This is a genomic window from Actinomadura sp. SCN-SB (assembly GCF_043906805.1).
In the GTDB taxonomy this organism is placed as follows: domain Bacteria; phylum Actinomycetota; class Actinomycetes; order Streptosporangiales; family Streptosporangiaceae; genus Spirillospora.
Genome location: NZ_JBIMPP010000012.1, coordinates 112,461 through 162,048, shown reverse-complemented (window position 1 = coordinate 162,048; position 49,588 = coordinate 112,461). Strand labels below are relative to the sequence as shown.

44 protein-coding genes and 1 riboswitch (1 of these 45 running past the window's edge) are annotated in these 49,588 nt (G+C 73.5%); of the genes, 15 read left to right on the top strand and 29 right to left on the bottom strand.

Annotated elements, in window-relative coordinates; translation table 11 throughout:
- From ACGWYJ_RS11125 to ACGWYJ_RS11110, 4 genes are all read right to left on the bottom strand, one after another.
- Positions 1 to 1,382: SulP family inorganic anion transporter (locus ACGWYJ_RS11125; protein ID WP_395105766.1), on the bottom strand; the 1,382-nt coding region annotated here is incomplete at its 3' end.
- Between the two features lie 16 nt (positions 1,383 to 1,398).
- On the bottom strand, positions 1,399 to 2,091 hold the full coding sequence (locus tag ACGWYJ_RS11120) for a carbonic anhydrase (protein WP_395105764.1): 693 nt from the start codon (positions 2,089 to 2,091) through the stop codon (positions 1,399 to 1,401).
- Between the two features lie 227 nt (positions 2,092 to 2,318).
- A complete protein-coding gene (locus ACGWYJ_RS11115; protein ID WP_395105762.1) occupies positions 2,319 to 2,825 on the bottom strand; it encodes a hypothetical protein in 507 nt (168 codons plus the stop codon).
- Between the two features lie 225 nt (positions 2,826 to 3,050).
- Entirely contained in the window at positions 3,051 to 4,013 is a 963-nt protein-coding gene (locus tag ACGWYJ_RS11110; RefSeq protein WP_395105760.1) for a S1C family serine protease, read from the bottom strand.
- 138 nt (positions 4,014 to 4,151) lie between these two features.
- Here ACGWYJ_RS11110 and ACGWYJ_RS11105 point away from each other — a divergent pair, with 138 nt between their 5' ends.
- The 4 genes from ACGWYJ_RS11105 (at position 4,152) to ACGWYJ_RS11090 (ending at position 8,230) form a co-directional block, all read left to right on the top strand.
- A complete protein-coding gene (locus tag ACGWYJ_RS11105) occupies positions 4,152 to 4,850 on the top strand; it encodes a spermidine synthase (protein WP_395105759.1) in 699 nt (232 codons plus the stop codon).
- A 72-nt stretch (positions 4,851 to 4,922) separates the two neighbouring features.
- Positions 4,923 to 6,158 carry an isochorismate synthase MenF gene (locus tag ACGWYJ_RS11100; RefSeq protein WP_395105757.1) on the top strand — a complete coding sequence of 412 codons (1,236 nt, stop codon included), beginning with the start codon at positions 4,923 to 4,925 and terminating at the stop codon, positions 6,156 to 6,158.
- Between the two features lie 185 nt (positions 6,159 to 6,343).
- Positions 6,344 to 6,826, top strand: a complete 483-nt coding sequence (locus ACGWYJ_RS11095) for a cation:proton antiporter regulatory subunit (protein ID WP_395105755.1) — start codon at positions 6,344 to 6,346, stop codon at positions 6,824 to 6,826.
- Positions 6,827 to 6,919: 93 nt separating this feature from the next.
- Positions 6,920 to 8,230 (top strand): cation:proton antiporter, encoded by a 1,311-nt coding sequence (locus tag ACGWYJ_RS11090; RefSeq protein ID WP_395105754.1) that lies wholly within the window; start codon positions 6,920 to 6,922, stop codon positions 8,228 to 8,230.
- A 44-nt stretch (positions 8,231 to 8,274) separates the two neighbouring features.
- Here ACGWYJ_RS11090 and ACGWYJ_RS11085 read toward each other — a convergent pair whose 3' ends face one another.
- Both ACGWYJ_RS11085 and ACGWYJ_RS11080 read right to left on the bottom strand, forming a co-directional pair.
- The gene (locus tag ACGWYJ_RS11085) at positions 8,275 to 9,099 is read right to left on the bottom strand and encodes an Fpg/Nei family DNA glycosylase (protein WP_395105752.1); all 825 of its coding nucleotides are present in this window, start codon (positions 9,097 to 9,099) and stop codon (positions 8,275 to 8,277) included.
- A 29-nt stretch (positions 9,100 to 9,128) separates the two neighbouring features.
- On the bottom strand, positions 9,129 to 10,073 hold the full coding sequence (locus tag ACGWYJ_RS11080; protein WP_395105751.1) for a fatty acid desaturase family protein: 945 nt from the start codon (positions 10,071 to 10,073) through the stop codon (positions 9,129 to 9,131).
- 243 nt (positions 10,074 to 10,316) lie between these two features.
- Between ACGWYJ_RS11080 and ACGWYJ_RS11075 the strand changes: the two genes are divergently transcribed.
- Entirely contained in the window at positions 10,317 to 11,138 is an 822-nt protein-coding gene (locus tag ACGWYJ_RS11075) for a tyrosine-protein phosphatase (RefSeq protein ID WP_395105749.1), read from the top strand.
- A gap of 121 nt (positions 11,139 to 11,259) precedes the next feature.
- Here ACGWYJ_RS11075 and menD read toward each other — a convergent pair whose 3' ends face one another.
- The 3 genes from menD to ACGWYJ_RS11060 are packed head-to-tail and all read right to left on the bottom strand — an operon-like array spanning position 11,260 to position 14,840.
- On the bottom strand, positions 11,260 to 12,930 hold the full coding sequence (menD, locus tag ACGWYJ_RS11070) for a 2-succinyl-5-enolpyruvyl-6-hydroxy-3-cyclohexene-1-carboxylic-acid synthase (protein WP_395105747.1): 1,671 nt from the start codon (positions 12,928 to 12,930) through the stop codon (positions 11,260 to 11,262).
- Positions 12,927 to 13,901 (bottom strand): o-succinylbenzoate synthase, encoded by a 975-nt coding sequence (locus ACGWYJ_RS11065; protein ID WP_395105745.1) that lies wholly within the window; start codon positions 13,899 to 13,901, stop codon positions 12,927 to 12,929. Before ACGWYJ_RS11065 ends, menD begins: the two co-directional genes overlap by 4 nt.
- Positions 13,902 to 13,940: 39 nt before the next feature.
- A complete protein-coding gene (locus ACGWYJ_RS11060) occupies positions 13,941 to 14,840 on the bottom strand; it encodes a 1,4-dihydroxy-2-naphthoyl-CoA synthase (protein ID WP_395105743.1) in 900 nt (299 codons plus the stop codon).
- A gap of 92 nt (positions 14,841 to 14,932) precedes the next feature.
- Between ACGWYJ_RS11060 and ACGWYJ_RS11055 the strand changes: the two genes are divergently transcribed.
- The 3 genes from ACGWYJ_RS11055 to ACGWYJ_RS11045 all read left to right on the top strand — a co-directional run bounded on the left by ACGWYJ_RS11055 (position 14,933) and on the right by ACGWYJ_RS11045 (position 18,833).
- The gene (locus ACGWYJ_RS11055) at positions 14,933 to 16,108 is read left to right on the top strand and encodes a class I adenylate-forming enzyme family protein (protein ID WP_395105741.1); all 1,176 of its coding nucleotides are present in this window, start codon (positions 14,933 to 14,935) and stop codon (positions 16,106 to 16,108) included.
- A gap of 86 nt (positions 16,109 to 16,194) precedes the next feature.
- Positions 16,195 to 17,235: a cation diffusion facilitator family transporter gene (locus ACGWYJ_RS11050; protein WP_395105740.1), complete on the top strand. Its 1,041-nt coding sequence runs from the start codon at positions 16,195 to 16,197 to the stop codon at positions 17,233 to 17,235.
- A 209-nt stretch (positions 17,236 to 17,444) separates the two neighbouring features.
- On the top strand, positions 17,445 to 18,833 hold the full coding sequence (locus ACGWYJ_RS11045) for an RNA polymerase sigma factor (RefSeq protein ID WP_395105738.1): 1,389 nt from the start codon (positions 17,445 to 17,447) through the stop codon (positions 18,831 to 18,833).
- Positions 18,834 to 18,852: 19 nt separating this feature from the next.
- Here ACGWYJ_RS11045 and ACGWYJ_RS11040 read toward each other — a convergent pair whose 3' ends face one another.
- The 8 genes from ACGWYJ_RS11040 to ACGWYJ_RS11005 form a co-directional block, all read right to left on the bottom strand.
- Positions 18,853 to 19,788, bottom strand: coding sequence for an ABC transporter permease (locus ACGWYJ_RS11040; protein WP_395105737.1), 936 nt, complete (start codon positions 19,786 to 19,788; stop codon positions 18,853 to 18,855).
- Positions 19,788 to 20,768: an ATP-binding cassette domain-containing protein gene (locus ACGWYJ_RS11035; protein ID WP_395105735.1), complete on the bottom strand. Its 981-nt coding sequence runs from the start codon at positions 20,766 to 20,768 to the stop codon at positions 19,788 to 19,790. Before ACGWYJ_RS11035 ends, ACGWYJ_RS11040 begins: the two co-directional genes overlap by 1 nt.
- A gap of 81 nt (positions 20,769 to 20,849) precedes the next feature.
- Entirely contained in the window at positions 20,850 to 21,575 is a 726-nt protein-coding gene (locus ACGWYJ_RS11030; RefSeq protein ID WP_395105733.1) for a sirohydrochlorin chelatase, read from the bottom strand.
- A complete protein-coding gene (locus ACGWYJ_RS11025) occupies positions 21,568 to 22,758 on the bottom strand; it encodes a uroporphyrinogen-III synthase (protein ID WP_395105731.1) in 1,191 nt (396 codons plus the stop codon). The genes ACGWYJ_RS11030 and ACGWYJ_RS11025 overlap by 8 nt, the downstream gene beginning before the upstream one ends.
- Positions 22,742 to 23,158 carry a nitrite reductase small subunit NirD gene (nirD, locus tag ACGWYJ_RS11020; RefSeq protein ID WP_395105730.1) on the bottom strand — a complete coding sequence of 139 codons (417 nt, stop codon included), beginning with the start codon at positions 23,156 to 23,158 and terminating at the stop codon, positions 22,742 to 22,744. Before nirD ends, ACGWYJ_RS11025 begins: the two co-directional genes overlap by 17 nt.
- Positions 23,155 to 25,707, bottom strand: a complete 2,553-nt coding sequence (gene nirB, locus ACGWYJ_RS11015) for a nitrite reductase large subunit NirB (RefSeq protein WP_395105728.1) — start codon at positions 25,705 to 25,707, stop codon at positions 23,155 to 23,157. The genes nirD and nirB overlap by 4 nt, the downstream gene beginning before the upstream one ends.
- 228 nt (positions 25,708 to 25,935) lie before the next feature.
- The gene (locus tag ACGWYJ_RS11010; RefSeq protein ID WP_395105726.1) at positions 25,936 to 27,441 is read right to left on the bottom strand and encodes an FAD-dependent oxidoreductase; all 1,506 of its coding nucleotides are present in this window, start codon (positions 27,439 to 27,441) and stop codon (positions 25,936 to 25,938) included.
- On the bottom strand, positions 27,438 to 29,549 hold the full coding sequence (locus ACGWYJ_RS11005) for a molybdopterin oxidoreductase family protein (RefSeq protein ID WP_395105725.1): 2,112 nt from the start codon (positions 29,547 to 29,549) through the stop codon (positions 27,438 to 27,440). The genes ACGWYJ_RS11010 and ACGWYJ_RS11005 overlap by 4 nt, the downstream gene beginning before the upstream one ends.
- Before the next feature lie 326 nt (positions 29,550 to 29,875).
- On the opposite strand from ACGWYJ_RS11005, the gene ACGWYJ_RS11000 reads away from it, so the two are divergent.
- From ACGWYJ_RS11000 to ACGWYJ_RS10990, 3 genes are all read left to right on the top strand, one after another.
- Positions 29,876 to 30,370: an NUDIX domain-containing protein gene (locus tag ACGWYJ_RS11000; RefSeq protein WP_395105723.1), complete on the top strand. Its 495-nt coding sequence runs from the start codon at positions 29,876 to 29,878 to the stop codon at positions 30,368 to 30,370.
- A 101-nt stretch (positions 30,371 to 30,471) separates the two neighbouring features.
- On the top strand, positions 30,472 to 30,714 hold the full coding sequence (locus tag ACGWYJ_RS10995; RefSeq protein WP_285693704.1) for a hypothetical protein: 243 nt from the start codon (positions 30,472 to 30,474) through the stop codon (positions 30,712 to 30,714).
- Positions 30,715 to 30,894: 180 nt separating this feature from the next.
- On the top strand, positions 30,895 to 32,277 hold the full coding sequence (locus tag ACGWYJ_RS10990) for a nitrate/nitrite transporter (RefSeq protein ID WP_395105721.1): 1,383 nt from the start codon (positions 30,895 to 30,897) through the stop codon (positions 32,275 to 32,277).
- Between the two features lie 39 nt (positions 32,278 to 32,316).
- On the opposite strand, the gene ACGWYJ_RS10985 is transcribed toward ACGWYJ_RS10990, so the two are convergent.
- The gene (locus tag ACGWYJ_RS10985; protein WP_395105719.1) at positions 32,317 to 32,997 is read right to left on the bottom strand and encodes a maleylpyruvate isomerase N-terminal domain-containing protein; all 681 of its coding nucleotides are present in this window, start codon (positions 32,995 to 32,997) and stop codon (positions 32,317 to 32,319) included.
- Positions 32,998 to 33,182: 185 nt separating this feature from the next.
- On the bottom strand, positions 33,183 to 33,605 hold the full coding sequence (locus ACGWYJ_RS10980; protein ID WP_395105717.1) for a plectin: 423 nt from the start codon (positions 33,603 to 33,605) through the stop codon (positions 33,183 to 33,185).
- 143 nt (positions 33,606 to 33,748) lie between these two features.
- On the opposite strand from ACGWYJ_RS10980, the gene ACGWYJ_RS10975 reads away from it, so the two are divergent.
- Positions 33,749 to 34,345: a TetR/AcrR family transcriptional regulator gene (locus ACGWYJ_RS10975; RefSeq protein ID WP_395105715.1), complete on the top strand. Its 597-nt coding sequence runs from the start codon at positions 33,749 to 33,751 to the stop codon at positions 34,343 to 34,345.
- Here ACGWYJ_RS10975 and ACGWYJ_RS10970 read toward each other — a convergent pair whose 3' ends face one another.
- Genes ACGWYJ_RS10970 through ACGWYJ_RS10960 form a run of 3 tightly spaced genes read right to left on the bottom strand, consistent with a single transcriptional unit; the run spans position 34,346 to position 37,226 of the window.
- Positions 34,346 to 34,987, bottom strand: coding sequence for an LUD domain-containing protein (locus tag ACGWYJ_RS10970; RefSeq protein ID WP_285693699.1), 642 nt, complete (start codon positions 34,985 to 34,987; stop codon positions 34,346 to 34,348). It abuts the gene before it with no gap.
- Positions 34,984 to 36,501, bottom strand: a complete 1,518-nt coding sequence (locus ACGWYJ_RS10965) for a lactate utilization protein B (RefSeq protein ID WP_395105713.1) — start codon at positions 36,499 to 36,501, stop codon at positions 34,984 to 34,986. The genes ACGWYJ_RS10970 and ACGWYJ_RS10965 overlap by 4 nt, the downstream gene beginning before the upstream one ends.
- On the bottom strand, positions 36,498 to 37,226 hold the full coding sequence (locus ACGWYJ_RS10960; protein WP_395105712.1) for a (Fe-S)-binding protein: 729 nt from the start codon (positions 37,224 to 37,226) through the stop codon (positions 36,498 to 36,500). Before ACGWYJ_RS10960 ends, ACGWYJ_RS10965 begins: the two co-directional genes overlap by 4 nt.
- A 363-nt stretch (positions 37,227 to 37,589) precedes the next feature.
- On the opposite strand from ACGWYJ_RS10960, the gene ACGWYJ_RS10955 reads away from it, so the two are divergent.
- Positions 37,590 to 37,793 carry a DUF5999 family protein gene (locus tag ACGWYJ_RS10955; RefSeq protein ID WP_285693697.1) on the top strand — a complete coding sequence of 68 codons (204 nt, stop codon included), beginning with the start codon at positions 37,590 to 37,592 and terminating at the stop codon, positions 37,791 to 37,793.
- Positions 37,794 to 37,874: 81 nt separating this feature from the next.
- On the opposite strand, the gene ACGWYJ_RS10950 is transcribed toward ACGWYJ_RS10955, so the two are convergent.
- Positions 37,875 to 38,558: an alpha/beta family hydrolase gene (locus ACGWYJ_RS10950; protein ID WP_395105710.1), complete on the bottom strand. Its 684-nt coding sequence runs from the start codon at positions 38,556 to 38,558 to the stop codon at positions 37,875 to 37,877.
- A 72-nt stretch (positions 38,559 to 38,630) separates the two neighbouring features.
- On the opposite strand from ACGWYJ_RS10950, the gene ACGWYJ_RS10945 reads away from it, so the two are divergent.
- Entirely contained in the window at positions 38,631 to 39,056 is a 426-nt protein-coding gene (locus ACGWYJ_RS10945) for a PPOX class F420-dependent oxidoreductase (protein ID WP_395105708.1), read from the top strand.
- 3 nt (positions 39,057 to 39,059) lie between these two features.
- Here ACGWYJ_RS10945 and ACGWYJ_RS10940 read toward each other — a convergent pair whose 3' ends face one another.
- Entirely contained in the window at positions 39,060 to 40,181 is a 1,122-nt protein-coding gene (locus ACGWYJ_RS10940) for a tol-pal system YbgF family protein (RefSeq protein ID WP_395105706.1), read from the bottom strand.
- 163 nt (positions 40,182 to 40,344) lie between these two features.
- Positions 40,345 to 43,248, bottom strand: a complete 2,904-nt coding sequence (gcvP, locus tag ACGWYJ_RS10935; protein ID WP_395105784.1) for an aminomethyl-transferring glycine dehydrogenase — start codon at positions 43,246 to 43,248, stop codon at positions 40,345 to 40,347.
- Positions 43,249 to 43,487: 239 nt separating this feature from the next.
- A riboswitch (glycine riboswitch) is annotated at positions 43,488 to 43,582 on the bottom strand.
- A gap of 346 nt (positions 43,583 to 43,928) precedes the next feature.
- Between gcvP and ACGWYJ_RS10930 the strand changes: the two genes are divergently transcribed.
- Positions 43,929 to 46,445 (top strand): flippase-like domain-containing protein, encoded by a 2,517-nt coding sequence (locus ACGWYJ_RS10930; protein ID WP_395105705.1) that lies wholly within the window; start codon positions 43,929 to 43,931, stop codon positions 46,443 to 46,445.
- A gap of 107 nt (positions 46,446 to 46,552) precedes the next feature.
- On the opposite strand, the gene ACGWYJ_RS10925 is transcribed toward ACGWYJ_RS10930, so the two are convergent.
- From ACGWYJ_RS10925 to ACGWYJ_RS10910, 4 genes are all read right to left on the bottom strand, one after another.
- Positions 46,553 to 47,158, bottom strand: a complete 606-nt coding sequence (locus ACGWYJ_RS10925; protein ID WP_285693693.1) for a MerR family transcriptional regulator — start codon at positions 47,156 to 47,158, stop codon at positions 46,553 to 46,555.
- 289 nt (positions 47,159 to 47,447) lie between these two features.
- Positions 47,448 to 47,918 (bottom strand): bifunctional nuclease family protein, encoded by a 471-nt coding sequence (locus ACGWYJ_RS10920; RefSeq protein ID WP_285693692.1) that lies wholly within the window; start codon positions 47,916 to 47,918, stop codon positions 47,448 to 47,450.
- 154 nt (positions 47,919 to 48,072) lie between these two features.
- On the bottom strand, positions 48,073 to 48,822 hold the full coding sequence (locus tag ACGWYJ_RS10915; RefSeq protein WP_395105782.1) for a MerR family transcriptional regulator: 750 nt from the start codon (positions 48,820 to 48,822) through the stop codon (positions 48,073 to 48,075).
- Positions 48,823 to 49,097: 275 nt separating this feature from the next.
- Positions 49,098 to 49,588, bottom strand: the 3' portion of a protein-coding gene (locus ACGWYJ_RS10910; RefSeq protein WP_395105702.1) for an FHA domain-containing protein. Its footprint extends 43 nt past the window's final position; the window shows 491 of its 534 coding nt (coding positions 44–534); its start codon lies off the right edge, out of view — the gene reads right to left on this strand; it ends in the stop codon at positions 49,098 to 49,100.

The window sequence follows — 49,588 nt, the reverse complement described above, 5'->3', positions numbered from 1 at the left end:
AGGCGGATGGGGCGGTCGCGGGGCAGTTCTTCGAGGGTGTCGAGCATTCTGGGCAGGCGCAGGAAGGTGGCGTTGCCGGTGAGGGCGACGCGGACGGGTCCGGCGCCGTCGTCGGTGACCTCCAGGTCGACGTGGGAGGTTTCCCAGGCGGTTTTCACCACGGCGAGCAGGAGGCCGAGCAGGACGCCTTCGAAGAGGTTGAGGGTGAGGACGGCGGTGGCGGTGGAGACCAGGATGACCGCTTCGCCGCGGTGCCGCCGCCAGAGGGCGGGTAGCTGCCCGGTGGGCAGGAGTTTCCATCCGGCGTGGAGGAGGACGGCGGCCAGGGCGGGCAGGGGGATGTGGCCGAGGGCGGCGGGGGCGGCCGCGGCGAACAGCAGGAGCCAGGCGCCGTGCATGATGCGGGCGGCCTTGGTGCGGGCGCCGGCCTGGACGTTGGCGGCGCTGCGGACGATGACGGCGGTCATGGGCAGGGCGCCCAGTGCGCCGCAGACGGTGTTGCCGGCGCCTTGGGCGAGCAGTTCTCTGTCGTAGTCGGTGCGGGGGCCGTGGTGCATGCGGTCGACGGCGGCGGCGCTGAAGAGGGTTTCGGCGGAGGCGATGAGCGCGATCGCGGCAATGGTGCCGAGGGCGGCGGTGTCGGCGAGGGCGGTGAGCCCGTCGGTTCCGGGCGGGTGGATGGCGTCGAGCAGTCCTTGTACTCGGAGGCGCTGGACGGGCAGGCCGAGCAGGGGGACGGCGGCGGTGGCCAGGGCGACGGCGGCCAGCGGCGCGGGGATGCCGCGGATGGGGCGGGGCAGGCGGGGCCAGGCGGCCAGCAGGGCGAGGGTGGCGGCGCCGAGCGCGGCGGAGGCGGCGAGGGCGGGCAGTGCTCCGGGGGGCGCGTGGGTGCCGGTGAGGAGCCCGGGCAGCCCGGCGATCTTGCCGGGTCCGGTTTCGGGTGCGGTGACCCCGGCCATGGCGTACAGCTGCCCGGCGATGATGGTCAGGCCGATCCCGGCGAGCATGCCTTCGACGACGGCGATGGAGATGGCGCGGAAGCAGCGTCCCAGCCGCAGCGCGCCCAGCAGCAGTTGCAGCAGCCCGGCGGCGAGGACCAGCATGCCGAGGGCGGGCAGGCCGTGGCGGTGGACGGCCTCGTAGACCAGCACGGTCATGCCGGCGGCGGGGCCGCTGACCTGGAGGCTGCTGCCGGGCAGGGCGCCGGCGACCAGGCCGCCGACGATGCCGGTGATGAGGCCGAGTTCGGCGGGGACGCCGGAGGCGACGGCGACGCCGGCGCACAGCGGCAGCGCGACGAGGAACACCACGAGGGAGGCGGCCAGGTCGGCGCGCCAGGCGGGCCCGCCCGTGCCGGGCGGGGCGGCGGAGGTGCCCGTCATGATCGTCCTCCGGGGGTCACAGGGGCCCGAAGGCGCCGGTGGCGGGACGGTGGGCCAGCACGGCGCCGGTGTCGACCTCGTAGAGCCAGCCGTGCAGGGCGATGCGGCCGCGGGCGAGGCGTTCGGCGACGCAGGGGTAGCCGCGGAGGCGGTCCAGCTGGGCGAGGACGTGGCGGCGCACCGAGTCCTGCCGCTGTTCCTGCCGCTGCTCGTGCCGTTCTTTGCGGTGTTTGCGTTCCTTGGCGTGTTCCTTGGCGTGTTCCTTGGCGTGTTCCTTGGCGTGTTCCTTGGTGTGGTCTTTGTGGGTGTCGCTGGCGGGGTCGCCGGCGGCGGGGTGGGTGAGCCAGCGGCGCAGGGCGGGGACGGTGGGCAGGGGGTCGCGGCGGGTGAGGGCGGTGACGGCGGCGCAGTGGGAGTGGCCGAACACCACGATGTCGGCCACGCCCAGGGCGTTGACGGCGAATTCGATGGTGGCGGTCTCCCCGGCGGGCCGGTCCAGGTCGTAGCGGGGGACGATGCCGCCGGCGGTGCGCAGCTCGAACAGCTCGCCGGGACGGGCCCCGGTGATCAGGGACGGCATCACGCGGGAGTCGGAGCAGCTGATGAACAGTGCCAGCGGCGCCTGCCCGCGGGCCAGGGAGGCCAGGTGGCGGCCGTCGGCGGCCATGCGGGCGCGGAAGGAGCGGGCGTGTTCGACGAACGAGCGCATGCGGGATCCTCCAGGGTGCGGCCGCCCTCCGGGGCGGGCACGGGGTAGGGGCGTGAGGGCCTAGGGGCGGCTCCGCGGCCTCTTGCGGGTCCGGTCGCGCGGCCGGTCGGCGCGGCATCGGCGGGCGCCGTCGTCGTCGGGGACGTGCGGCGGCCGTCGGTGCCGTGCGGATGGGCCGGTGACGCGGGTGTGCCGGGTGTGGTGCCCGTGCGGGGGCGGCGCCGGAGTCAGCAGCGGAGCACCTGGAGCAGGGCGATGGCGGTGGCCGTGTCCCGTGCGCGTGGCTGGGGTGGCCGGCCGTCGTGGCCGGGCGGGCGCGCGGCGGCGGCGGTACGGGCGCCGGGGCAGCGCTGCGCGGGGTGGTCGGCGGTCTTCACCAGGCGCGTGCCGGGGGTGGCGCAGCGCAGCCGGACCTGGGTGTGCCCGCCGCCTTCGCGTTCGCGGGGGCGTTCGTCCTCGCCGCAGGGGCCCGCGTAGAGGTCGGGGGCGATGCCCGCGGCGGCGGTGAAGGCGGCGAGGGCGGGACGGGCGTCGACGGCCGTGCCGGTGCCGGTGAAGGTGGCGGTGGCGGGATGGGGGTCGAGGGAGGGGAAGGCGGGGCCGGTGTCGGCGCCGCCGGGGACGGCGGAGCCGAGGACGAGCAGCAGGAGGCCGCTCAGCAGGGGCAGCAGGATCGGGACGGGGGCGGCGGGGCGCCGCGCGGCGTCCCGCCGCCTGCCCGTGGTGAAGCCCACGTGCGCACCCCCGTGTCGTCGCATGCCGCCTGTGTGGCGTTCCTGTGGCGTACTGGTGTGGCGTACTGGTGTGGTGTTCCGGTCACCCGGGGTGATCGCGCGCGGGCGCGCGTGTCCCGCCCGGGGGACAATGATTTTCGTTTGACAACGATAGGGCGCGGAACGTTACGGCGGCGTTACTTTACGTGCAAGCGGGGGTGAACTAACCGCCGGGTCAGGCGCGGGTCAGGCGTGCTCGGCGTCCAGTTCGACGGGCTGGGCGATGACGTCGACCATGGCGCCGTTGCGCAGGACGGTGATGGGCAGGGGGCGTCCGATCGCGTCGGCGAACATCAGGCGCTGCAGGCTCTGGGCGTGGCTGACGGGGGCGCCGCCGGCGGTGAGGACCAGGTCGCCGCGGCGCAGCCCGGCCCGGTCGGCGGGACTGCCGGCGACGACCTCGGCGACGCGCAGCGCCTCGTCCTGCCCCAGGCGGGTGCGCAGGGACGCGGGGAGGGGGACGGGGGCGGCGACCACGCCGAGGAAGGCGCGGCGGACCCGGCCGTCGCGCATCAGCGTGCCGATGATGCGGCGGGTGGTGGCGTTGATCGGGACGGCCAGGCCGACGCCGATGCCGGCGACGGCGGTGTTGACGCCGACGACGTGGCCGCGGGAGTCGGCCAGGGCGCCGCCGGAGTTGCCGGGGTTGAGGGCGGCGTCGGTCTGGATGACGTCCTCGATGACGCGGGCGGCGTTGCCGCTGCGGGTGGGCAGTGAGCGGCCCAGGGCGCTGACGACGCCGGCGGTGACCGATCCGGCCAGGCCGAGGGGGTTGCCGACGGCGACGACGAGCTGGCCGGTGACGAGCCGGTCGCTGTCGCCGAGGGTGACGGGGCCGGGGGTGGCGCCGTCGGCGCGGACCACGGCCAGGTCCGACAGGGGGTCGGTGCCGACCACGGTGAAGGAGGTGGTGGTGCCGTCGGCGAAGGACGCCTGCCCGTCGCGGGCGCGGCCGACGACGTGGGCGTTGGTGAGCAGGAACCCGTCGGCGGTGAACACCACCGCCGATCCGGCGCCCTCGCGCCCGCCGTGGCGGACGCGCAGCCCGGCGACGCGGGGGGTGAGCTCGGCGGCGACGGCCGACACCACGCGGGAGTAGGCGTCCAGCGGCTCGGCGGGGTCGGGGCGAGGGTCGGGTCGAGAGTCCATCCGTACCTCCGTTGATTACATGGTTACACGACAACACCGGGGGGTGAAGGACGGTTCCCGCTGTCCGCCGTCAGCGGACAGCGGGGGACGCAAGCGGGCGTTCACGGGCGGGGGGCCGCGGCCCTTAGGGTCGGGGGCATGGCGATTCCGGGGCGGCGGGAGCCCGTCGTGGTCGAGCGCGGCGCGGGCGCCGGCGGCGAGCTGGTGCTGCGCCGCGCGCACGACGGGCACTACGAGATCATCAGCAACGGGGTGTTCCTCATGGACACCCGCAACGGGGAGTCCGAGCGGCTGCTGGTGCGCGCGGCCGCGGCGGGGCTGGCGGCGCCGGCGCGGATGCTGATCGGCGGGCTGGGCGTGGGGTTCTCGCTGGCCGAGGCGCTGCGGCTGCCGCAGGTGGCCGAGGTGACGGTGGTGGAGCGCGAGCCCGCCGTGATCGCCTGGCACGGCCCGGGCGGCCCGCTGGCGCCCTTCTCGCGCGACGCCCTGTCCGATCCCCGCGTCCGGGTGGTGCGCGCCGACCTGGTCGGCTGGCCGGCCTCGGCGGGCCAGGACGGCGGGGACAGCGGGTTCGACGTGGTGTGCCTGGACATCGACAACGGGCCGGAGTGGACGGTCACGCCGGGCAACGCGCGCCTGTACGGGCGCGACGGGCTGCGGATGCTGGCCGGGCTGCTGACCGCGCGGGGCGTGCTGGCGGTGTGGAGCGCGGGCGCCGCGCCCGCCTTCGAGGACCTGCTGCGGGAACGGTTCGCGCACGTGGAGGCGCTGCCGGTGCCGGTGCCGCGCGGCGAGCCCGACATGGTGTACCTGGCCCGCGCCCGCGCGCCCCGCTGATGTGGCGGACGCCTCACGGCGATCCCCCGAGGTGGGTTTGAACGGGTTCAACTCTGCCGTAGGGTGGCTTGCGTGAACCTGGCCGTGAGCGCGTCCGACCGCCTGGTCGCCCGCACCGTCCCCATCGACGACCCCGGCGACCTGATCGCCCGCCTGCCGCACCCGGCCGCGCTGGCCTGGGTCCGGCACGGGGAGGGCATCGTCGGCTGGGGCGAGGCCGCCCGCGTCGACCTGCCCGGCGGCCCCGACCGGTTCGACGTGGCCGCGCGGTGGCTGCGCGACCGGTTCGGCGCCGCCTCCATCGACGACGAAGTAGGCGTGCCCGGGTCGGGTCCCGTCGCGTTCGGCGGGTTCGGATTCGACCCCAAGTCCCCCGACTCGGTGCTGATCGTGCCACGGCGGATCCTGGGCCGCCGCGGCGGCCGCGCCTGGCTCACCACCATCGGCGAGGACCCCGGCCCCCCGGCGCTGCCACGCCCGCCACGCCCGCCGGGACGGCTGACCTGGAGCGACGGCGCCCTGAACGCACCGGCCTGGCAGGGCGCCGTGGCCGCCGCCGTCGACCGCATCCGCGGCGGCCACCTCGGCAAGGTGGTGCTGGCCCGCGACCTGTACGCGCACGCCCCCGAGCCCATCGACGCCCGCGTCCTGCTGGCCCGCCTGGCCGCGCGGTTCCCCGGCTGCTACACCTACTCCTGCGCCGGGCTGGTCGGCGCCACCCCCGAGCTGCTGATCCGCCGCACCGGCGGCGAGGTCGCCTCCCTGGTCCTGGCCGGCACCACCGCGCGCGGCACCTCACCCGACGACGACGCACGCCGCGCCGCCCGCCTGTCGTCCTCGCCCAAGGACCTGGAAGAGCACGCCTACGCCGCCGAGATGGTCCGCGACGCCCTGGCGCCGCTGTGCTCCCAGCTGACCGTCCCCGACCGGCCGCAGCTGCTCACCCTGCCCAACGTGATGCACCTGGCCTCCCCCGTCCGCGGCCGCCTCGACCGGGAACGCTCCGTCCTGGACGTCCTGGCCGCCCTGCACCCCACCCCCGCCGTGTGCGGCACCCCCACCGGCACCGCCCTCCACCTCATCCGCGAGCTGGAGGGCATGGACCGCGGCCGCTACGCCGGCCCCGTGGGATGGGTGGACGCCCGCGGCGACGGCGAATGGGGCATCGCGCTGCGCTGCGCCCAGCTCGAGGGCACCCGCGCCCGCCTGTTCGCCGGGTGCGGCATCGTCGCCGACTCCGACCCCGCCGCCGAGCTCGCCGAGGCCCAGACCAAGTTCCGCGCCATGCAGTACGCCCTCCAGGGCTGACCGAGCCCACCGGCCGGCCGAGCCGAGTCGGCCGAGCCGAGTCGGCCGAGGGGCCTGACCGGGGACCGGACGAAAACTGACACGCCCCGCAAGGCCACCCCGGCCACCAAGCCCGCCGCCGATCTGGGATCATGACGGACGGTGACCCCGACTCACCCGCCCATGTCGCCAATGAAGGAAGACCCGTGGACGTCGAACGCACCGCGCTGCCCGGCATCGGCCTGCAGCACGTCCTCACCACCGCACGCGGCCGCCAGATCGCGGTGATCTCCCACCGCACCGGCCGCAAGGACCTGGTCATCTACGACCGGGAGGACCCCGACAGCTGCGTGGCCACCGTCAAGCTGTCCACCGAGGAGGCCAACGCCATCGCCGAGCTGCTCGGCACAGGCCGCGTCGTCGAACGCCTCAACGACCTGCACCGCCAGGTCGAGGGCCTGGTCACCGAGCAGTACCCGATCGCGCCCGGCTCCCCCTACGACGGCCGCACCCTCGCCGACACCCAGGCCCGCACCCGCACCGGCGCCTCCATCGTCGCCGTCGTCCGCGGCGGCCAGGTCATCGCCAGCCCCCGGCCCGACTTCACCTTCGCCGCCGGCGACATCGTCGTGGTCGTCGGCACCGGCGAAGGAACCGCCGGCGTCGCCTCGATCCTCGCCAACGGATGACCCGCCCCCCGACACGACCGGCGACCGGCCCGCAGGTGACCGGCCGGCGCGCCCGCGGCCCGCGCACGACGCGCCGATGAACGACGGGGGACCATGGACACCGCCGTACAACTGATCGAACTGGGCGCGATCATCCTCGCGCTCGGCCTCCTCGGCGCCGTCTCCACCCGCTTCTCCATCTCCCCCATCCCCCTCTACCTGCTGGCCGGCCTCGCCTTCGGCTCCGGCGGCATCCTCCACCTGGGCGCCAGCGAGGACTTCGTCGCCATCGGCGCCGAAGTCGGCGTCATCCTCCTGCTGTTCACCCTCGGCCTGGAGTACACCGCCGACGAACTGGTCACCACCCTGCGCACCGCCGCCCCCACCGGCCTGATCGACCTGGTCCTCAACGCCGCCCCCGGCGCCATCGCCGCCCTCCTGCTCGGCTGGGGACCCGTCGCCGCCCTCGTCCTGGGCGGCGTCACCTACGTCACCTCCTCCGGCATCACCGCCAAGGTCCTCGGCGACCTGGACTGGGTCGGCAACCGCGAAACCCCCGCCGTCCTGTCGGTCCTGGTCTTCGAAGACCTCACCATGGCCGCCTACCTGCCCATCCTCACCGCCGTCCTCGGCGGCGCCTCCCTGGCCCGCGGCGCCACCACCCTCGGCATCGCCGCCCTCACCATCGCCGTCATCCTCTACATCGCCCTGCGCCACGGCGCCCTGGTCGAACGCTTCGTCGCCAGCCCCAGCGAAGAGGTCCTGCTACTGAAGGTCCTCGGCCTCACCGTCCTGGTCGCCGGCATCGCCCAGCAACTCCAGGTCTCCGCCGCCGTCGGCGCCTTCCTCGTCGGCATCGCCCTGTCCGGCCCCATCGCCCACACCGCCCAGAAGATCCTCAGCCCCCTGCGCGACCTGTTCGCCGCCGTCTTCTTCGTCTTCTTCGGCCTGCACACCGACCCCGCCCAGCTCCCACCCGTCATCGGCGTCGCCGCACTGCTCGCCCTGGCCGGCATCGCCACCAAACTGGCCACCGGCTGGTACGCCGCCCGCCGCGCCCACGTCGGCCCCACCGGGCGGCTCCGCGCCGGCGCCGCCCTCCTCCCCCGCGGCGAATTCAACATCGTCATCGCCGGCCTCGCCGTCTCCGCCGGCACCACCCCCCGCCTCGGCCCCCTCGCCGCCGCCTACGTCCTCATCCTCGCCACCACCGGCCCCCTGCTCGCCCGCACCGCCGAACCCCTCGCCCGCGCCCTCCACGGCAAACGCGCCGCCCGCCCCCGCACCCACGACGAAGACCCCGACGAACCCAACGCCGGACGCACCGCGCCACCCCACCACGCCCGCACCGTCGCCGCCCCCATCTCCCACGAGCACATCGACGGCCACGACGGCGACCAGCCCCCCGGCGGCCCACCCCGCTGACCCGCGCCGCCGACCCGCGCCGCCGACCCGCGCCGCTCCCCCGCTTACCCCTCGTGCCCTTCCGACGGCTGGCACACCGGGCACCAGAACAGATTCCGCCCCGCCAGCACCGCCGTCCGCACCCCATGCCCGCACACCAGGCACGGCAACCCCGCCCGCCGGTACACGTACACCTCACCACCATGATCATCCACCCGCGGCGGACGCCCCATCGCCTCCGGCGTGTGCTCAGGACGCACCGTATCGATCCGCCCCGTCCGCACCCCCTCCGCCATCAAGACCACCAGGTCATCCCAGATCGCCTCCCACCGGCGCCGCCCCAGCGCACGCCCCTGCACCCCCGGATGCACCCCCTGCCGGAACAGCACCTCCGCCCGGTAGATGTTCCCCGGCCCCGCCACCACCGACTGATCCAGCAACAACACCCCCACACACGTCCGCGTCCGCGCGATCCGCCGCCACGCCACCTCCGGATCGGCATCCGCCCGCAACGGATCGGCCCCCAACCGATCCCGCAGCACCTTCACCTCACCCCGATCCAGCACCTCGCACACGTTCGGCCCTCGCAGATCCGCCCACCCCGCCTCACCCACCAGCCGCAACCGCACCGCACCCGTCGGCGCCGGAGCCACCCCCGCACCCATCCCATACGTCCCGTAAATCCCCAGATGGACGTGCAGCACCCGATCCCCATCGAACCCCACCAGCAGATGCTTGCCATGCGCGTCGGCGTCCACCACCACCCGCCCATCCAGCAACCGCGCCCCCGCCGCGAACCGCCCCTGCGGACTGGACGCCCCCACCCGCCAGCCACCGAACAACCGCCGATGCTCGGCGGCCAGACGATGAATCGTGTGTCCCTCAGGCATAGCCGATCAGCATAGAGCCGACCACCCCCTCACGACCGGGCAACCGACCCCACATCACTCAAATGCCGCAACGCCTCCCGGTACGAAGCCACCAGCCCCGTCTCCACATACGCCAACCCCACCCGCTCACAATGCTCCCGCACCAACGGCTGCAACCTCCGCAAATTCGGCCGCGCCACACTCGGGAACAGATGATGCTCCACCTGATAGTTCAACCCGCCCAACAGGTAATCGGTCACCACACCACCACGCACATTCCGCGACGTCAGCACCTGCCGCCGCAGATGATCCCACCGCTCACCCTCCCCCGGCATCGCCATCCCCTTGTGATTGGGCGCGAACGCACACCCCAAATGCACCCCGAACAACCCCTGATGCACCGCCATCAACACCACGGCCTTCCCCGGCGACAGCAACCCGAACGCCAACACCCCATACCCCACCACATGCGCCGCCATCAGCGACCCCTCCAGCAGCCGCGCACGCCACGGCAACCGCCGCAGATCCAACGCACTGCTCACCTTCAAATTCAGCCCCTCCAGCAGCAACAACGGGAAGAACAACCACGCCTGCCGCCGCGCCATCCACCCCCCCACACCACCACGCCGCGCCGCCGCCTGCCGCTGCGTCCACACGAACACGCCCTCCCCCACATCAGGATCCTTACCGACATGGTTCGGATTGGCGTGATGCCGATTGTGCTTGTCGTTCCACCACCCGTACCCCATCCCCAACATCACGTTCCCCAGCACATACCCCAACCACCGATTCACCCGATGCGACCTGGCGATCTGCCGATGACCCGCGTCATGCCCCAAAAACCCCGTCCGCGCCGACAACACCGCCAGCGGAACCCCCAGCAACACCACCCACCACGACGCCCCCGCCCACGCCACAGCAGCCCACACCGCCACCGTCCCCACCACATTCAAACCCACCGCCCGCACGTAATAGCCCCGGCGCCGCTCCAGCAACCCCGCCCCACGCACCCGACGCGCCAACGGCCCGAAATCACTCCCACCCGAACGGCCCCCCGCACGCGACCCCGGTCCCACCAGCGTCGTCACACTCATCCATGGCCTCCTATCAGCGCAAACGCGCCGACCAGGCGCGCACTCGAACGCTAAAGGCCACCAAGCCGCCACAGCGCCCCGCCACGGAGCCATCTCCACCCTGGCTCCCAGGTCTCATACACCCGGCATATAAGGTCAGAAGCCATGAACGCGCGCTCACGATGGATCGATCTCAACGGGGCGTCCAACGTCCGCGACCTCGGCGGACTCCCCACCACAGACGGCCGCACCACCCGCCGCGGCCGAGTACTGCGCTCCGACAACCTCCAGCAGCTCACCCTCGCCGACATCCGCACCCTGCTGGACGACTACCGCCTCAAGAACGTCATCGACCTGCGCAGCGACGCCGAAATCCACCTCGAAGGACCCGGCCCCCTCACCCGCATCCCCGCCATCACCATCCACCGCCTCTCCCTCTTCCCCGAAGGCGGCCGCAACACCGACGTCGCCGCCGACACCCCCGACACCGGCACCCCCCAGAAGATCGACGGCGACAAGGTCCTCCCCTGGCAGAACCGCGCCGACACCGCCACCGCCGAAGACCGCTCCATCAGCCACTACCTCGGCTACCTGCGCGACCGCGCCGACTCCATCGTCGCCGCCCTCCGCGTCATGACCCGCACCGGCGGCGCCTCCATCGTCCACTGCGCCGCGGGCAAGGACCGCACCGGCGTCGTCTGCGCCATCGCCCTGGAGACCGCCGGCGTCACCCGCGAGGCGATCGTCGCCGACTACGCCCAGACCGGCGAGCGCATCGAGGCCATCCTCGCCCGCCTGCGCGCCAGCGACACCTACGCCGCCGACCTGGACTCCCGTCCCGCCGACAGCCACGTGCCGCACGCCGCCATCATGGAGAAGTTCCTGGCCAGGGTCGACGAGGAGCACGGCGGCGTGGCCGGCTGGCTGGCCCAGCACGGCTGGTCCCCCGAGGACACCCACGCTCTGCGGGCCCGCTTCCTCGATTGAGCTTTTCTCCGGGGTTTTGTTGGAGCGGTCCAATAGGATGGGCGGTCGCATCGCCCGGCACCTTTACATTGTAAGTTGAAAGTTGAATTACCTTGGCCGTCCCCGGAGGATGAGGGCCGGCTCAGGCGTTCAGGGTGGCCAGGACGGCGTGGTAGGCGGCCTTGCGCAGGTCGGCGTGCAGGGCGGCGTTGGCCTCCCGGTCGGTGCGGGCCTCCACGATCCGCAGCCCCTCCCCCGCCATCGCCTTGGGCAGGTCGGCGGCCGACTCCAGCAGCCGGTACGGCAGGCCGTGCGCGGCGGCGACCGAGGCCAGGTCCACCTGGTGGGGGGTGCCGAAGACCCGCTCGAACGGGGCGCGCAGCGCCGCCTGCGGCAGCAGCGAGAAGATCCCGCCGCCCCGGTTGTTGACCACGATCAGCGCCAGGTCGGGACGGCGGTCGCCGGGCCCGATGATCAGGCCGTTCTGGTCGTGCAGGAACGCCAGGTCGCCCAGCAGCGCGTACGCGCGCCCGCTGTGCACCAGGGCCGCGCCGATCGCGGTGGACACCAGCCCGTCGATGCCGCTGGCGCCGCGGTTGGCGATGATCCGGACGCCGCGGCGGGGACGCATCACCTGGTCCAGGTCCCGGATGGGCATGCTGGCGGCGGCCAGCAGCAGCGACCCGCCGGGCAGCCCGGCCACCAGGTCGCGGGCCAGCCTCGGCTCGGTCACCTCCGGCGCGGCGTCCAGGACGGCGTCCACGGCGGCGGTGGCGGCCCGGTCGGCCGCCCGCCAGGAGTTGAGCCAGGAGTCGTCGCCCGACACCACGGGGATCTCCACGTCCTGGGCGACCTGGGTGGCCGACCGCACCGGGTCGGGCCAGCGGGCCAGGCCGCGCGACAGCACGATGTGCTCCTCGGCGCGCCTGAGAAGCGACAGCAGCGGCCGTGACAGCCCGGGCTTGCCCAGGGTCACCACCACCTCCGGGCGGTGCCGCTCGACGAACTCGGGGATGCCCAGCAGGAAATGGTGCGAGGACAGGGCGTGGTCGCCGTAGCGGGCGTTGCCGCTGGGCTCGGCCAGCACGGGCCAGCCCGCCATGGAGGCCGCCGCCACGTACCGCTTGACGTTGCCGGCGCCGTCGCCGACGACCAGCACGCCGCGCCGGGTCGGCGGAACGTGCAGCACCGACCCGGGCGTGGCCGCGCGGACCTTGGTCCAGGACCCGGTGGCGTCACCGTCCAGCGGCTCGCACCAGTCGTGGTCGCCGTCGGGCACCAGCGGCTCGCGGAAGGCGGCGTTCAGATGCACCGGGCCGGGCTCGGGCGCCTGCGCCAGCCCCCAGGCGCGGCTGACCAGCGACCGCCAGTAGGCCACCATGCCCGGGCGGTTCTCCGGCACGCCGATCTCGCAGCTCCAGCGCGCCGCCGTCCCGTACAGCTTGACCTGGTCGATGGTCTGGTTGGCGCCGGTGTCGCGCAGCTCGGGCGGCCGGTCGGCGGTGAGCACGATCAGCGGGACGCCCGACTCGTGCGCCTCGATGACGGCCGGGTGGAAGTTGGCGGCGGCCGTGCCCGAGGTGCACACCAGCGCGACCGGGCGCCCGGACCGCTTGGCCATGCCCAGGGCCAGGAACGAGGCCGACCGCTCGTCGATCCGCACGTGCATGCGGACCCGCCCGGCCTCCTCGGCGGCGTGCAGGGCCAGCGCCAGCGGCGCCGACCGGGACCCCGGGGCCAGCACGGCCTCGGTCATGCCGCAGCGCAGCAGCTCATCCACCAGCACGGTGGCCAGCGCGGTGGCCGGGTTCATCGGCCCACGGCTCCGATCGGCCACGCCGTCCCGCCGGCGGCGTCCAGGACGGCGGCGGCCCGCTCCATCCGCGCCCGCCACCGCCGCGCCGTCTCCTCCCCGGGGTGGACGCGGCGCAGCGCGTCCTGGTCGGGCTCGGGGCGGCGGACGGGGATCGCGCCGTCCACCGGGCGCAGCGGATCGGCCACGACGTCGTCCTCCAGCAGCGGCAGGGTGCCCAGCCCGCACGCGAACGGCAGCTCGGGCAGCGCGGCGGCCAGCGCCGCCCCGGCGGCCAGCCCGACGGAGGTCTCCACGGCGCTGGAGACCACCACCGGCAGCCCGCACGCCTCGGCGACCCGCAGCGCGGCCCGCACCCCGCCCAGCGGCTGCACCTTGATCACCGCGATGTCGGCGGCCTCGGCGGCGCGCACCCGCAGCGGGTCCTCGGCGCGGCGGATCGACTCGTCGGCGGCGATCGGCACGTCCACCAGCCTGCGCACCCGCGCCAGCTCCTCCAGCGTCGCGCAGGGCTGCTCGACGTACTCCAGGTCGAACCGGTCCAGGGCGCGGATCACGCGGGCGGCGGTGCCGGGATCCCAGGCGCCGTTGGCGTCCACCCGCACCCGCCCGGACGGGCCGAGGGCGTCGCGGACGGCCTCGACGCGGGCGATGTCGTCGGCCTCGTCCTGGCCCCGCTCGGCCACCTTGACCTTGGCGGTGCGGCAGCCCGACGCCGCCGCCATCGCGTGCGCCTCCTCCGGGCCCACGGCGGGGATGGTCGCGTTCACCGGGATCCGGGTGCGCACCGGCGCGGGCCAGCCGTCCTCGGCGGCCTCCCGGGCGGCGGCCAGCCAGCGGGCGCATTCGGCGGGTCCGTACTCGGCGAACGGGGAGAACTCCCCCCAGCCGGCCGGTCCGTGGACGAGCACGCCCTCGCGCCGCGTGACGCCACGGAACCGTGTCCGCATCGGGATGGAGTAGACCCGCACCCGCTGACCCCCTGCCTCGCCCCTGGGAACCGTACCCGCTTAGTAATACCAGGGGAAACGCGACCAATCGGGGTCGCGCTTGTCCAGGAAGGAGTCGCGGCCCTCGGCGGCCTCCTCGGTGCCGTAGGCCAGCCGGGTCGCCTCCCCGGCGAACACCTGCTGCCCCACCAGGCCGTCGTCGATGAGGTTGAAGGCGTACTTGAGCATCCGCTGCGCGGTCGGGCTCTTGCCGTTGACCTTCCGCGCCCACTCCAGGCCGGCGCGTTCCAGCTCGGCGTGCGGGACGACCGCGTTGACCATGCCCATCCGGTGCGCGTCCTCGGCGCTGTAGGTCTCGCCCAGGAAGAAGATCTCCCGGGCGAACTTCTGCCCGACCTGACGCGCCAGGTACGCCGAGCCGAACCCGCCGTCGAAGCTGGCCACGTCGGCGTCGGTCTGCTTGAACCGGGCGTGCTCGCGGCTGGCCAGGGTCAGGTCGCACACCACGTGCAGGCTGTGCCCGCCGCCGGCGGCCCAGCCCGGCACCAGGCAGATCACGACCTTGCCCATGAAACGGATGAGCCGCTGCACCTCCAGGATGTGCAGCCGTCCCGCGCGGGCCGGGTCGATGGTCTCCGAGGTCTCCCCCTCGGCGTACTTGTAGCCGTCCTTGCCGCGGATGCGCTGGTCGCCGCCCGAGCAGAAGGCCCACCCGCCGTCGCGCGGCGAGGGCCCGTTGCCGGTCAGCAGCACGCACCCGACGTCGCTGGACATCCGCGCGTGGTCCAGCGCCCGGTACAGCTCGTCCACCGTGTGCGGGCGGAAGGCGTTGCGCACCTCGGGACGGTCGAAGGCGATCCGCACCGTTCCCTGGTCCACGGCCCGGTGGTAGGTGATGTCGGTGAAGTCGAAGCCCTCGACTTCCTTCCACGCGCCGGGGTCGAACAGCTCCGAAACCATGGGGCTGGGATTCCTCTCCGTTGGGGCAGGTCCCCATTCAACCGCGCCCCGAATCGAACACGTTCAGTGGGGTGCCCTAGGCTGGCCGGACCATGGACAGTCCGCGCCAAGCCCGCCTGCTCGCCGCGCTCCTCCCGCCCGGGCCGCGCCTGTCGGAGCTGCTGGCCGCCGCGCTGGAGGGCACCGGACCCGCGATCTGCCCGATCGCCCCCGACCTGCCCCGCCCCGCCCTGCGTGCCCTCCTGGACGCCCTGGCGCCCGACGCCATCGAGACCCCCGACGGCGTCCACCCCCACACCGGCGCGCCCGGCGCACCGGTCGCCGACGGCACCGCCCTGCTGATCGCCACCTCCGGCTCCACCGGCACACCCAAGATCGTCGAGCTGGCGGGGGACGCGCTGCGGCACTCGGCGCGCGCGACCCTGGCCAGGGTCGGCGCGGGCCCCGGCGAGCGGTGGCTGTGCTGCCTGCCGCCCAGCCACATCTCCGGCGCCCAGATCCTGGTGCGGTCCCTGCTGGCCGGCACCGAACCGGTGATCATGCCGCGCCTGGACCCCGGGGCCGTGGCCGCCTCCGGCGCCGCGCACCTGTCGGTCGTCCCCACCCAACTGCGCCGCCTGCTGGACGCGGGCGCCGACCTGTCGGCCTTCCGCTCCATCCTGCTCGGCGGCGCGCCCGCCACCCCCGGTCTGCTGCGGGAGGCGCGGCGGCGCGGGGCACGGGTGTTCACCACCTACGGCATGAGCGAGACCTGCGGGGGCTGCGTCTACGACGGCGTCCCGCTGGAGGGGGTACGCGCCGAGGTCGGCGACGACGGCCGCATCCGCCTGGCCGGGCCGGTGCTGTTCACCGGCTACCGGGGACGCCCCGGCCTGACCGCCGCCGCCCTGCGGGACGGCTGGTTCCTCACCCAGGACCTGGGGGCGTTCGACGAGCGGGGCCGGCTGCGGGTGCGGGGCCGCGCCGACGACGTCATCAACACCGGCGGGGAGAAGGTCGTGGCGGGCGAGGTCGCCGCCGCGCTGGCCGGCCACCCGGGGGTGCGGGACGCGGTCGTGGTGGGACGGCCCGATCCCGAGTGGGGCGAGCGGGTCACCGCCGTCGTGGTCCCCGACGACCCCTCCCACGCGCCCGACCTGCCCGCGCTGCGCGCCTGGGTGCGCGAGACGCTGCCCGCCTACGCCGCCCCCCGCGAACTGGACGTGGTCGAGGCGATCCCCCTGCTGCCCTCGGGCAAGCCCGACCGCGAACGCCTGCGCCGCCCCTGACCCACGCGGCCGGCGCCGGCCCCCCGGGGGTTTCCAGGGGCGGGTGGGTGGCAGGTTGACAGTGCGGGCCGTCATCGGGAGCGCGCATGGCCGACCAGGAGCACGAGAGCAGGCTGACCGTCCTGCTGGCGTTCGGCGCCAACCTCGGCATCGCCGTCGCCAAGGTCGCCGCTGCGCTGATCACCGGGTCGGCGTCGCTGGCCGCCGAGGCCGCGCACTCGATCGCCGACACCTTCAACGAGGTGCTGCTGTTCGTCGGGCTGCGGCGCAGCGGCCGGCCCGCCGACCGCCGCCACCCCCTCGGCTACGGCCTGGAACGCTACATCTGGACGCTGCTGGTCGCCGTGGCGATCTTCGGGATGGGCGCGCTGTTCGCCTTCTACCAGGGCGCGGAGACCCTGCTGGGCCGCCGCGGCGGCGAGGTCGACCCGCTCGTCGGCTACCTGGTGCTGGGAGTGTCGGCGGTGCTGGAGGGCATCTCGTGGCGGCAGGCGTTCCGGCAGGTCCGCGCCGACGCCCGCGCCGAGGGGCTGCCGCTGGCCGCCTTCATCCGCCGTACCGACGAGCCCGCCTCCATCAGCGTGCTGCTGGAGGACACCGCCGCCCTCACCGGGCTGGCCGTGGCCTTCGCCGGGCTGAGCCTGCGCCACCTCACCGGGTCGGCGGTGTGGGACGGGATCGGCTCGCTGCTCATCGGCGTCCTGCTCACCGCGGTCGCGCTGGTGCTGGGCCGCATCAACCTGCACCTGCTGGTGGGGCGGCAGGCCGACCCGCGCCTGGTCGCCGACGTGCGGCGCCGCCTGGCCGCCGCCCCCGAGGTGGAGTGGGTCGCCGACATCCTCACCCTCACCGTGGGCACCGACCGGGTGCTGGTGTGCGCCCGCCTGGACTTCCGCGACGGCCTGACCTCCGCGGGGGTCGAGCACGCCACCGTCCGCATGGCGCGGGAGCTGCGCGCGGCGCACGAGGAGATCGACGAGGTGTTCCTGGAGGCGGTGCCCCGCGACGACCCCGAACTGCGCGCCCGCGTGATCGGCCGGTACGGGGACCGCTTCAGGGACCCACCCGGTGGCCCACCCGGTGGTCCTCCCGGTGGCGGGGACCGGCCCGGCCCGGGCAGGCCGTGACGCCGCCTGTGGTCTGCGTCACCGCGCAGGGCCTGGCGGGCCTGTCGAAGCACGAGGTCACATACGAGGTCAGCGCACGATATGGGACCCTTGTTACCGGCGTCTGGGAACAACCACGCGCCTTGGCGGCGTTCGGAATAAGTGCGCGCGAATCCATCGCACACAATCTTTGCGCCGCACCACACCACCGAAGGGAGGGGGGTGTCCCCATGCCGCGAACCGCCACGCCGAAGAGCGCTGAGACCCCGCTCGCGGAGGGCGTCGCGAGCCCTGCGCTCGCCGCCCTGCTGGAGCGTGGCCGCGCCCAAGGGCGCCTCTCGCTCGCCGAGGTGCGCCAGGCGTTCCAGGCCGCCGGGATCAGCCCGTCGCAGGGCCGTTCCATCCTGCGTGAGCTCTCCGAGGCCGGTATCGGGCTGGCCGGCGAGGACGAGGCGACCCGCACGGCCCCCCATCCCGCCGATCAGGCTCAGGCCGACCGGGCCCAGGCCGCGACGGCCGCGGCCGATGACGGCTCCTTCGAGGTCACCGAGGTCCCCCTCCCCACCGGGAACGCTCCCCAAGCCGACCCCGAGGCCGATGCTGAGGCGGACTCCGAGGCCGGTGCCAAGGCGGAGGCCGTGATCGCGGCCCAGGCCGCCCCCGAGGCCGAGGACGAGGCGGAGCCCGCCGACCTGGACGACCAGTCCACCGCCATGGGCGACTCCGTCCACACCTACCTCAAGGCCATCGGGCGCCGCCAGCTGCTGACCGCCGAGCAGGAGGTCGAGCTGGCCAAGCGCATCGAGGCCGGCCTGTACGCCGAGTACAAGCTGGAGAACCAGGCCGGGCTGTCCGCGCAGGACCGGGCCGACCTGGAATGGATCGCCGCCGACGGGCGCCGCGCCAAGGCGCACATGCTGGAGGCCAACCTGCGCCTGGTGGTGTCGGTCGCCAAGAAGTACTCCGACCGGGGGCTGTCGCTGCTGGACGTCGTCCAGGAGGGCAACCTGGGCCTGATCCGGGCCGTGGAGAAGTTCGACTACTCCAAGGGCTACAAGTTCTCCACCTACGCGATGTGGTGGATCCGGCAGGCGATCCAGCGGGGGTTCGCCGACTCGGCGCGCACCATCCGCCTGCCCGTCCACGTGCTGGAGATGCTGAGCAAGCTGTCGCGCGTGGAGCGGGACATGCACCAGCGGCTGGGCCGCGAGCCCACCCCCGAGGAGATCGCCGTCGAGCTGGACAAGAGCCCCGAGCAGGTCCGCGAGCTGCTGCGCACCAGCCGGCAGCCGATCAGCCTGGACTCCACCATCGGCGAGGACGGCGAGACCCGCATCGGCGACCTGATCGAGGACACCGACAGCCCGGAGGCGTCGGAGCTGGTGGACCGGCAGCTGATGGCCGACCAGCTGCGCCGCACCCTGGACATCCTGCCCCCGCGCGAGGCCAAGATCATGTCCATGCGGTTCGGGCTGTACGACGGCACGCCCCGCACGCTCGACGAGATCGGCAAGGCGCTCGGGCTGACCAGGGAGCGGATCCGGCAGCTGGAGAAGGAGTCGCTGTCCAAGCTGCGCCACCCCAGCAACGCCAGCCCCCTGCTCGACTTCGCCGTGTGAGCCGTTCCCCGGCTCCCGGCTAGTCGCCGCGGCGGAACTCCAGGACGGCCACGCCCATCAGCGCCACCCCCAACACCAGCACCAGCAGGATCTCCAGGCCGACGGGCACCTGCCAGCCGTTCCAGGTGACCCCCGGGTTGAAGGTGCGTTCCAGGTCCGGGGAGACCCGCAGATGGGCGAACACCGCCTGGCGCAGCGGATCGACCGCGTAGGTCAGCGGGTTGAGCCGGGTCAGCACGCTCAGCCACGCCGGCAGCCCGCCCAGCGGGTACAGCGCCCCGGACAGGAACATCATCGGCATCAGCGCCATCTGGATGATGCCGAAGAACGCCTGCATGCTGGGCACCCGCGCGGCCAGCATCACCCCGAAGCCGGTGAGCGCCAGCGCCCCCACGAACATCAGCCCCAGCAACTGGAGCAGCAGCAGCGGGTCGTAGGGGACGCCCGCCAGCCCCGCCAGCGCCAGGATCACCGAGCCCTGGGCGGTGGCCACCAGCGCGCCGCCCAGGCACTTGCCCACCACGATCGCGCTGCGGCTGACCGGGGCGACCAGCATCTCCCGCAGGAACCCGAACTCCCGGTCCCACACGATCGACCCGGCCGAGAACATCGCGGTGAACATCACCGACATCGCGCACACGCCCGGGAAGATGAACGTGCGCAGGTTCACCGCGCCCGCGGCGCCCGCGCCGCCGTTCATCAGGTTCGACAGGCCCGTGCCCAGCACCAGCAGCCACAGCACCGGCTGCACCAGGTTGGACACCATTCGGATCCGGTCCTGGGAGAAACGGATCAGCTCCCGGTGCAGCACGATCCGCACCGCGCGCAGGTCGTGCCGGAAGCTGCGCGGCGGCACCACGACCCGCGTCACCACCGGCACCGCGCCGGCCGCGCCCTCCGCCATGCCCCGCGCCGTGCCCGCCTTCTCCGCGCTCTCCGCGCTCGGGCCGCTCATCACCGTCCCCGCACGGCCAGGCGCATCCAGTCCTTGGACGACCCGCTCTCGGCGTCCCTGATGGTGCTGCCGGTGAAACTCATGAACACATCGTCCAGGGACGGCCGCGACACGCTCACCGATCGGATCGGCACCCCCAGCCCCTCGAACAACCGCGGAACGAACGCCTCACCCGACGGGACCGCGAAGGTCACCACGCCCTCGTCCACCCGCGCCCGCACCCCGAACCGCTCGGCCAGCGCGGCCATCGCCGCGGCGTCGTCGGCGGTGCGCAACCGCACCCGGTCCTCACCGATCCCCGCCTTGAGCGCCTCCGGGGTGTCCAGCGCCACGATCGTCCCCGAATCCATGATCGCGATACGGTCGCAGTACTCGGCCTCCTCCATGTAATGGGTGGTCATGAAGATCGTGATCCGCCCGGCCCGTTTCAGCTCCCGGATGTACTCCCAGATCGAGGCCCGCGTCTGCGGATCCAGCCCCACCGTCGGCTCGTCCAGGAACAGCACCCGCGGCGAGTGCAGCAACCCGCGGGCGATCTCCAGGCGGCGCCGCATCCCGCCCGAGTACTGCCGCACCCGGTCACGCCGCCGCTCCCACAACCCCACCATCTCCAGCACCTGCCGGATCCGGTCACCGATCACCGCGCGCGGCACCCCGTACAGCTCGGCGTGGAACCGCAGATTCTGCTCCCCGGTCAGATAGCCGTCCACCGTCGGATCCTGGAACACCAGCCCGATGTTGCGGCGCACATCGTCACGCCCGCTCACCACGTCGTGACCCGCAACCCGCGCCCGGCCCGCCGTCGGCCGCAGCAGCGTGCACAACATGTTGATCGTCGTGGACTTCCCCGCCCCGTTGGGCCCCAGGAAACCGAAGACCTCCCCCGGCTCCACGGCGAACTCGATCCCCCGCACGGCCTCGACCTCACCGAACCGCTTCACCAGCCCGTCGACCGCGACCGCCGGCTCCCCACCGCTCATGGCGCCTCCCGAGACTCCTGCCTCCACGGTAGGCGCCCCCGGGACCGCACCCGCCCCGAACAGCCCCCGGACGCGCCCCGCTCAGGCCACGGGAACGACGTCCGCGCAGGCCAGCCGGGCCTCGTCGAAACGCCGCAGCACCAGTCGGGCCAAGGCGTCATGCGCACCGACCGGGCCGCTCACATGATCCGCGCCCGCCCCGCCCATCCGGCCATGGAAGAACCCCGGCGCCAGCAGATACGACGCCACCAGCACCCGCCCCGCCCCGCTCGCCCGCTGCTCGGCCACCACACCCGCCAGCGGCGGCCCCCCGGCCGCCACGAACCCGAACGGCACCGGGCGCCGCAACCGCCGCGACACCAACCGCGCCGCCGCCCGCACATCCGCCACACCCGCCGGATCCGACGACCCCGCCGCGCCCAGCACCACCGCGTCCGACCGCAACAGCCGCGGCCCGCCCGGCAGACCCGCCAGCAGCCGATCCGCGACCGCACCCGCCAGCATCGCCGACGGACCCAGCGGCCCCGACACCACCGCGTCCGGACGCAGCCGCTCCACCCGCCCCGGAATGTCCACCAGCGCGTGATACCCCCGCCCCAGCAGCAACGGCACCACCACCACCGGCCCCCCGACCCCCGACACCGCCTCCTCCAGCGACGGCTCGGCCAGCTCGGCATAGGACCCGGCGACCGGCAGCCACGGCCGCAGCTCCCGCACCCGCGCCAGCAACGCCCGGACCACCCCCGGACCCCGCTCGTCACGGGTGCCGTGCGCCACCGCCAGCAGCGTCGGCACGCCCTCACGCACCGCTGTCGGCCCGCACCGTGTCGGCCAGCCGCGGATCACACGCCAGCCGGTACCCGCGCTTGACCACCGTCTCCACGATCCCCGACCGGCCCAGGCCACGGCGCAGGCGCGCCACCGCCATCTCCACCGCGTGCTCATCGGCCTGCGGACGCCCGTCCCGCGACCACGGCGACCCGCCCACGATCAACCGGCTCGGCAGCACCCCGCACAACTCCGCACGCGACACCACATGCCCCGGACGCCGCGCCAGCGCCCGCAGAATCGCCATCGGCGCCGGAGCGATCGGCCGCAACTGCCCGTCCAACACCACCGCGTGCCCGCGCAGCTCCAGCGACACCCCCCGCACCTGCAAACGCCGCGACCGCCGCCGCGGCAGATCCGTCACCAGCGCCCGCACCAGCGCGCCGATCCGCGCCCGCTCCGGCTGAACGGTCGGCACCCCCCGCTCCACCAGCGGCTGCGCCGTCACCGGACCCACGCACGCCGCCACCACATGCGTGCGCAACGCCTCCACCAGCGGCTCCTCCAGCCCGTCCTCGGCCGCCACCGCCAGCGTCGCCGCCACCGCCGGAGACGAGGTGAACGCGATCGCGTCCACCGTCCCCGCCACCGCCTGACCCACCAGCCGCCGCAACGGCGTCGAATCATCGGTCCGCGACCACCGGTACACCGGGATCTCGATCACCTCGGCACCCGCCGCCCGCAGCGCCCCGGTGAACTCCGGAAGATGCTCACCGTACAGCTGCACCGCCACCCGCGCCCCCGACAGATCCTTCTCCAGCAGGTACTTCAGCACCTCGGCGCAACTCTCCGACTCCGGCGACCACAACTCCTGCAGCCCCGCCTGCCGGATCGCCCCACGCGCCTTCGGCCCCCGCGCCAGGATCCCCACCCGCGACAACCGCTCGATCAGACCGTCCCGCAGCCCCCACCCGTCGGCGGTCTCCAGCCACGCCCGGAAACCGATCCCCGTCGTCACCACCACATGGTCCAGCGGCCGCTCGATGCACTCATGCGTGGCCTGCAACAACTCAGCGTCATCCGACAACGGCACCAGCCGGATCGCCGGAGCATGCACCACCCGCGCCCCACGCCGCTCCAGCAACGTGGCCAGCTCCTCATGCCGCCTGGCCGCCGTCACCCCGACGGCGAATCCGGCGAGGGGCTCACTGTCGGTCGTCATCGGGCCGGGCCACCTCCCGGGCCTCCCGCAGGGCCACCTCCACCCGCCCCGTGGACGGCACACGCCGCACCGCGAACGTCGGCAACGCCACCCGCGGATCGTCCAGGCACACCCCCGAACGCAGATCGAAAACCTGCTTGAACATCGGAGACGCCACCGTCGGCGCCCCACCCCGCGTACCCAGGATCCCCCGCGACATCACCTGCGCCCCGCTGAACGGATCCAGGTTCGACAACGCGAACAACCCGCCGTCGAAAACGCGGAACACCGCCACCTGAACCCCCTCCACCATCGCGCACACCCCCCGCTCGGGGAGCAGATCGTCGTAGGCGCAGATGTCGTGCCACCGCACACCGGAACCGGCGGCGGGATACCGGACGAGATCGTGCGTCGTGGTCATCGAGCGGCCACCTCCAGCCTCGGACCCGCCACCAGCACCGGCTTGATCTGCTCACGCTCGGGCGCGAACACGATGCTGGGATCGGGCGTGTCGGGAGCATTCACGAACGAGACGAAACGGCTCAGCTTCTCGGGGTCGTTCAGGGTGTCGCGCCACTCATCGGAATAGGAGCCCACATGCCGCTCCATCGCCGCGTCCAGCTCGGCGCAGATCCCCAGCCGGTCCTCCACGATCACCTCGCGCAGGTACCCCAGCCCCCCGTCCAGGCCCTCCAGCCAGCTCGCGGTGCGCTGCAGCCGGTCGGCCGTGCGGATATAGAACATCAGGAACCGGTCGATATAGCGGACCAGGCTCTCCTCATCCAGATCGGTCGCGAACAGGTCCGCGTGCCTGGGCCGCATCCCCCCGTTGCCGCCCACGTACAGGCTCCAGCCCTTCTCGGTCGCGATGACCCCGAAGTCCTTGCCCCGCGCCTCCGCGCACTCACGCGCACACCCCGACACCGCCGCCTTCAGCTTGTGCGGCGCCCGCAACCCCCGATACCGCAGCTCCAGCTTGATCGCCATGCCGACCGAGTCCTGCACCCCGTACCGGCACCACGTCGACCCCACGCACGACTTCACCGTCCGCAACGCCTTGCCGTACGCGTGCCCCGACTCGAACCCCGCGTCCACCAGCCGCTTCCAGATCCGCGGAAGCTGCTCGACCCGGGCCCCGAACAGGTCGAGCCGCTGCGCCCCCGTGATCTTCAGATAGAGCCCGAACTCCTTGGCCACCTCACCGATCACGATCAGACGATCCGGAGTGATCTCCCCGCCCGGCACCCGCGGCACCACCGAGTACGTGCCGTTCTTCTGCAGGTTGGCCAGAAAATGATCATTGGTGTCCTGCAACGCCGCCTGCTCGCCCTCCAGGATGTGCCCGTTGCCCAGGCTCGCCAGGATCGACGCCACCGCCGGCTTGCAGATGTCACACCCCCGGCCCCGCCCGTACGCCTCGATCAGCCCCGTGAACGTGCCGATCCCCGTCACCCGGACGATGTCGAACAGCTCCGCCCGGCTGTGATCGAAGTGCTCGCACAGCGCCTTGCTCACCTCGACGCCCGCCGCCGCCAGCTCCGCGTCCAGCAGCTTCTTGGCCAGCGGCACGCAACTGCCGCACGTGGCGCCCGCCCGCGTGCACGCCTTGATCCCCGCCACATCCGTCAGGCCCTCATCACGGACCGCGCACCGGATCGTCTCCGCCGTCACGTTGTTGCAACTGCAGATCACCGTCGCCCCGGGCAGGTCACCGCCCGCCGCCTCGGTCCCCCCGAACAACGCCTGCTCCGGCGACCCCGGCAGCTCCGCCCCCACACAGGCCCGCAACGTCGGGTACGCCTCGGCGTCCCCCACCAGCACCCCGCCCAGCAACGTCCGCGCGTCGTCGCTGACCACCAGCTTCTTGTAGACCCCCGCCACCGGATCGGTATAGGTCACATCCAGCGCGCCCTCACCGGCCCCCGCGAACGGGTCACCGAAGCTGGCCACGTCCACGCCCATCAGCTTCAGCTTCGTCGAGGAGTCCGCCCCCTCGAACCGCGCCGGGCTCCGCGTACCCGCCGCCAGCGCCAGCAGCTGGTCCGCCACCACCTCCGCCATGCTGAAACACGGCGCCACCAGCCCGTACACCTGGCCGTCCACCAGCGCGCACTCACCGATCGCGAAGATCGCCGGATCCTCGGTGCGGCACGACCCGTCCACCACCACGCCGCCCCGCTCCCCCACCGGCAGGCCGCACTCCCGGGCCAGCCCGTCACGCGGGCGGATCCCCGCCGAGAACACCACCACACCGGCGTCGATCAGCGCGCCGTCCGACAGCTCCACCGCCGCCACGGCGCCGTCCCCGCCGGCCACCAGCCGCGCCATCGGCGTCCCGGCGTGCACGCGCATGCCCAGGCCCTCGATGTGGCGGCGCAGCATCGCCCCGCCGCCCTCGTCGAGCTGGCGCGGCATCAGCCAGGGAGCGACCTCCACCACGTGGGTGCCGACGCCCAGCCCCTGGAGGGTGCGCGCCGCTTCGAGGCCGAGCAGTCCGCCGCCGACGACGACGCCACCGGCCTCCGGCCTTGACGTTGTAAGGTTCGCGCAGTGGGAACGCAGCGCGTCCAGGTCCTCGATGGTGCGGTAGACGAACACCCCGGGCAGGTCGCGGCCGGGCACCGGCGGGACGAACGGCGCGGACCCGGTCGCCAGCACCAGCGCGTCGAAGGCGACCTCGCGGCCGGAGGCGGTGCGCGCCACCCGCGCGGCCCGGTCGATCGCCACCACGGGGTCACCGGTCAGCACCTCGACGTTCTCGTCGTGCGGCGCGCAGGCCAGGTCGGCGCCCTCGGTCAGGTACGACGTCAGCGCCACGCGGTCGTAGGCGGGTCTGGGCTCCTCTCCGATCACCGTGATGTGCCAGGAGCCGGCCGTGTCGCGCTCGCGCAGCGCCTCGACCAGCCGGTGACCGGCGGGTCCGTGGCCGACGACGACCAGCTCCCTGGATGCGTCCCCTCCGTCGCTCATGGGGCCGATCCTCAGCAGGGGCCGTTTCGCGGTTGCGTCTCCTTTGTCACCGGCGTGTTAAAAGGGCCTCACTTCGTCATCGAATCGTGGTCATCCCGCAATCAACGCGGCGGCGCCTTCGGCGGTGTTCACGCAAAAGAGAAAAACCGCCGTGATCGCGACGGATCACGGCGGTCCCAGACGGTTTCCAGGCGGTTCCCAGACGGTCCCGGAGGAGGGCGGCGCGGGTCAGCCCGCGGGCACCGACTCCTGTTCGCCCAGCCAGCCCACGATGCCCTCCACGGCGTCCCGGCAGCCGCCGCATCCGGTGCCGGCGCGGGTCCGCGCGCACACCTCCTCGACGGTACGGGCGCCATTCTCCCAGCACGCGCGAATTCGGCCTTTCGTGACGTTGTTGCAGTGGCACACGGTCGCCGCGTCGGGCATCCGCACCGGCGAATCGGCGGGCCGCGCGCCGCCCATGCCCGGGAAGAACAGGCTGAGCCGGTCGGCCGGCACCGGCGCCGCGCGGTCGTACAGCTGCGTCAGCGTGCCCGCCGTGCTGGTCTCGCCGAGCAGGATCGCCCCGATCAGCCGGTCCCGCCGGATCGCGACCTTCTTGTAGGTGCCGCGGCCCGCGTCGGCGAAGCTCATGATCTCCACCTCGGGATCGTCGTCGCCGTGATGGGTCTCCCCCATCGCCACCAGATCGACGCCGGTCGCCTTGAGCCGGGTGATCTGCCGCGCCCCGGTGAACCTGGCCGCCGCGTCCGCCCCGGTCAGCAGGTCGGCCAGCACCGCCGCCTGCTCCCACGCGGGCGCCACCAGCCCGTACACCTCCCCGCCGTACTGGGAGCACTCCCCGATCGCCCGGATCGAGGGGTCGGTCACCGACCGCAGCGTCTCGTCCACCACGATCCCGCGGTCGACCTCCAGGCCGGCCGAGCGGGCCAGCCCGACCTCCGGCCGCACACCGCAGGCGATCACCACCAGGTCGGCGTCCAGCGTCTCGGCACCCGGCGTTCCATGGGCAGGCGTCCCCTCACCCGGCGCCGTGTCGCGGGCCGCCAGCTCCACCCCGGTCACACGCCCGTCCTGGACGCGCAGGGCGGTGACGTTGGCGTCCACCCGTGCCTGGACGCCCAGGCGGCCCAGGGTACGGGCCAGCACCTTCCCCGCGCCCGGGTCCAGCTGCCGTTCCATCAGGTGACCGGCCAGGTGCACCACCGTCACCTCCAGCCCCCGCCCGGCCAGGCCGCGCGCCGCCTCGATGCCCAGCAGCCCGCCGCCGACCACCACGGCCCGCCGCGCCCCCGACGCCGCCTCGATGATCGCCGCGCAGTCGTCCAGGGTCCGGAACGTCACCGCGCCCGCGGGCAGCCCGTCCCGCCCCGAGAGCCGGGTGCCGGGGATCGGCGGCACCACCGACCGGCTGCCCGTGGCCAGCACCAGCGTCCCGTACGGGACGGCGCCGCCGTCCGAGCCGTGCACGACCTTGGCGGCACGGTCGATCCGCACCACCTCCACCCCCAGCCGCGCGTCCACCCCGTTCGCCTCGTACCAGGCGGGGTCCACCAGGCCGATCTGGTCCGGGCCCGTCGCGCCGGCCAGCACGTTCGACAGCAGCACCCGGTTGTAGGGCTGCCGCGGCTCGGCGCCGAACACCGTCAGCGGCACCCGCGGGTCCCGCTCCCGGATCTCCGACACCAGCCGCGACCCCGCCATGCCGTTCCCGACGACGACGATCCCGCTCACCGGCTACCTCCCTCTCCCTCCGCCAGGGGTTCCAGCCGCACGGCGCACACCTTGAACTCCGGCATCCGCGACGTCGGGTCCAGCGCCGGGTTGGTCAGCAGGTTGGCCCGGCCCTCGCCCGCCCAGTGGAACGGGATGAACACCGTGTCGCCGCGGATCGTCTCGGTCACCCTCGCCCGCACCGTCGCCTCGCCCCGGCGGCTGGCCACCCGCACGCCGCCGCCGTCCTCGATGCCCAGCCGCCCCGCCAGATCCGGGTGCAGCTCCACGAACGCCTCGGGCGCCGCCTCCACCAGCGGACGCACCCTCCGGGTCTGCGCGCCGCTCTGGTACTGCGCCAGCACCCGGCCCGTCGTCAGATACACCGGGTAGTCGGCGTCGACGTCCTCGGCGGCGCCGCCGTGCTCCACCGGCACCATGCGGGCCCGCCCGTCCGGGGTGGCGAACCGGTCCAGGAACGGACGCGGCGTCCCCGGATGCCCCTCCGAGGGGCAGGGCCAGAACACCCCGCCCTCCTTCTCGATCCGCTCGTAGGTGATGCCCGAGTAGTCGGCCGGGCCGCCCGCGCTGGCCTCCCGCAACTCCTCGAACACCTCGGCGGGCTCGGTGCTCCACGTGCCGGGCGCGTGCAGCCGGTCGGCCAGCACCGCCAGGATCTCCAGGTCGGTCCGGACGCCGCGCGGCGGCGGCACCGCCCGCCTGCGCCGCAGCACCCGTCCCTCCAGGTTGGTCACCGTCCCCGACTCCTCCGCCCACTGCGCGGCGGGCAGCACGACGTCGGCGCGGCGCGCGGTCTCCGAGGGGACGAGATCGGCCACGGCCAGGAAGTCCAGCGCGTCCAGCCGTTCCTCGACCGACGACGAGCGCGGCGCCGACACCACCGGGTTCGACCCGAACAGCAGCAGCGCCCTGGGCCCGCCCGGCGTTCCGAGGGCCGACAGCAGCTCGTAGGCGGACCGTCCGGGCCCCGGAAGGTCCTCGGGGCGCACGCCCCACACCGCCGCGACCCGCGCGCGCGCCACCGGGTCGTCGATCTTGCGGTAGCCGGGGAGCTGGTCGGCCTTCTGCCCGTGCTCCCGGCCGCCCTGCCCGTTGCCCTGCCCGGTCAGGCACCCGTACCCCGAGCCCTCCCGCCCCGGCAGGCCCAGCGCCAGCGCCAGGTTGATGAACGCGGTCACCATGTCCGTGCCGCGCGCGTGCTGCTCGGCGCCCCGGCCCGTCAGGATGTACGACCGCCGCCGCCCGCCCGCCAGCAGCCGCACCGCCTCCCGCATGTACGGCACGGGCACCCCGGTGATCCGCTCGACCCGCTCGGGCATGTAGGCGTTGGCGACCATCCGCACCGCCTCGAACCCCGAGGTGCGCTCCGCGAGGTACGCCTCGTCCACCAGCCCCTCGACGATCGCCAGGTGCAGCAGCCCGTTGGCCAGCGCCAGATCCGTGCCCGGCGTCGGCTGCAGATGCAGGTCGGCCCGCCGCGCCGTGGCGGTACGGCGCGGATCGACCACGATCAGCGCGCCGCCCGCCTTCTGCAGCTCGGTCAGGTGCCGCATGAACGGCGGCATCGTCTCCGCCACGTTCGCGCCGGCCAGCAGCACCGCGTCCGCCCGGCCCAGATCGGTGATCGGCCCCGGCAGCCCCCGGTCCATCCCGAACGCCCGTCCCGACGCCGCCGCGGCCGAGGACATGCAGAACCGGCCGTTGTAGTCGATCTGCGACGTGCGCAGCGCGACCCGGGCGAACTTGCCCAGCTGGTAAGCCTTCTCGTTGGTCAGACCGCCACCGCCGAACACCGCCACCGCGTCCGGGCCGTACGCGCCCTGCAGCCGCGTGACCTCCGACACGATCCGCTCCAGCGCCTCGTCCCAGGAGCACGGCTCCAGCGGCGCGTCCCGCGAGGCCCGCATCAGCGGCGTGGTCAGCCTGTCGGGCACGGCGAGCATCTCGGTGGACGTCCAACCCTTCTGGCACAACCCGCCGCGGTTGGCCGGCACGTCCTCACGGGGCACCACCCGCAACGGCACCCGCCCGCCCTCCGCGGCATCGTGTCCCAGCGACATGCCGCACTGCAACGCGCAGTACGGGCAGTGCGTCGGGGTCTCGGTCATGGGACCGAGCGTGTGCGGGCGCCGTTTCGCCCCTGCGTCCCGCACGTGACCCCGATGTTAAAAGCCCTTCACACGGACGCGTTGGCCAAGGTCAAACGGGGTGCGCCCCGGCGCCTCCGGCACGGGCTCACCACGGCCCTTCCCCGAGCCCGCCGGCCACGACGGAGACCATTGACGATCACGTGTCAAGCGTTGTCGACCATTGTCAATGACCATTCGTCACTTCCCGCACGATGATCGAACGGATCGCTGGCCGCCCGCCCGGGCCGCGCGCGAACCGGCCCGCCCGCACCCCGCCACGCCCCCGGCACGCCTAACCTCGGAGCATGCCCGACCTCGCTTACTACGCCTCGCTTCCCCGCACCCGCGGCGCCGCCGCCGCCCTGCTCCTGGACGACCTGGGACAGGTGCTCCTGGTCAAGCCCACCTACAAGCAGGGCTGGTTCCTGCCGGGCGGGGTCATCGAGGACGGCGAGTCCCCGCTGGCCGCCTGCGTGCGCGAATGCGAGGAGGAACTCGGCCTCGTCCCCCGTCTGGACGGCCTGGTGTGCGTCGACTGGGGCCCGCCACGCGACGGCGTGGACGCGGTCAACGTCTTCGTGTTCGCCGGCACCATCACCGCCGCGCAGCTCGCCGCGCTCCGCCTGCCGCCCGAGGAACTGTCCGGCCACGTCATGGTCGCCCCCGACAAGGTCGAGGAACTGGCACCGCCGCACATCGCCCGCCGCATGCCGCCCAGCCTGCGCGGCCTGGCCGAACGCCGCGCCATCTACCTGGAGGACGGCGTCGAGCCCACCTTCGGCTCCCTCACCCCCGGCTGAGCGCCCGCCCGCGGACGCCCCGGGCGGTAGGCCGCGTCCCGAACGGGTAGGAGCGGACCCTGAAGGATCATGAGCGACACCGTCCACAGGGAGGACCCTCCATGGCGACGTGCGAGGTCTGCGGCAACGACTACGACATGAGCTTCGAGGTGCACGCCCAGGGCGCCGTGCACACCTTCGACTCCTTCGAATGCGCGATCACCAAGATGGCGCCGATCTGCGAGCACTGCCAGTGCCGCATCATCGGCCACGGCATGCAGGTCGACGGCCGCTTCTACTGCAGCGCCCACTGCGCCCGCGAGTCCGTCCCCCGCGTCGCCGATATGGTCGCGGATCACGTCTGAGCGACCGCTCGTCTCGGGGGTGCGGGGGTCGCCCCACAAAGACCCCGAATGACCGCAGCCCTCACAACGGGGGACGGTATGCGGTGCAGTGGAATTATCACTCGCGCATTACGCGACACACGCCCGTGAAATCCGGGATTCCTAACTTGCGTGGTGACGAACCGACCACGAGGAGTCCCGATGACCGTCACCACCGACCTCAAACCGGGAGGCCGCGGTCGCCCGCTGACCCGCCTCAAGGGCCACTGGATCGACGACTGGCGGCCCGAGGACCCCGGATTCTGGGAGAACGGCGGCGCCACCGTGGCCCGCCGCAACCTGATCTTCTCGATCTTCTCCGAGCACATCGGGTTCTCGGTGTGGACCCTGTGGTCCGTGCTGGTGCTGTTCCTGGGCCCCGCCTACGGCATCGACCCGGCGGGCAAGTTCGTGCTCACCGCCGTCCCCGCGCTGCTCGGCTCCGCGCTGCGCATCCCCTACACCTTCGCCGTCGCCAAGTTCGGCGGCCGCAACTGGACGATCTTCAGCGCGGCGCTGCTGCTGGTCCCCTCGATCCTGGCGGCCTTCCTCATCGAGCCGGGCGTCTCCTACAGCACCCTGCTCGTCCTCGCGGCCGTCGCCGGGGTCGGCGGCGGCAACTTCGCCTCCTCCATGGCCAACATCAACGCCTTCTACCCCCAGCACCTCAAAGGCTGGGCCCTGGGCGTCAACGCCGGAGGCGGCAACCTCGGCGTCGCCGTCGTGCAACTCGTCGGCCTGCTGGTGCTGGCCACCGCGGGCAGCGGCAGCCCCGGACTGGTCGCGGGCATCTACATCCCGTTCATCGTCCTGGCCACCCTGGGCTCCGCCCTCTACATGGACAACCTGTCCCAGGCCCGCAACGACAAGCGGGCCATGCGGGACGTCTCCAAGGACCCGCACACCTGGATCATGTCCGTCCTCTACATCGGGACGTTCGGCTCGTTCATCGGCTTCGGGTTCGCCTTCGGCCAGGTGTTGCAGGTCGAGTTCAAGGCCGAGTTCGCCACCCCGATCGAGGCCGCCTACCTCACCTTCCTCGGCCCCCTGCTGGGCTCCCTGATCCGCCCCGTCGGAGGCTGGCTCGCCGACAAGGCCGGGGGCGCCCGCGTCACCTTCTGGAACTTCGTGGCCATGGCCGCCGCTGCCGCCGTGGTCCTCGCCGCGTCGCAGCGGCACTCGCTGCCCCTCTACCTCACCGGGTTCATCCTGCTGTTCGTCTTCAGCGGCATCGGCAACGGCTCCACCTACAAGATGATCCCGGCCATCTTCCGCGCCAAGGCCCAGCTCGGCGTCGCCAACGGCGGCGACCCGGACGCGGCCGAGCACGAGGCCCGCCGCCTGGCCGGCGCCCTGATCGGCATCGCCGGAGCCATCGGCGCGTTCGGCGGCGTGCTGGTCAACATCGCCTTCCGCCAGTCGTTCCTCACCTACAAGACCGGGGACGCCGCCTACATCGCCTTCATCGCCTTCTACGCGCTGTGCTTCGCCCTGACCTGGCTGATCTACATCAGGACCCACCCCAAGAAGCTCGTCGGCGTCTGAAGGGCCCAACGACCGGCAAAGAACGAGCCCGAGCTCAGCTCAGATGGACGGGGCCCGGCGCGCCAGCCGCGCCGGGCGCCGCCGCTCCCCGCCCTCCGGCCCGCCCGGCCACAGCGGCGAACGACCCGACGACCGCAGGACCGACTCCCACGCGTCCCCCGCCGCCAACGGCAGATGCGGCACGCCCCAGTGCCACGCCGACACCAGCAGCCCCGGATCCTCCGGCCGGTAGTCGGCACCCACCGACCGCGCCAGATCCCACGCGTGCAGATGCCATTCCACGCACGCCGCCCCCGCGTGATCCCCCACCGTGTACTTGGCGCCCCGGTAGATCAGATGGGTGCGGTCCCACATGTCCGGCAGCAGATCGGCGTACGCGCTCGCCGACACCTGGAACGCCAGGATCCGGTCGCCTCCCGGCTCCGCCGGCAGCACCGCCAGCTCCGCCGCGTTCTGCCGCGCCTGCTGCCGGATCAGCACCGCCGCGGCCGAGTCCCTGGCGAACAGCTTGGCCAGCCGGCTGTCCGGCGCGTCCCGCAGGTACTCCAGGTAGTTCTCCGCCACGCACCGCAGATGGCCGGCCAGGTCGATCGCCAGCCACTCCGCGCAGGGGGTCGGCGCGGACCAGTCCGTCACCCGGTCCGCGAACACGCCGATCGCCCGGACCCCGTCCCGGTACGACTCCAGGACGCGATCCCGGTCAGGCGGCGTCCGCTCCAATGCATCCCCCCGCGATCAGAACACCGTGCCGGTTCCCCGTTCCGCCAGGGAACATATGAGTCTCACCCGGCGCGTACCACCCCACCCGGGTCTTCCCCGCTCCCCGGGTGGGTAGATTCTCAAAGATCCGCGTCAGGTGCCAACCATGAACGCGGTGTCACCCCCCGCCCGTCCCGGCTCCCGGGCTACACCGACGCGGCCGTGTTGGGGACCGTCCGGTAGCTCAGCCGGTGCGCCTCCCGGGCGGTGCGCAGCCGGTCCACCTCCTCCGTCCACGGGCGCACCGACGGCTTCGCCTTGGCCTTGCGGTAGGCGATCTCGGCCGCCCGGCGCGTCTTGGGGTCGGCGCCCTCGGGCGCGTACGCCTTCGGCCCCGCCGCGACCCGCTCGGCCGCCTCCGCGGCCAGCAGCGCGGCGGTCAGCGCCCGGTCGAACGCGATCGCCTCCTCGCGCGGCCCCACATCGGTGCCGCCGGCGGCCTGCGCGGCGCGCAGCGCCTCCTCCGCCTCGTTCGCCTCGGCCAGCCTGTCACGGTACGTGCCGGCCAGCTCCCGATCGGCCTCGATCAGTTCCGCGACGTCCTTGCTCTTGCGGCGGCCCAGCGGCATGGGGTGCTCCTCGTGTTCCGTGACGGTCCGGGTCCGGTGAACGGGTCCGGCGCTTCCTGGCGATCGGTGACAGCGTACGCGCGTCCCGGCGTGTCGCGTCGCCGGACACCCGGCCACGGCCCTTTACGCAGTAAGGTCGATCCATGGTCCGGCAACCAGCGATCAACGCCCAGCACCGCGCGCCGCTGTCCACCGAGCGCATCATCGAGACCGCCCTCCAGATCGTCGACGGGCAGGGGCTGAGCCGCCTCACCATGCGCAGGCTCGGCGACGCCCTGGAGGTCGAGGCCATGGCGATCTACCACCACCTGCCCCGGGGCAAGGAACAGCTGCTGGACGGCCTGGTCGCGCACGTGGCCGACGCCCCCGCGAGCCTCTCCCCCGGCGCCGCCGGCTGGCGGGAGGCCCTGCGCGGATGGGCCCGCTCCTACCGCGACCGCCTGCTGAGCCACGCCGGGGTCATGCCGCTGCTGGTCACCCGCCGCAACCCGCCCGCCCTCGCGTCGACCGCCGCGTCCCTGCGGGAGGTCCTCCGGCAGGGCGGCGTCCCCGAGGCACAGGCCACCGTCGCGGCGCACACCCTGCTGTCGTACGTCATCGGCCACGCCGCCCTGGAGGTGCGCGGCACGGGCCCCGACGGCGAGACGACGCTCACGGCCGCGGAACCGGAGGGCCCGGTCGACTGGGAGGGCCGCTTCCTCGCCGGGCTCGACCTCGTCCTGGCGGGCGTGAACCCCTGATCAGTCCTCGACGACGAACACGTCCAGGATCTGCGGCCCGTGCAGGCCGGGCGTGCGCTCCAGCTCGATGTCGGCGGTCGCCGGGGGCCCGCTGAGCCAGGTGAGCGGGCGGGACGGGTCCAGCCTGGCCACCGCCTCCGGAACGGTCCCCACGATCTGGTCGGCGTGCACCACGCACAGGTGGTACGGGGGGATGAGCGTGAGGGCGCGGCGCCCCTGGGCGCGTCCCCCGTCCAGGACGATCGTGCCGGTCTGCGCGATGGCGACCGCGCACCCGGTGACCACCCCGTCCAGGGTGTCCAGGACGCCCGCGTCGGCGGGGGGCGAGTCGGCCTGCGCCTGGACGCCCTCCAGCCCGGCCAGCCACCCGAACGGCAGATCGGGAGGCGCGATGATCCGCTTGGCCTCCCGGCCCCACAGCGCGGCGGCGATGCCGGTGGCCAGCTCGTCGGCGCTGACATGCCGGACCGACACGCGCCGTTCGGCGACCCGCTCGGTGAACAGCGCGACCACGTCCGCCCTGGTGGGGGCCTCCCGCTCGCTGATCCGGCGCCGGTAGTCGCGGGGCACCGGGACCTGTGTGCCCCGCATGGGCCCCAGCGCCTCGCGTACCCGTCCCAGGATCCGCTCGCGGGAGTTCATCGCCGCCCCCCTGGCCGTCCGGGACGGGACTCCCACCAGGCACGGAAGCTCTGAGCGGGCGGCGCGGGCACGTCCCGGGCGTCGGTCCACTTGCCGAGCAGGCCCGGCAGGCGGCGGATCCGGCCGCCGCGCGACAGCAGCCGCGCCCACCGGGTGCCGCGCCGCAGCGCCACCTCATAGCGGCGGCGGTCGCCCAGCGTCCACGCCAGCGTCCGCATCATCGCGAGCTCGGGGGTCGGCACCGGACGGCGGCGGCGCGACTCGACCACCCGGCCCCGCAGGCGGACCAGCAGGTCCGGGATGTCGATCTTGACGGGGCACACGTCGGCGCACGCCCCGCACAGCGTGGAGGCGTAGGGCAGCGACGCGTCGGCCGCGCTCTCCACGCCCCGCGTCAGCGGGGTCAGGACGGCACCGATCGGCCCCGGGTGGACCGGCCCGTACGGATGGCCGCCGGTCCGCTCGTACACCGGGCACACGTCCAGGCACGCCGAGCAGCGGATGCAGCGCAGCGCGGCCCGTCCCGCCTCGTCGGCCAGCGCCGAGGTGCGCCCGTTGTCGACCAGCACCAGGTGGAAGGCGCTGGGCCCGTCGCCGGGGGTGACGCCCGTCCAGGTGGAGGTGGCCGCGGTCATCCTCTCCCCTGCCGCCGCACGCGGCAGCAACTGCAGGAAGACCTCCAGGTCGGCCCAGGTCGGCACGGTCTTCTCCAGGCCCGCCACGGTGATCAGCGTGTCCGGCAGGGTCAGGCACATCCGCCCGTTGCCCTCCGACTCCACCAGCACCGCCGTCCCCGTCTCGGCGACCAGGAAGTTGGCGCCGCAGATCGCCACCTTGGCGGGCAGCATCCGTTCGCGCAGCCGGGCGCGGGCGGTCTCGGCCAGGATCTCGGGGTCGTCGGGCAGGTCGGCGGGCGCGCCGGGCAGTTCACGGGCGAACAGCTCCCGCACCTGCGCCCGGTTGCGGTGCATCGCCGGGTACAGCATGTGGGACGGCCGGTCGCCCGGTTCCAGGCCGACGATCAGCTCGGCCAGCCCGGTGTCGCGCGGGACGATGCCGGCGCGGCGCAGCGCCTCGTCCAGCCCGATCTCCTGGGCGACCGCCGAGCGCACCTTCAGCACCTCGGTCTCGCCGGTGTCGCGCACCAGCCGGGTGATGATCCGCCCGGCCTCGGCCGCGTCGGCGGCCCAGTGCACGGTGCCGCCCGCCGCGGTCACCGCCCCTTCCAGCTCCTCCAGGTAGGCGTCCAGGTTGAGCAGCGTCAGATCCTTGATCGCCCGCCCGGCCTCGCGGAGCCGCTCCCAGTCGTCCGCCTCGGCGGTGGCGGCGGCCCGCCGCGCCCGCAGCGCCGCGGTGGCCGCGGCGAGGTTCGCCCGCTGCCGGGTGTCGGCCAGCGCCGTCCGGGCCGCCGCCGAGAACTTCGGCGCGCGGTCCCGGGCAGGCCCGGCCGCGGCCCCTGGACCTTGGGAGGAGGGGGTCGTCCCCGCGGAGGATCTCTCGAAGGACGGAGTCATGTGGCCTCGGTTCCCGCGAGTATCTCCGCCAGGTGCGCGACCCGGACGCCGCCGCGCAGCCGCGACAGGGCGCCGCCGATATGGGCCAGGCAGGAGTTGTCGACGGCGCACACCACGTCCGCCGAGGTCTCCCGGATGTGCCGCACCTTGTCGGCCACCATCGCCACCGACACGTCCGCGTTCTTCATCGCGAAGGACCCGCCGAACCCGCAGCACTCCCCGGCGGCCGGCAGCTCCACCAGCTCCAGGCCCTTGACCTGGCGCAGCAGCCGCAGCGGCCGGTCCCCCAAGGCCAGGGACCGCAGGGAGTGGCACGTCGGGTGGTAGGCGACCCGGTGCGGGAACGAGGCCCCCACGTCGGTGACGCCCAGCACGTCCACCAGGAACTCGGCGAGCTCGTAGACGGCCAGGTCACGGGCGGTGTCGGCGAGGCCGGGGTCCCCGGCGGCCTCGGCGATCCGCGGGTAGGCGTGCCGGACGGTCGCCGCGCACGACGCCGACGGGGTGACGATGACGTCGCCGCCCCCGAACGCCTCGGTGAAACCCCGGGCCAGGCCCGCGGCCTCCCGGTGGTAGCCGGTGGTCCAGTGCATCTGCCCGCAGCAGGTCTGGTCGGCGGGGAACACCACCTCGTGCCCGAGCCGTTCGAGCAGGGCCGTCACGGCGCGGCCCGTGCCGGGGAACAGCGCGTCGTTGAAGCACGCGACGAAGAGCGCGACCCGCATGCAGCTCACCTCCCCCCATGGCCCTGCCCCGTGGGTCATCGTAGAGCGGGACGGGCCGCCACCTGGGCAGAACGAGCGGGCCGGCCCGGCGGAAGGCGTCATCCGGACCGTTCTTGACCTGGAGCTTCACACCGAATCCCGGAAGGTTCGCCGATCCGTCGGCGTGTCGGCGCGGCGCCGCCCTCCGCCGCGAGGGACGCTGGGCCTGACACCGCAGGGTGAGAAGGGTCACAGCCGGACGGTACTCCGGTACCACCTCGCAACCGTCCCAACGGGCTATGGCCGCCCCGGCGCGAACCGTTCCACACTTGAGGGCGTCAGAAGGAACGACCGCAACCGAGTAACCAAGACCGGAGGCACACCATGTGCCCGCACCAGCCACCCTGTCCCTCGGCCGAAGACCCCAACCGCGACGCCGCACGGACGCTCGTCACCCGCCCCGAGCAGGGGTGGAGCCTCCTGTGCAACGGCGTCGTGCTCTTCGAGGACACCGGTGAGCTGCTGCCCGACGGGGGAATCATCGCACCGCACCGCCCGACCGACCTCCGCCAGCCGTCCGCGGCCTGACCCGCGGACCGGACGGACCGGACAGGACGGAACAGACCGACCCGCAGCGATGACCGTTCTCGGGGGACAGCCCGCCGGCCCTCAGGGGCCGATCTGATCGACAGCCTGATCGACAGCGCGCCTCCCGCGCACTCCCGCCGCGTCCTGCGCCGCCCAGCGGCGCAGGAACGGCTCCGCCGCCGCCCCGGCCGCCTCGGGATCCTTCGCCAGCTCGTGCCGTTCACCCGGCAGCACCACGACCTTCGTGGCGTCCGCCGCGCCGGGCACGCCGAACGGGTCCCGGTCACCGTTCACCACCAGCACCTCCGCGCCCGCCTCCAGCGCCTCCCGCAGCTCACCGGCCCGTGACCGGTCCGGCTTCCCCGGCGGGACGAGCGGGAACGCCAGCGCGACCACCCCCACGGCCCCGGCCGCGCCCGCCGTCCGGCAGGCGACCCGCGCCCCGTTGCTGCGGCCTCCCTGGACCAGCGGCAGCGCGCCGAACCGGTCCCGCAGCGCCCCGATGACCTCCAGCCACGCCGCGTCCTGCCGCGCCGCCGAGCCGGGCGCGCGGCGGCCCGCCGCCCGGAACGGCTGGAGCACCCTCGCGACCACCCCGCCGAGCCGCAGCGCGACGTCCCTGACGGCGAGCAGGTCGGGCGCGTCCACTCCCCCGTTCGAGCCGTGCGTCAGCACCAGCAGGAACCGTGGTTCCGCGGGCCCGCCGGGCCCGCCGGGCCCGTCCAGGGTCACCTCCGCCACGCCCTGGACCGTCTCGACCTTCATGCCGCTCACGGTAGCCGGTGCGGCCCGCGCGGCGGCGCGCGCCCTGTCACGTCACGACGGCAGACTGGAGGCATGCCGAAGATGATCGAGAGCGAGTGGCGCGCGTTCGTCACCGAGGGAACCCGCACCGGGAAGGCCGCCGTCACCACCGCCGACGGTCACCCGCACGTGACGCCGATCTGGTTCGTCCTGGACGGCGACGACCTGGTGTTCACCACCGGGCGCGACACCGTGAAGGGCCGCGCGCTGCTGCGCGACCCGCGGATGTCGATCGCCGTGGACGACCAGACGCCGCCCTACTCCTACGTCCACCTGCGCGGCGAGGCCACCGTCTCCGAGGATCTGGACGAGATGCTGCGCTGGGCCACCGCCATCGGCGGCCGCTACATGGGCGCCGACAGGGCCGAGGAGTTCGGCCGCCGCAACGCCGTCGAAGGCGAGCTGCTGGTCAGGATGCGGATCACCAAGGTGATCGCCGAGCGCGACCTGGCGGCCTGACCCTCAGGTCTCCGCGCCGGGGCGGGCCGGTGGCGGCGCGCCGGTCGCCAGGCGGAACCGTTCGGCGAAACTCTCGTGCAGCAGCGGCCCCCAGGCATAACCGCCGGGAACCCGGACCGCCTCCTCGATGGCCTGATCGGCCTCCCCGTCCGCATCGCCCTGCCGCGCGTACCGGACGGCCAGCAGCGCGTACATGTGGTCCAGGGCGCCGAAAGCCTCCCCGGCCAGGGCGGGCAGGGTCCCCTCGGACACCGCCCGCTCGACCACCGGCTCCCACCACAGATCCGCCGGATCGCCGTCCTCGGCGAAGTCCCGCCGCAACCGCGCCCTGACCTGCGCCGCGACCCCGGGGTCGGCCAGACCGCGGCGCCACACCTCCCCGGCCTCGCCGCCGCGTCCCCGCAAGGGCAGGGTCCGCGCCAGCAGCTCGACGGCCAGCGGACCCACTTCCGGGTCCGCCGCCGCGTCGGGATCGCCCAGGGCCGCCCCGAACGCGCCGATCGCCTGGTCGAGGTAGGCGATGCCGAGCGCGACGGCCAGCCTGGCATAGGCGTACGGGGCCGTCTCCCGGTCGATCAGCTTGATCCCGGCCGTGAGGACCCGCAGCGCCGGCGCCGGTTCGCCGCGTTCCAGCAGCCGCTGCGCGAGATCGTGCGCCGCGACCGGCCCGTACTCGGCGTCCCCGGTGGCGACCGCCTCCTCCCAGTGGTCGCGGGCCGCCGCGAAGTCGCCCGCGTCGTCGGCGAGCCGGGCCAGCGCCAGCAGCGCGGGCGGCAGGTAGGCCGGGTTGCCGAACTCGACCACCCGCCGCCAGGCGGGCGCGGCCTGGTCGTGCTCGCCCGCGCGCTCGTGGGTGAGCGCCAGGTGATACGCGGCCCGCGGCCCGTACTCGGGGTCACCGGTGGCGATGGCCATCCGGTCCGCCTCCCTGGCGCCCTCGACATCGCCCGAGTCGTCCCGGACGACCGCGAGCCCCAGCGCCGCCTGCGCCCGGTACGGGGTGTCGCCGAGGGCGAGCACCTCCTGGAACAGGCCGGCGGCCCGCTCGTGCTCACCGGCCTCGGCCAGCCGCCGCGCCTCCTCACAGAGCCGGTCGGGGCCGGCGCCGTCCGAGGTCTCGCTCATACTCCGCCTCTAGCTCTCTGGCGATGCCCTGGGCGCCGGGCGCCCTTCCCCGCGGCCCGTCGCGCGATCAGATTCTCGCAGGCTCGAATCCGGCTTCGCTCGTAATCGCGATGGTTGGCTGGTCAGGGCGCCGGGCGGGACGGCTGAGCCCTCAGTCCGCCCCTCAGTCCTCGAAGACCTCCGGCGGCGGGCAGGAGCAGACGAGGTTGCGGTCGCCGTGGGCCTGGTCGATCCGGCGCACCGGAGGCCAGTACTTGCCGTCGCGGAGCGACGGCAGGGGGTAGGCGGCCTCCTCGCGGCTGTAGGGGTGCTTCCACTCCTCGGTGACCAGGCACTCCGCGGTGTGCGGGGCGTTCTTCAGCGGGTTGTCGTCGCGGTCGTAGCCGCCGTCGGCGACCCGCTGGATCTCACGGCGGATCTCGATCATCGCGTCGCAGAACCGGTCGAGCTCGGCCAGGTCCTCGCTCTCGGTCGGCTCGATCATCAGGGTGCCGGCCACCGGGAACGACAGGGTCGGCGCGTGGAAGCCGTAGTCGATCAGACGCTTGGCCACGTCCTCCGCCGTGATCCCGGTCTCCTTGGTGATCTTGCGGAGATCGGCGATGCACTCGTGCGCGACCAGGCCGTTCCGGCCGGTGTAGAGGATCGGGTAGTGCGGGGCGAGCCGGGTCGCCACGTAGTTCGCCGCGATGATCGCGCCCTCGGTGGCGGCGCGCAGCCCGTCCGGGCCCATCATCGCGATGTACGCCCAGGAGATCGGCAGGATGCCCGCCGAACCCCACGGCGCCGCGGAGACGGGTCCCACGCCGTTCCCGGCGGTCTCCCCCGGGCCCGCCTCGGGACGGAGCGGGTGGGTGGGCAGGAACGGCGCCAGGTGCTCGCGGACGCCGATCGGCCCGACGCCGGGACCGCCGCCGCCGTGCGGGATGCAGAAGGTCTTGTGCAGGTTGAGGTGCGAGACGTCCGACCCGAACTCGCCGGGACGGGCCAGCCCGACCAGCGCGTTGAGGTTCGCGCCGTCCACGTAGACCTGGCCGCCCGCCTCGTGCACGGCCTCGCACACCTGGGTGATCGTCTCCTCGAACACGCCGTGGGTGGACGGATAGGTCACCATGATCGCGGCCAGCCTCGCGCCATGCTCGGCGATCTTGGCGTGCAGGTCGTCCAGGTCGATGTTGCCGCCGTCGTCGCACGCGACGACCACCACCCTCATCCCGGCCATCACGGCGCTGGCGGCGTTGGTGCCGTGGGCCGAGGACGGGATCAGGCACACGGTCCGGTGCTCCTCGCCGCGGGAGGCGTGGTAGCCGCGGATGGCCAGCAGCCCGGCCAGCTCGCCCTGCGACCCGGCGTTCGGCTGCACCGACACCTTCGCGTACCCGGTGATCTCCGCCAGCCGGTCCTCCAGCTCGCCGATCAGCTCCAGGTAGCCGCGGGCCTGGTCGAGCGGCGCGAACGGGTGAAGGTTCGCGAACTCCGGCCAGGTGATCGGCTCCATCTCGGCGGTCGCGTTCAGCTTCATCGTGCAGGAGCCGAGCGGGATCATCGACCGGTCGAGCGCGATGTCCTTGTCCTGGAGTCTGCGCAGGTAGCGCAGCATGGCGGTCTCGGAGCGGTGCGCGTGGAACACCGGGTGGGTGAGGTAGGGGCTCTCGCGCCGCAGCGCGCCGAACCCGTCCCCCTCGGCCTCGGCGGGCACCGGCCCGTCCAGGCCGAACGCGCTCCCTACGGCGGTGAGGTGGTCCGCGGTGGTCGTCTCGTCGCAGGCGATCGCGACATGGTCGGCGTCCACGGGACGCAGGTTGATGCCCAGGTCGCGGGCACGCTGGATTATCCCGGCGGCACGGCCCGGCACCCGTGCCAGGACCGTGTCGAAGAAGCGGTCGTGGACGATCTCGACGTCCGGCGCCCGCCGCAGCCCGGCGGCCAGGGCCTGGGCGTGCCGGTGGACGCGCTGCGCGATCGCGGCCAGGCCCTCCGGGCCGTGGTAGACCGCGTACATGGCCGCCATCACCGCCAGCAGCACCTGCGCCGTGCAGATGTTGCTGGTGGCCTTCTCCCTGCGGATGTGCTGCTCACGGGTCTGAAGCGCCAGCCGGTACGCCGGGGCGCCGTCCGCGTCCACCGACACGCCGACCAGCCTGCCCGGCAGCTGGCGCTGGATGCCCTCCCGCACCGCCATGTAACCGGCGTGGGGGCCGCCGAACCCGTACGGGACGCCGAACCGCTGCGCCGAGCCCACCACGATGTCGGCGCCCCACTCCCCCGGCGGCCGCAGCAGCGTGAGCGCCAGCAGGTCCGCGGCGACGACGACCTGGGCCCCGCGCTCGTGCGCCTGCGCGCTGACCGGCTCCAGGTCGCGCACGGCGCCGGACGCGCCCGGGTACTGCACGAGCACGCCGAAGAAGTCGCCGTCGGGCAGTCCCCCGCTCAGGTCGGCGGTCACCACCTCGATGCCCAGCGGGACGGCGCGGGTCCGCACGACCTCGATGGTCTGCGGCAGCGCGTCGGCGTCCACCAGGAACGCCCCCTCCGCGGCGTTCTTGGACGCCCGCCTGGACACCCGGTGCGCCAGGGCCATCGCCTCGGCCGCGGCGGTGCCCTCGTCCAGCATGGAGGCGTTGGCGATCGGCAGGCCCGTCAGGTCGCTCACCACGGTCTGGAAGTTCAGCAGCGCCTCCAGCCTGCCCTGCGAGATCTCCGGCTGGTACGGGGTGTACGCGGTGTACCAGCCGGGGTTCTCCAGCACGTTGCGCAGGATCACGCCCGGGGTGATCGTGCCGTGGTAGCCCAGGCCGATCATCGAGGTCAGCACGGTGTTGCGGGACGCCAGCTCGCGCAGCCGGTCCAGCGCGGCGCTCTCGCTCAGCGCGGGCGGCAGGTTCAGCGGGCGCGCGGTGCGGATCGCGGCGGGCACCGCGTCGTCGATCAGGGCCTCGGCGCCGGAATAGCCGATGGCCGCCAGCATCCGGGCGGTCTCGTCCGGCGCGGGCCCGATGTGCCGGTCGGCGAACGCCGATCGTGGATGCTGCGGCGACGCCACAGGGGCGAAGTACTGGGCGGTCATCTGGGGAGCCTCCTGGCTGCTGAGGTCGCTCAGGGCCACCGCCGTCACCGCGGGGCCTCCCGGGGACGAATCCCGGACGGCACCACGAGGCCGGCGGCCGGTCTCCCCCTCTGTCATCGGCACCTGAGAGATTCGCCCGTCCCGTCCGCGAGGTGCGCCCTCCCGGCGGTGCGGGATTTCCCCTTCGGTGAGACCCCGTACCCCGAAATCGGGGAACGGTGCCTGCTTTCCAGAGGTGCCTCGCCCGAGCGGTCCTTTTGCCTGAGAGGTTCCGGGGAGGTTGCCCCTTCGGCGCCCCACGCCGGCGGCGTGGGATCTCTCCCGCACAGGGTCGACGGCTGTTCCTTCGCAGCACTCTATCCAACCCCGCCGCCGGCCCGATCACCACGGGGCGAGGCACCTCGCACGCCGGACGTTCCCGAGCGGAACCGTTCGCCGGCTCCCAGGCGTTGAGCCCCTCCGCGTACGGCCCAGTACGATACCCACATCTCACGGGGCCGAGGGGACGCCAGGGACGGGGGAGCACAGGCCGCCGCGGACGGGGACCGGCGGGCGAAGAGTCCCCGCGCCGCCCCGGGCACGCGGGCCAGAAGGGTACACATCACCTTGGACGTCACCTTGAACGCGCGGGCGGGCGCCGCGCTCGACGGCGCGCCGCCGGGTCTGGGACGCTGATCACAGTGACGGGTGCGGACGGCGGTGGGGCGTTGACGCGGGCCCACGAAGACGAGCACGACCACGGCCAGGACACGGTGCGACCGGTCCAGGCCGCCCCCGGCGCCGTGCCCGTCGACGAGCCGCCCAGCCCCGACCGGATCCGCCGACCCTCCGACGCCATCCGGTTCGCCGCATCGGTGGCGGGGCTGCTGGCCGTCATGCTGCTGGTCTCGTTCGCCCCGCAGGCCACGCACGGGCTGCAGACCGACATCACCCAGGGCACCGCGCACGCCCCCAGGCCCCTGCTCACCCTCGCCACCCTGGTCTCCAGCTTCGGGGTGCTGGCGGTTCCCGTGGCGTTCGCGGTGGAACGGCTGTTCCGCAAGGAAGGGACGCGGGTCGCGATCGCGCTGCTGGCCGCCGTGATCACCTTCACCCTCACGGTCCTGCTGGACGACATGGTGATCTCCTCGGCGCCCGGCGGGGTGCTGGACTCGCTGATCTGGGGCGGCACCGACACCGCCCCGGTGCACACCGACATCGCGCCGGTGATCGCCTTCATCAGCGCGGTGGGGATGGCGGGCCGCAAACGGTGGATGGCCGTCACCTGGACGATGATCGGGCTGGCGGCGCTCACCGGGCTGACCGCCGGCTACGCCTCGGTCGCCGCGCTGGCCGCCACGTTCTTCCTCGGCCACGCCATCGGCCACGGCACGCTCTACGCGGTCGGCACCCCCAACCCCAGGCCGTCCGGCCGGGCCGTGGTGACCGCGCTGGAACGGCTGGGGCTGCGCACGGCCCAAGCCCGCCGCCTCCCCGGAGAGGACGACGAGACCCGCCGCTACCGTGTCCGGATCGCGCACGCGCCCGAGGCCGTGCCCACCGGCACCTCGGGGACGGCGCTGCCGCGCGGCGAATGGCAGCTGGAGGTCGGCGTCCTGGACCGCGACCTCCAGACCGCCGGGCTCCTGTACCGGCTGTGGCGGGCCGTCCGGCTCCGCGAGCCCGCGCAACGGCGCCCCGTCCGGTCGCTGCGCCGCTCGCTGGAGCAGGAGTCGCTGATGGCGTACGCCATCGACGCGGCCGGCGCCCGCACACCCCGCCTCGTCGGAACCTGCGAGGTCGGCACCGAGGCCGCGCTGATGGCCTACGAGTACGTGCCCGGCCCCCGGCTCGACGAGATCCCCGACGAAGACCTCACCGACGCGCTGCTGACCGACATCTGGGAACAGCTGCGGCGGCTCCAGTCGGCCCGGCTCGCACACCGCCGGCTCGAAGGCGGCGCCATCCTGGTGTCCGACGAGGGCCGCGCCTACCTGACCGACCTGGGCACCGGCGAGATCGCCGCCGGTGACCTGGCGCTGCGGCTCGACCTGGCGCAACTGCTCACCACACTGGCGCTGCGCGTCGGGCCCGAACGCGCGGTCCGCACCGCCGTCGGCGTGCTCGGCGAACAGGCCCTGGCGGCGGCGGTGCCGCTGCTGCAAAGGGCCGCGCTGTCCCGCCGCACCCGCACCGCCCTGCGCCACGACCGGGAACTGCTCACCCGCATCCGCGAGCAGATCGTCCAGCTCAAACCGGAAAGCGACGAGGCACCGCCCGTCCGGCTCGAACGGTTCAGGCTCCGCACGATCGTCAGCATCGTCGCGCTGACCGCCGCCGCCTACATCGTCGTCCCCCAGCTGAGCAGCGTCGACCCGGTCCGGCTCGTCGCCGGAGCCGAATGGTGGTGGGCCGGCCTGGCACTCGGCGCCGCCGCCCTGACCTACCTCGCCGCCGCGTTCATGCTGATGGGATTCGTCCCCGAACGGCTGCCGCTGGGCCGCACCGTCCTCGTCCAGCTCGCCGCCTCGTTCGTCCGGCTGGTCGCGCCCGCCGCCGTCGGCGGTGTCGCCCTCAACACCCGCTACCTGCAACGCTCAGGGGTACGGCCGGGCCCCGCCGTCGCCAGCGTCGGCGCGTCCCAGCTCATGGGCCTCGCCATGCACGTCCTGCTCCTGGTGATCTTCGGGTTCATCACCGGGTCCGCCGCCAACGCCACCCGCGACCTCGCCCCGTCCCGCACCATCGTGATCGTCCTGCTGGCCGCCGCCGTGCTCGCCTCCATCGCCCTCACCATCCCCAAGGTGCGCCGGGTCGTCGCCGGACGCCTCAAAAGCATGTTCTCCGGCGTCGTGCCCCGCCTCATCGACGTCCTCCAGTCCCCCAAGAAGATCATCACCGGAGTGGGCGGCACCCTGCTGCTCACCGCCGGCTTCGTCCTGTGCCTCGACGCCTCGATCCGGGCCTTCGGCGGCTCCCTGCCCTGGACCTCGATCGTGGTGGTCTTCCTCACCGCCAACGCCCTCGGCTCGGCCGCCCCCACCCCGGGCGGCCTCGGCGCCGTCGAAACCGCCCTCACGGTGGCACTGACGATCTCCGGTTTGACGGCGGAGGCCGCGACTTCGGCGGTGCTGCTCTACCGCCTGCTCACCTTCTGGCTCCCGGTGCTACCAGGCTGGGCGGCCTTCGCGTACTTGCAACGCAAAGAAGCTGTTTAACTGTGGGGGCTGTGACATATGTGGGGGGCGACCCCCCACACCCCCCGGAGCGGGGCCACCGGCCCCCGGCGGCTCTCTGGGGGGACGTTTGATCGGGGGTTGGGGGTCTATCCGGTTTTCCTGGCTCGGCGGCGGTGGGCCAGTTCGTCGTGGGGGTGGTCGCCGGGTGCGTCCAGGTCGCTCGCCGCGCGTTCGGCGGGGAGCTCGGCGAGGCTGCCCTCCACCTCCTGCCAGACACGGCCCAAGGCTATGCCGAAGACGCCCTGGCCGCCTTGGAGGAGGTCGACCACCTCGTCGGGCGAGGTGCACTCGTAGACGCTCACGCCGTCGCTCATGAGGGTGATCTGGGCGAGGTCGCGGACGCCCCGGTCGCGCAGGTGCGTCACCGCGGTACGGATCTGCTGGAGCGAAACCCCGGTGTCGAGCAGCCGCTTCACGACCTTCAGCACCAGGATGTCGCGGAAGCTGTAGAGGCGCTGGCTGCCCGAGCCCTGGGCGGAGCGCACGCTGGGCTCCACCAGCTTGGTACGGGCCCAGTAGTCCAGCTGCCGGTAGGTGATCCCCGCGGCGGCGCAGGCCGTCGGGCCGCGGTAGCCCACGTCCTCGGGCGGCGCCGACACCTCGGTGTCGAAGAGCAGTCCCTGCTCTCCGGCGCGCCGAGACGCCACGTGCCTATCGGGGGTCGCCTTGCCCTCGCCGCTGCTCACCGCCACGCGGACCTCCGGCTTCTATCAGCCCGCGGTGCCTCGTCAAGGGGGTTTGACGAACGAGTCCACGGGTGTTCCACCAGCACGGTAGGTGCCGGTCAGGGTCGGGTCAACGTTCACGGTCGGCGCGTCGCATGCCCGGATGAACCGGCTTCACGTGGGCAAACTGCGCGCCTGCCCGCCACTTGGACCCGTACCCCCGATCACGCGGCGCAACTCTCGCCGTTCTCGACCTAGAGTACCGGATTGACCGATTCGGCCGACCCGATTCGGGCGCCGGGGGGTAGAGGTGGCGTCAGCCGGCGCGGCCGAAGTCCTCCGGGGAGATCGTGTCCAGGAACTCCCGGAACTTCTCGACCTCGTCCTCCTGCTCGTCCGGGATCGCAACCCCGGCCTCCTCCAGCACGTCCTCGCTCGCGAAGATCGTGGCGCCGGTGCGCAGCGCCAGCGCGATCGAGTCGGACGGGCGGGCGCTCACCTCCACGCCGTTGGAGAAGATCAGGTCTGCGTAGAAGATGCCCTCGCGCAGCGCCGTGATGTTGACGGTGCGCAGTTGGACGCTCAGCGCCTCCAGCACGTCCCTGAACAGGTCGTGGGTGAGCGGGCGGGCCGGCAGCACCCCCTGCTGGGCGAAGGCGATCGCGGTCGCCTCGACCGCCCCGATCCAGATCGGGAGGTAACGGTCACCCTCCGTCTCCTTCAACAGGACGATCGGCTGATTGGAGGGCATCTCGACCCGGACGCCGACGACCTCCATCTGCTTCACTGCGGCTCCCTGCTGGTCCTCGCTGTCTCGATCACCGTGCCCGGACCTTTGATCCAACCCTTGCGGCCCTGACCGAACCCTGTAGCCAACGTACACCCAGGGTCGGACCACACGTCGAGGCGACGGTCCTGGAAATACCTCCCAGACCCCGACATCAGGGGTCGAGGCTTTCCCGCAGCCCGGCGGAGACCAGGGCGGCGTGGAGCCGCACGGCCAGCGCGGCGATCTCCCTCGCGGTCCGCGCGGCCTCCTCGTGCGCGCCAGGGCTACGGCGGCGCAACTGCGGCGCCACGACCTGGTCGATCAGCCCGACCTGGCGGTCGGCGGCGGCCTTCAGCGCGCGCAGGTGACGGACCTCGAAACCGAACTCGCCCAACGCGGCGGCGGTTCGCGCCACGGTGAGGGCCTCACCCTCGTAGTGGCCGTTGTTCCCGCCCGTGCGGCGCACCAGGCCGTACTCCTCCAGACTACCCAGCAATTCGGCGTCGATCCCCGCGCCGTCCAGCAGCTGGCGGCGGGTGAGCCGGACCGGGGCGGGCTCTTCGGCGGTGGTGTCGGCCGCGACCAGCGTGCGCGGGCGCCGGGTCCCGTTCCCGTTCCCGTTCTGGGACGCGGGCCGTGAGCCGGGCGGAGGGACGGGCTCGCCTCGGTCGAGGGCCTGCAGATGCTGCCGGATGACCCGCAGCGGCAGGTAGTGGTCGCGCTGGCAGGTGAGGATGTAGCGGAGCCGGTCCACGTCGGCGTCGCTGAACTTGCGGTAGCCGGACGGGCTGCGCTGCGGCTCGATCAGGCCCTCGGACTCCAGGAACCGGATCTTGGAGATGGTGATGTCCGGGAAGTCGGGCTTGAGCAGTGCCAGGACATCCCCGATGGTCATCAGGGCCGCTGCCGCCCGCGCGTTCATGACCGCCCCGCCCATGCGAGGGTACGGGCTGCAATCCCCCGGCCTGTCCGAGGGGGCGGCCCCCCGGCACAAGCAGGAGGCATCACGCCCTCGCTGCGCTCGGTCAAGATGCCCTGCCCCATCTGGAGGGACCACCCCCCAGACCCCCCGGCAAAAGCAGGAGGCATCACGCCCTCGCTGCGCTCGGTCATGATGCCTCCCCTCGTTGCGTCCCCGTGGCCTGCGCTTGTGTTGCGCGCCGTTGGTGTGGCGCGCTTGGTGGGCTTGTGCGGCGGCTAGTGATGGTGCTGCGGGTTGGTCAGGAAGACCAGGCGGAACTTGCCGATCTGCACCTCGTCGCCGCCGGACAGGCCGGCCTGGTCGATGCGCTGGCGGTTGACGTAGGTGCCGTTGAGGCTGCCCACGTCGCGGACGGAGAAACCGCCGCCTTCGCGGGCGAACTCCGCGTGGTGGCGGGAGACGGTGACGTCGTCGAGGAAGATGTGGCTTTCGGGGTGCCGGCCGACCGAGATCCGGTCGCGGTCGAGCAGGAAGCGGCTGCCGGCGTTGGGGCCGCGCTTGACCACCAGCAGGGCGGTGCCGGGGGGCAGCGCCTCGACGGCGACCTGGTCGGCGCCGACCTCCTCGCCCTGGTCGACGTCCAGGGCCTCCAGGCCGCCGATGGAGATGGTCGAGGTGGACTCGCCGGGCGACTCCCGGTAGGGCGTGGGCGCGGGGGCGCCCCGCGTCAGCGGGGTGCCGCAGTTGGAGCAGAAGCGGGCATCAT

What these genes read in the sequence shown, in the direction of transcription:
- ACGWYJ_RS11120 (WP_395105764.1), bottom strand. Translation starts at nt 2,091, where the DNA reads ATGCGCTCGTTCGTCGAACACGCCCGCTCCTTCCGCGCCCGCATGGCC.
- ACGWYJ_RS11110 (WP_395105760.1), bottom strand. Translation starts at nt 4,013, where the DNA reads ATGGACTCTCGACCCGACCCTCGCCCCGACCCCGCCGAGCCGCTGGAC.
- ACGWYJ_RS11105 (WP_395105759.1), top strand. Translation starts at nt 4,152, where the DNA reads ATGGCGATTCCGGGGCGGCGGGAGCCCGTCGTGGTCGAGCGCGGCGCG.
- ACGWYJ_RS11090 (WP_395105754.1), top strand. Translation starts at nt 6,920, where the DNA reads ATGGACACCGCCGTACAACTGATCGAACTGGGCGCGATCATCCTCGCG.
- ACGWYJ_RS11085 (WP_395105752.1), bottom strand. Translation starts at nt 9,099, where the DNA reads ATGCCTGAGGGACACACGATTCATCGTCTGGCCGCCGAGCATCGGCGG.
- ACGWYJ_RS11075 (WP_395105749.1), top strand. Translation starts at nt 10,317, where the DNA reads ATGAACGCGCGCTCACGATGGATCGATCTCAACGGGGCGTCCAACGTC.
- menD (WP_395105747.1), bottom strand. Translation starts at nt 12,930, where the DNA reads ATGAACCCGGCCACCGCGCTGGCCACCGTGCTGGTGGATGAGCTGCTG.
- ACGWYJ_RS11060 (WP_395105743.1), bottom strand. Translation starts at nt 14,840, where the DNA reads ATGGTTTCGGAGCTGTTCGACCCCGGCGCGTGGAAGGAAGTCGAGGGC.
- ACGWYJ_RS11055 (WP_395105741.1), top strand. Translation starts at nt 14,933, where the DNA reads ATGGACAGTCCGCGCCAAGCCCGCCTGCTCGCCGCGCTCCTCCCGCCC.
- ACGWYJ_RS11050 (WP_395105740.1), top strand. Translation starts at nt 16,195, where the DNA reads ATGGCCGACCAGGAGCACGAGAGCAGGCTGACCGTCCTGCTGGCGTTC.
- ACGWYJ_RS11045 (WP_395105738.1), top strand. Translation starts at nt 17,445, where the DNA reads ATGCCGCGAACCGCCACGCCGAAGAGCGCTGAGACCCCGCTCGCGGAG.
- ACGWYJ_RS11040 (WP_395105737.1), bottom strand. Translation starts at nt 19,788, where the DNA reads ATGAGCGGCCCGAGCGCGGAGAGCGCGGAGAAGGCGGGCACGGCGCGG.
- ACGWYJ_RS11035 (WP_395105735.1), bottom strand. Translation starts at nt 20,768, where the DNA reads ATGAGCGGTGGGGAGCCGGCGGTCGCGGTCGACGGGCTGGTGAAGCGG.
- ACGWYJ_RS11025 (WP_395105731.1), bottom strand. Translation starts at nt 22,758, where the DNA reads ATGACGACCGACAGTGAGCCCCTCGCCGGATTCGCCGTCGGGGTGACG.
- nirD (WP_395105730.1), bottom strand. Translation starts at nt 23,158, where the DNA reads ATGACCACGACGCACGATCTCGTCCGGTATCCCGCCGCCGGTTCCGGT.
- nirB (WP_395105728.1), bottom strand. Translation starts at nt 25,707, where the DNA reads ATGAGCGACGGAGGGGACGCATCCAGGGAGCTGGTCGTCGTCGGCCAC.
- ACGWYJ_RS11005 (WP_395105725.1), bottom strand. Translation starts at nt 29,549, where the DNA reads ATGACCGAGACCCCGACGCACTGCCCGTACTGCGCGTTGCAGTGCGGC.
- ACGWYJ_RS11000 (WP_395105723.1), top strand. Translation starts at nt 29,876, where the DNA reads ATGCCCGACCTCGCTTACTACGCCTCGCTTCCCCGCACCCGCGGCGCC.
- ACGWYJ_RS10995 (WP_285693704.1), top strand. Translation starts at nt 30,472, where the DNA reads ATGGCGACGTGCGAGGTCTGCGGCAACGACTACGACATGAGCTTCGAG.
- ACGWYJ_RS10990 (WP_395105721.1), top strand. Translation starts at nt 30,895, where the DNA reads ATGACCGTCACCACCGACCTCAAACCGGGAGGCCGCGGTCGCCCGCTG.
- ACGWYJ_RS10980 (WP_395105717.1), bottom strand. Translation starts at nt 33,605, where the DNA reads ATGCCGCTGGGCCGCCGCAAGAGCAAGGACGTCGCGGAACTGATCGAG.
- ACGWYJ_RS10975 (WP_395105715.1), top strand. Translation starts at nt 33,749, where the DNA reads ATGGTCCGGCAACCAGCGATCAACGCCCAGCACCGCGCGCCGCTGTCC.
- ACGWYJ_RS10970 (WP_285693699.1), bottom strand. Translation starts at nt 34,987, where the DNA reads ATGAACTCCCGCGAGCGGATCCTGGGACGGGTACGCGAGGCGCTGGGG.
- ACGWYJ_RS10965 (WP_395105713.1), bottom strand. Translation starts at nt 36,501, where the DNA reads ATGACTCCGTCCTTCGAGAGATCCTCCGCGGGGACGACCCCCTCCTCC.
- ACGWYJ_RS10960 (WP_395105712.1), bottom strand. Translation starts at nt 37,226, where the DNA reads ATGCGGGTCGCGCTCTTCGTCGCGTGCTTCAACGACGCGCTGTTCCCC.
- ACGWYJ_RS10955 (WP_285693697.1), top strand. Translation starts at nt 37,590, where the DNA reads ATGTGCCCGCACCAGCCACCCTGTCCCTCGGCCGAAGACCCCAACCGC.
- ACGWYJ_RS10950 (WP_395105710.1), bottom strand. Translation starts at nt 38,558, where the DNA reads ATGAAGGTCGAGACGGTCCAGGGCGTGGCGGAGGTGACCCTGGACGGG.
- ACGWYJ_RS10945 (WP_395105708.1), top strand. Translation starts at nt 38,631, where the DNA reads ATGCCGAAGATGATCGAGAGCGAGTGGCGCGCGTTCGTCACCGAGGGA.
- ACGWYJ_RS10940 (WP_395105706.1), bottom strand. Translation starts at nt 40,181, where the DNA reads ATGAGCGAGACCTCGGACGGCGCCGGCCCCGACCGGCTCTGTGAGGAG.
- gcvP (WP_395105784.1), bottom strand. Translation starts at nt 43,248, where the DNA reads ATGACCGCCCAGTACTTCGCCCCTGTGGCGTCGCCGCAGCATCCACGA.
- ACGWYJ_RS10915 (WP_395105782.1), bottom strand. Translation starts at nt 48,822, where the DNA reads ATGAACGCGCGGGCGGCAGCGGCCCTGATGACCATCGGGGATGTCCTG.